This window comes from Streptomyces sp. NPDC048196 (assembly GCF_040652715.1).
GTDB classification, from domain to species: Bacteria; Actinomycetota; Actinomycetes; order Streptomycetales; family Streptomycetaceae; genus Streptomyces; species Streptomyces siderophoricus.
Map to the genome: position 1 here is coordinate 57672 of NZ_JBEZMM010000021.1, position 56465 is coordinate 114136.

Annotated in this window: 51 protein-coding genes and 1 pseudogene (1 of these 52 only partly in view); 32 read left to right on the forward strand and 20 right to left on the reverse strand. The window is 73.1% G+C overall.

Going from position 1 to position 56465, the window contains the following annotated elements; all coding sequences use genetic code 11:
- A protein-coding gene (locus tag AB0E02_RS21270; RefSeq protein WP_362141575.1) for a DUF2252 domain-containing protein crosses the window boundary here: on the reverse strand, window positions 1-1196 show its 5' portion. Its footprint begins 160 nt before the window's first position; only the first 1196 of its 1356 coding nucleotides appear in the window; its start codon is at window positions 1194-1196; the stop codon falls past the left edge of the window.
- A gap of 220 nt (window positions 1197-1416) precedes the next feature.
- Between AB0E02_RS21270 and dnaE the strand changes: the two genes are divergently transcribed.
- The gene (dnaE, locus tag AB0E02_RS21275; protein WP_362141577.1) at window positions 1417-4959 is read left to right on the forward strand and encodes a DNA polymerase III subunit alpha; all 3543 of its coding nucleotides are present in this window, start codon (window positions 1417-1419) and stop codon (window positions 4957-4959) included.
- A gap of 69 nt (window positions 4960-5028) precedes the next feature.
- Here dnaE and AB0E02_RS21280 read toward each other — a convergent pair whose 3' ends face one another.
- On the reverse strand, window positions 5029-5196 hold the full coding sequence (locus tag AB0E02_RS21280) for a hypothetical protein (RefSeq protein WP_362141579.1): 168 nt from the start codon (window positions 5194-5196) through the stop codon (window positions 5029-5031).
- A gap of 276 nt (window positions 5197-5472) precedes the next feature.
- On the opposite strand from AB0E02_RS21280, the gene AB0E02_RS21285 reads away from it, so the two are divergent.
- The 4 genes from AB0E02_RS21285 to AB0E02_RS21300 all read left to right on the forward strand — a co-directional run bounded on the left by AB0E02_RS21285 (window position 5473) and on the right by AB0E02_RS21300 (window position 9505).
- Window positions 5473-6762 carry an NYN domain-containing protein gene (locus AB0E02_RS21285; RefSeq protein ID WP_362141581.1) on the forward strand — a complete coding sequence of 430 codons (1290 nt, stop codon included), beginning with the start codon at window positions 5473-5475 and terminating at the stop codon, window positions 6760-6762.
- A 73-nt stretch (window positions 6763-6835) separates the two neighbouring features.
- Window positions 6836-7846, forward strand: a complete 1011-nt coding sequence (locus AB0E02_RS21290) for an ABC transporter ATP-binding protein (RefSeq protein WP_362141583.1) — start codon at window positions 6836-6838, stop codon at window positions 7844-7846.
- 118 nt (window positions 7847-7964) lie between these two features.
- Entirely contained in the window at window positions 7965-8765 is an 801-nt protein-coding gene (locus AB0E02_RS21295) for an ABC transporter permease (protein WP_362141662.1), read from the forward strand.
- A 68-nt stretch (window positions 8766-8833) separates the two neighbouring features.
- Entirely contained in the window at window positions 8834-9505 is a 672-nt protein-coding gene (locus AB0E02_RS21300; protein WP_362141585.1) for an ABC transporter permease, read from the forward strand.
- A 41-nt stretch (window positions 9506-9546) separates the two neighbouring features.
- Here the strand turns inward: AB0E02_RS21300 and ybaK are convergent, their stop codons facing one another.
- The 3 genes from ybaK to AB0E02_RS21315 all read right to left on the reverse strand — a co-directional run bounded on the left by ybaK (window position 9547) and on the right by AB0E02_RS21315 (window position 13121).
- Window positions 9547-10041 (reverse strand): Cys-tRNA(Pro) deacylase, encoded by a 495-nt coding sequence (gene ybaK / locus AB0E02_RS21305; protein ID WP_201802008.1) that lies wholly within the window; start codon window positions 10039-10041, stop codon window positions 9547-9549.
- A gap of 66 nt (window positions 10042-10107) precedes the next feature.
- On the reverse strand, window positions 10108-10848 hold the full coding sequence (locus tag AB0E02_RS21310) for an LON peptidase substrate-binding domain-containing protein (protein WP_201802009.1): 741 nt from the start codon (window positions 10846-10848) through the stop codon (window positions 10108-10110).
- A gap of 671 nt (window positions 10849-11519) precedes the next feature.
- A complete protein-coding gene (locus AB0E02_RS21315) occupies window positions 11520-13121 on the reverse strand; it encodes an oxidoreductase (protein ID WP_362141587.1) in 1602 nt (533 codons plus the stop codon).
- 307 nt (window positions 13122-13428) lie between these two features.
- Between AB0E02_RS21315 and hisD the strand changes: the two genes are divergently transcribed.
- The 8 genes from hisD (at window position 13429) to hisF (ending at window position 19340) form a co-directional block, all read left to right on the forward strand.
- Window positions 13429-14754: a histidinol dehydrogenase gene (gene hisD / locus AB0E02_RS21320; protein WP_362141589.1), complete on the forward strand. Its 1326-nt coding sequence runs from the start codon at window positions 13429-13431 to the stop codon at window positions 14752-14754.
- A 26-nt stretch (window positions 14755-14780) separates the two neighbouring features.
- Complete coding sequence (locus AB0E02_RS21325) at window positions 14781-15917, forward strand: histidinol-phosphate transaminase (RefSeq protein ID WP_362141591.1); 1137 nt, start codon at window positions 14781-14783, stop codon at window positions 15915-15917.
- Window positions 15914-16507, forward strand: a complete 594-nt coding sequence (gene hisB, locus AB0E02_RS21330) for an imidazoleglycerol-phosphate dehydratase HisB (RefSeq protein WP_030413627.1) — start codon at window positions 15914-15916, stop codon at window positions 16505-16507. Before AB0E02_RS21325 ends, hisB begins: the two co-directional genes overlap by 4 nt.
- A gap of 95 nt (window positions 16508-16602) precedes the next feature.
- Window positions 16603-16767 carry a hypothetical protein gene (locus AB0E02_RS21335; RefSeq protein ID WP_030413628.1) on the forward strand — a complete coding sequence of 55 codons (165 nt, stop codon included), beginning with the start codon at window positions 16603-16605 and terminating at the stop codon, window positions 16765-16767.
- A complete protein-coding gene (gene hisH / locus AB0E02_RS21340) occupies window positions 16764-17414 on the forward strand; it encodes an imidazole glycerol phosphate synthase subunit HisH (protein ID WP_362141594.1) in 651 nt (216 codons plus the stop codon). Before AB0E02_RS21335 ends, hisH begins: the two co-directional genes overlap by 4 nt.
- A 5-nt stretch (window positions 17415-17419) precedes the next feature.
- Window positions 17420-18145, forward strand: a complete 726-nt coding sequence (gene priA, locus AB0E02_RS21345) for a bifunctional 1-(5-phosphoribosyl)-5-((5-phosphoribosylamino)methylideneamino)imidazole-4-carboxamide isomerase/phosphoribosylanthranilate isomerase PriA (protein WP_201802014.1) — start codon at window positions 17420-17422, stop codon at window positions 18143-18145.
- Entirely contained in the window at window positions 18142-18579 is a 438-nt protein-coding gene (locus tag AB0E02_RS21350) for a RidA family protein (RefSeq protein ID WP_362141596.1), read from the forward strand. Before priA ends, AB0E02_RS21350 begins: the two co-directional genes overlap by 4 nt.
- On the forward strand, window positions 18576-19340 hold the full coding sequence (hisF, locus tag AB0E02_RS21355; protein ID WP_362141598.1) for an imidazole glycerol phosphate synthase subunit HisF: 765 nt from the start codon (window positions 18576-18578) through the stop codon (window positions 19338-19340). The genes AB0E02_RS21350 and hisF overlap by 4 nt, the downstream gene beginning before the upstream one ends.
- Window positions 19341-19374: 34 nt before the next feature.
- On the opposite strand, the gene AB0E02_RS21360 is transcribed toward hisF, so the two are convergent.
- The 3 genes from AB0E02_RS21360 to AB0E02_RS21370 are packed head-to-tail and all read right to left on the reverse strand — an operon-like array spanning window position 19375 to window position 22807.
- A complete protein-coding gene (locus AB0E02_RS21360) occupies window positions 19375-20157 on the reverse strand; it encodes a succinate dehydrogenase/fumarate reductase iron-sulfur subunit (RefSeq protein ID WP_362141600.1) in 783 nt (260 codons plus the stop codon).
- The gene (locus AB0E02_RS21365; protein ID WP_362141601.1) at window positions 20154-22103 is read right to left on the reverse strand and encodes a fumarate reductase/succinate dehydrogenase flavoprotein subunit; all 1950 of its coding nucleotides are present in this window, start codon (window positions 22101-22103) and stop codon (window positions 20154-20156) included. Before AB0E02_RS21365 ends, AB0E02_RS21360 begins: the two co-directional genes overlap by 4 nt.
- Window positions 22104-22105: 2 nt before the next feature.
- Window positions 22106-22807 carry a succinate dehydrogenase gene (locus AB0E02_RS21370; protein ID WP_362141664.1) on the reverse strand — a complete coding sequence of 234 codons (702 nt, stop codon included), beginning with the start codon at window positions 22805-22807 and terminating at the stop codon, window positions 22106-22108.
- Between the two features lie 193 nt (window positions 22808-23000).
- Here AB0E02_RS21370 and AB0E02_RS21375 point away from each other — a divergent pair, with 193 nt between their 5' ends.
- Together AB0E02_RS21375 and AB0E02_RS21380 are read left to right on the forward strand one after the other, a co-directional pair.
- The gene (locus AB0E02_RS21375; RefSeq protein ID WP_362141602.1) at window positions 23001-23957 is read left to right on the forward strand and encodes a LysR substrate-binding domain-containing protein; all 957 of its coding nucleotides are present in this window, start codon (window positions 23001-23003) and stop codon (window positions 23955-23957) included.
- Window positions 23958-23983: 26 nt separating this feature from the next.
- Window positions 23984-24616, forward strand: a complete 633-nt coding sequence (locus AB0E02_RS21380) for a TIGR03085 family metal-binding protein (RefSeq protein WP_362141604.1) — start codon at window positions 23984-23986, stop codon at window positions 24614-24616.
- A 68-nt stretch (window positions 24617-24684) separates the two neighbouring features.
- On the opposite strand, the gene AB0E02_RS21385 is transcribed toward AB0E02_RS21380, so the two are convergent.
- A complete protein-coding gene (locus tag AB0E02_RS21385) occupies window positions 24685-24834 on the reverse strand; it encodes a hypothetical protein (protein WP_362141606.1) in 150 nt (49 codons plus the stop codon).
- 39 nt (window positions 24835-24873) lie between these two features.
- Between AB0E02_RS21385 and hisI the strand changes: the two genes are divergently transcribed.
- The 11 genes from hisI to lgt all read left to right on the forward strand — a co-directional run bounded on the left by hisI (window position 24874) and on the right by lgt (window position 34276).
- A complete protein-coding gene (gene hisI / locus AB0E02_RS21390) occupies window positions 24874-25260 on the forward strand; it encodes a phosphoribosyl-AMP cyclohydrolase (RefSeq protein ID WP_030413638.1) in 387 nt (128 codons plus the stop codon).
- 11 nt (window positions 25261-25271) lie between these two features.
- Window positions 25272-26807: an anthranilate synthase component I gene (locus AB0E02_RS21395; protein WP_362141608.1), complete on the forward strand. Its 1536-nt coding sequence runs from the start codon at window positions 25272-25274 to the stop codon at window positions 26805-26807.
- Between the two features lie 67 nt (window positions 26808-26874).
- Window positions 26875-27579 carry a TIGR02234 family membrane protein gene (locus AB0E02_RS21400; RefSeq protein WP_362141610.1) on the forward strand — a complete coding sequence of 235 codons (705 nt, stop codon included), beginning with the start codon at window positions 26875-26877 and terminating at the stop codon, window positions 27577-27579.
- Window positions 27580-27664: 85 nt separating this feature from the next.
- Window positions 27665-27907: an HGxxPAAW family protein gene (locus AB0E02_RS21405; protein ID WP_362141612.1), complete on the forward strand. Its 243-nt coding sequence runs from the start codon at window positions 27665-27667 to the stop codon at window positions 27905-27907.
- 158 nt (window positions 27908-28065) lie between these two features.
- The gene (locus AB0E02_RS21410) at window positions 28066-28512 is read left to right on the forward strand and encodes a DUF2752 domain-containing protein (protein WP_362141614.1); all 447 of its coding nucleotides are present in this window, start codon (window positions 28066-28068) and stop codon (window positions 28510-28512) included.
- A gap of 151 nt (window positions 28513-28663) precedes the next feature.
- Complete coding sequence (trpC, locus tag AB0E02_RS21415; protein WP_030413643.1) at window positions 28664-29473, forward strand: indole-3-glycerol phosphate synthase TrpC; 810 nt, start codon at window positions 28664-28666, stop codon at window positions 29471-29473.
- An 18-nt stretch (window positions 29474-29491) separates the two neighbouring features.
- Complete coding sequence (locus AB0E02_RS21420; RefSeq protein ID WP_362141616.1) at window positions 29492-29728, forward strand: tryptophan synthase subunit(beta); 237 nt, start codon at window positions 29492-29494, stop codon at window positions 29726-29728.
- A gap of 111 nt (window positions 29729-29839) precedes the next feature.
- Window positions 29840-31132 carry a tryptophan synthase subunit beta gene (gene trpB / locus AB0E02_RS21425; RefSeq protein ID WP_362141618.1) on the forward strand — a complete coding sequence of 431 codons (1293 nt, stop codon included), beginning with the start codon at window positions 29840-29842 and terminating at the stop codon, window positions 31130-31132.
- Window positions 31132-31950, forward strand: coding sequence for a tryptophan synthase subunit alpha (gene trpA, locus AB0E02_RS21430; protein WP_362141620.1), 819 nt, complete (start codon window positions 31132-31134; stop codon window positions 31948-31950). The genes trpB and trpA overlap by 1 nt, the downstream gene beginning before the upstream one ends.
- A 151-nt stretch (window positions 31951-32101) precedes the next feature.
- Complete coding sequence (locus AB0E02_RS21435; protein WP_362141622.1) at window positions 32102-33067, forward strand: thioredoxin domain-containing protein; 966 nt, start codon at window positions 32102-32104, stop codon at window positions 33065-33067.
- A gap of 96 nt (window positions 33068-33163) precedes the next feature.
- Entirely contained in the window at window positions 33164-34276 is a 1113-nt protein-coding gene (gene lgt / locus AB0E02_RS21440) for a prolipoprotein diacylglyceryl transferase (protein ID WP_362141624.1), read from the forward strand.
- A gap of 70 nt (window positions 34277-34346) precedes the next feature.
- Here the strand turns inward: lgt and AB0E02_RS21445 are convergent, their stop codons facing one another.
- The 6 genes from AB0E02_RS21445 to AB0E02_RS21470 are packed head-to-tail and all read right to left on the reverse strand — an operon-like array spanning window position 34347 to window position 41985.
- On the reverse strand, window positions 34347-35396 hold the full coding sequence (locus AB0E02_RS21445) for an aldolase/citrate lyase family protein (protein ID WP_362141666.1): 1050 nt from the start codon (window positions 35394-35396) through the stop codon (window positions 34347-34349).
- A 14-nt stretch (window positions 35397-35410) separates the two neighbouring features.
- A complete protein-coding gene (locus tag AB0E02_RS21450) occupies window positions 35411-36646 on the reverse strand; it encodes a CoA transferase (protein ID WP_362141668.1) in 1236 nt (411 codons plus the stop codon).
- Between the two features lie 20 nt (window positions 36647-36666).
- Entirely contained in the window at window positions 36667-38214 is a 1548-nt protein-coding gene (locus AB0E02_RS21455; RefSeq protein WP_362141626.1) for an ADP-ribosylglycohydrolase family protein, read from the reverse strand.
- Entirely contained in the window at window positions 38211-39512 is a 1302-nt protein-coding gene (locus AB0E02_RS21460) for an ADP-ribosylglycohydrolase family protein (protein WP_362141628.1), read from the reverse strand. The genes AB0E02_RS21455 and AB0E02_RS21460 overlap by 4 nt, the downstream gene beginning before the upstream one ends.
- On the reverse strand, window positions 39509-40801 hold the full coding sequence (locus tag AB0E02_RS21465) for an ADP-ribosylglycohydrolase family protein (RefSeq protein ID WP_362141630.1): 1293 nt from the start codon (window positions 40799-40801) through the stop codon (window positions 39509-39511). The genes AB0E02_RS21460 and AB0E02_RS21465 overlap by 4 nt, the downstream gene beginning before the upstream one ends.
- On the reverse strand, window positions 40798-41985 hold the full coding sequence (locus AB0E02_RS21470) for an ADP-ribosylglycohydrolase family protein (protein WP_362141632.1): 1188 nt from the start codon (window positions 41983-41985) through the stop codon (window positions 40798-40800). Before AB0E02_RS21470 ends, AB0E02_RS21465 begins: the two co-directional genes overlap by 4 nt.
- A 299-nt stretch (window positions 41986-42284) precedes the next feature.
- On the opposite strand from AB0E02_RS21470, the gene AB0E02_RS21475 reads away from it, so the two are divergent.
- The 3 genes from AB0E02_RS21475 (at window position 42285) to AB0E02_RS21485 (ending at window position 49360) form a co-directional block, all read left to right on the forward strand.
- Window positions 42285-43016, forward strand: coding sequence for a VIT1/CCC1 transporter family protein (locus AB0E02_RS21475; protein ID WP_362141669.1), 732 nt, complete (start codon window positions 42285-42287; stop codon window positions 43014-43016).
- A gap of 289 nt (window positions 43017-43305) precedes the next feature.
- The gene (gltB, locus tag AB0E02_RS21480) at window positions 43306-47907 is read left to right on the forward strand and encodes a glutamate synthase large subunit (protein ID WP_362141634.1); all 4602 of its coding nucleotides are present in this window, start codon (window positions 43306-43308) and stop codon (window positions 47905-47907) included.
- Window positions 47900-49360 carry a glutamate synthase subunit beta gene (locus tag AB0E02_RS21485; RefSeq protein WP_362141636.1) on the forward strand — a complete coding sequence of 487 codons (1461 nt, stop codon included), beginning with the start codon at window positions 47900-47902 and terminating at the stop codon, window positions 49358-49360. Before gltB ends, AB0E02_RS21485 begins: the two co-directional genes overlap by 8 nt.
- A gap of 222 nt (window positions 49361-49582) precedes the next feature.
- Here the strand turns inward: AB0E02_RS21485 and AB0E02_RS21490 are convergent, their stop codons facing one another.
- Window positions 49583-50155, reverse strand: a complete 573-nt coding sequence (locus AB0E02_RS21490) for a hypothetical protein (protein WP_362141638.1) — start codon at window positions 50153-50155, stop codon at window positions 49583-49585.
- A 67-nt stretch (window positions 50156-50222) separates the two neighbouring features.
- Between AB0E02_RS21490 and AB0E02_RS21495 the strand changes: the two genes are divergently transcribed.
- Window positions 50223-50984: a winged helix-turn-helix domain-containing protein gene (locus tag AB0E02_RS21495; RefSeq protein WP_030413660.1), complete on the forward strand. Its 762-nt coding sequence runs from the start codon at window positions 50223-50225 to the stop codon at window positions 50982-50984.
- A gap of 108 nt (window positions 50985-51092) precedes the next feature.
- Here AB0E02_RS21495 and AB0E02_RS21500 read toward each other — a convergent pair.
- Together AB0E02_RS21500 and AB0E02_RS21505 are read right to left on the reverse strand one after the other, a co-directional pair.
- Window positions 51093-51560: pseudogene (locus AB0E02_RS21500) on the reverse strand (PPOX class F420-dependent oxidoreductase); the annotation flags it as partial.
- A 273-nt stretch (window positions 51561-51833) separates the two neighbouring features.
- A complete protein-coding gene (locus tag AB0E02_RS21505; protein ID WP_362141641.1) occupies window positions 51834-52328 on the reverse strand; it encodes a hypothetical protein in 495 nt (164 codons plus the stop codon).
- Window positions 52329-52483: 155 nt separating this feature from the next.
- Between AB0E02_RS21505 and AB0E02_RS21510 the strand changes: the two genes are divergently transcribed.
- Window positions 52484-53215: an MBL fold metallo-hydrolase gene (locus AB0E02_RS21510; protein WP_362141643.1), complete on the forward strand. Its 732-nt coding sequence runs from the start codon at window positions 52484-52486 to the stop codon at window positions 53213-53215.
- 284 nt (window positions 53216-53499) lie between these two features.
- Here the strand turns inward: AB0E02_RS21510 and AB0E02_RS21515 are convergent, their stop codons facing one another.
- On the reverse strand, window positions 53500-54543 hold the full coding sequence (locus AB0E02_RS21515; RefSeq protein WP_362141645.1) for a LacI family DNA-binding transcriptional regulator: 1044 nt from the start codon (window positions 54541-54543) through the stop codon (window positions 53500-53502).
- 166 nt (window positions 54544-54709) lie between these two features.
- On the opposite strand from AB0E02_RS21515, the gene AB0E02_RS21520 reads away from it, so the two are divergent.
- A complete protein-coding gene (locus AB0E02_RS21520; protein ID WP_362141647.1) occupies window positions 54710-55405 on the forward strand; it encodes an alpha/beta hydrolase in 696 nt (231 codons plus the stop codon).
- Window positions 55406-55430: 25 nt separating this feature from the next.
- Here the strand turns inward: AB0E02_RS21520 and AB0E02_RS21525 are convergent, their stop codons facing one another.
- The gene (locus tag AB0E02_RS21525; RefSeq protein WP_362141649.1) at window positions 55431-56333 is read right to left on the reverse strand and encodes a hypothetical protein; all 903 of its coding nucleotides are present in this window, start codon (window positions 56331-56333) and stop codon (window positions 55431-55433) included.
- Between the last annotated feature and the right edge of the window lie 132 nt (window positions 56334-56465).

Below are 56465 nucleotides of genomic sequence, written 5' to 3' on the forward strand. Positions count from 1 at the left end.
GTCGAGAACGGGACCAGCGAGTGGCCGCTCTCGTCGTCCGCCGCGGCGTGCATCGTGGCCGTGGCGCGGCCCAGGTCGGCGACGACCGCGGCGATCTCCTCCGGGTCGTCGATGTCCGACCAGTCCAGGTCGACCGCGTACGGCGAGATCTCGGCGACCAGCTGGCCGGTGCGGCGCCCGTCCTCCTCGATCTGGGTCCAGCCCAGCCACGGGTCGGCGTGGTCCTGCAGGGCGCGCTGGGAGATGACCGTGCGGTGGCCCTCGTGCTCGAAATAGCCGCGGACCGCGGGGTCGGTGAGGTGCCGCGAGACGGCCGGGGTCTGCGCCTGCTTCATGTAGATCACGACGTCGTTCTCCAGGGCGTCGCTGTTGCCCTCCAGGAGGATGTTGTACGACGGCAGGCCGGCCGACCCGATGCCGATCCCGCGCCGGCCCACCACGTCCTTGACCCGGTAGGAGTCCGGCCGGCCCAGGCTCGACTCCGGCAGCGTCTCCAGATAGCCGTCGAACGCGGCGAGCACCTTGTAGCGGGTCGCCGCGTCCAGCTCGACGCTGCCGCCGCCCGCGGCGAACCGCCGCTCGAAGTCGCGGATCTCGGTCATCGAGTCCAGCAGCGCGAAGCGGGTCAGCGACCGGGCGTCGCGCAGCGCGTCCAGCAGCGGGCCCTCGGCGGTGTCCAGGCTGAAGGGCGGCACCTCGTCGGTCTTCGCGCCGGACGCCAGCGCGTGGATCCGCTCCCGGTAGGCACCGGCGTATATCCGCACCAGGTGGGTGATCTGCTCGTCACTGAGCGCCTTGGCGTAGCCGATCAGCGCGACCGAGGCGGCGAACCGCTTGAGGTCCCAGGTGAACGGGCCGACATACGCCTCGTCGAAGTCGTTGACGTTGAAGATCAGCCGGCCGGTGGCGTCCATGTACGTGCCGAAGTTCTCGGCGTGCAGATCGCCGTGGATCCACACCCGGCCGGTGCGCTCGTCCAGGTACGGGCCGCGGTCCGCGCCGTCCGCCAGGTCCCGGTAGAACAGGCAGGCCGTGCCCCGGTAGAAGGCGAACGCGGAGGCGGCCATCTTCCGGAATTTCACCCGGAATGCCGCGGGGTCGGCGGCGAGCAGCTCTCCGAAGGCGGTGTCGAAGACGGCGAGGATCTCCTCGCCGCGCTGCGCGGCGTCCTGCGCCGGGGCGTACTGGGACGGCATCGCTGGGTGCCTCCTGAGGTGCGGAAAACAAGGGCGGAGAGCCGGAACTGACCGTGTGGGGGACACCCCCGGGCATGGCCGGGGGAGGGTCTGCCGGGACATCTGCCGGGACAACGGCCGAGGCTACCCACGAGTGCCCCGCGAGTGTCAGTGGGGAGTCGTAGACTTCGAGACCGTTCCGTCCACCAGTCGCCCACTTGTCTTCCGGAGGTCCCGCGCCGTGGCCAAGCCGCCGTTCACGCACCTGCACGTGCACACCCAGTACTCCCTGCTGGACGGTGCGGCGCGGTTGTCGGACATGTTCAAGGCGGCCAACGAGATGGGCATGTCGCACATCGCGATGTCCGACCACGGCAACCTCCACGGCGCCTACGACTTCTTCCACTCCGCCCAGAAGGCCGGGGTCACGCCGATCATCGGCATCGAGGCGTACGTCGCCCCCGAGTCGCGGCGCAACAAGCGCAAGATCCAGTGGGGTCAGCCGCACCAGAAGCGCGACGACGTCTCCGGTTCCGGTGGTTACACCCACAAGACCATCTGGGCGGCGGACAAGACCGGTCTGCACAACCTCTTCCGGCTGTCCTCGGACGCGTATCAGGAGGGCTGGCTGCAGAAGTGGCCGCGGATGGACAAGGAGACCATCGCGCAGTGGTCCGAGGGCCTGATCGCGTCCACCGGCTGCCCGTCGGGCGAGCTGCAGACCCGGCTGCGGCTGGGGCAGTACGAGGAGGCCCGCAAGGCCGCCGCCGAGTACCAGGACATCTTCGGCAAGGACCGGTACTTCCTGGAGCTGATGGACCACGGCATCGAGATCGAGCGCCGGGTCCGCGACGACCTGCTGAAGATCGGCAAGGAACTCGGCATCCCGCCCCTGGTGACCAACGACTCGCACTACACCTACGCCCACGAGTCCGCGGCGCACGACGCCCTGCTGTGCATCCAGACCGGAAAGAACCTCTCCGACCCGGACCGCTTCCGCTTCGACGGCACCGGTTACTACCTGAAGTCCACCGAGGAGATGTACGCCATCGACTCCTCGGACGCCTGGCAGCAGGGATGTGACAACACCCGGCTGGTCGCCGACCAGATCGACACCACCGGGATGTTCGAGAAGCGCGACCTGATGCCGAAGTTCGACATCCCGGAGGGCTTCACCGAGGTCACCTGGTTCCAGGAGGAGGTCCGGCGCGGCATGGCCCGCCGCTTCCCGGGCGGCATCCCCGAGGACCGCCAGAAGCAGGCCGAGTACGAGATGGACGTCATCATCCAGATGGGGTTCCCGGGCTACTTCCTCGTGGTCGCCGACTTCATCATGTGGGCCAAGAACAACGGCATCGCGGTCGGCCCCGGCCGTGGTTCCGCGGCCGGTTCGATCGTGGCGTACGCCCTGGGCATCACCGACCTCGACCCGATCGAGCACGGGCTGATCTTCGAGCGGTTCCTCAACCCCGAGCGCGTGTCCATGCCCGATGTCGACATCGACTTCGACGAGCGCAGGCGCGTCGAGGTGATCAGGTACGTCACCGAGAAGTACGGCGCCGACAAGGTCGCCATGATCGGCACCTACGGCAAGATCAAGGCCAAGAACGCCATCAAGGACTCCGCCCGCGTCCTCGGCTACCCGTACGCCATGGGCGACCGCCTCACCAAGGCCATGCCCGCCGACGTCCTCGGCAAGGGCATCGACCTCGACGGCATCACCAACCCCTCGCACCCCCGGTACAACGAAGCCGGCGAGATCCGCGGGATGTACGAGAACGAACCGGACGTGAAGAAGGTCATCGACACCGCCAAGGGCGTCGAGGGCCTGGTCCGGCAGATGGGTGTGCACGCGGCCGGCGTGATCATGTCCAGCGAGCCGATCGTCGACCACGCCCCGATCTGGGTGCGGCACACCGACGGCGTGACGATCACGCAGTGGGACTACCCCCAGTGCGAGTCGCTCGGCCTGCTGAAGATGGACTTCCTGGGCCTGCGCAACCTCACCATCATGGACGACGCCGTCAAGATGGTGAAGAAGAACAAGGGCGTCGACCTGGAGCTGCTCTCCGTTCCGCTGGACGACCCCAAGACGTACGAGATGCTCTGCCGCGGTGACACCCTCGGCGTCTTCCAGTTCGACGGCGGCCCGATGCGGTCGCTGCTGCGGCTGATGAAGCCCGACAACTTCGAGGACATTTCCGCCGTCTCGGCCCTGTACCGCCCGGGCCCGATGGGCATGGACTCGCACACCAACTACGCGCTGCGCAAGAACGGCCTCCAGGAGATCACCCCGATCCACCCGGAGCTGGAGGAGCCGCTCAAGGAGGTCCTCGGCCTCACCTACGGCCTGATCGTCTACCAGGAGCAGGTGCAGAAGGCCGCCCAGATCATCGCCGGGTACTCCCTCGGCGAGGCCGACATCCTCCGCCGCGTCATGGGCAAGAAGAAGCCCGAGGAGCTGGCGAAGAACTTCGTGCTCTTCCAGGAGGGTGCGAAGAAGAAGGGCTTCTCCGACCAGGCGATCCAGGCGCTGTGGGACGTCCTGGTCCCGTTCGCCGGCTACGCCTTCAACAAGGCGCACTCCTCCGCGTACGGCCTGGTCACGTACTGGACCGCGTACCTCAAGGCGAACTACCCGGCCGAGTACATGTCCGCGCTGCTGACGTCCGTGCGCGACGACAAGGACAAGTCGGCGGTCTATCTGAACGAGTGCCGCCGCATGGGCATCAAGGTGCTGCCGCCGAACGTCAACGAGTCCGAGGCCAACTTCGCGGCCCAGGGCGACGACGTCATCCTCTTCGGCCTCACCGCGGTCCGTAACGTCGGCCAGAACGTCGTCGATTCGATCATCCGCTGCCGCAAGGCCAAGGGGAAGTACGCCTCGTTCCCGGACTACCTCGACAAGGTCGACGCGGTGGTCTGCAACAAGCGCACCACCGAATCGCTGATCAAGGCCGGTGCCTTCGACGAGCTGGGCCACACCCGCAAGGGCCTGACGGCGCACTACGAATCGATGATCGACAACGTCGTCCAGGTCAAGCGCAAGGAGGCCGAGGGCCAGTTCGACCTGTTCGGCGGCATGGGCGACGACTCCACCGACGACGGCCCCGGTTTCGGCCTGGACGTGGAGTTCTCCGAGGACGAGTGGGACAAGGCCTATCTGCTCGCCCAGGAGCGCGAGATGCTCGGTCTGTACGTCTCCGACCATCCGCTCTTCGGCCTGGAGCACGTGCTGTCCGACAAGGCCGACGCCGCCATCTCCCAGCTCACCGGCGGCGACTACTCCGACGGCTCGATCGTCACCATCGGCGGCATCATCTCCGGCCTCCAGCGCAAGATGACCAAGCAGGGCAACGCCTGGGCGATCGCCACCGTCGAGGACCTCGCCGGCTCCATCGACTGCATGTTCTTCCCGGCCACCTACCAGCTGGTGTCCACCCAACTCGTCGAGGACACCGTGGTGTTCGTCAAGGGCCGCCTCGACAAGCGCGAGGACATCCCGCGGCTGGTCGCCATGGAGATGATGGTCCCCGACCTCTCCGAGGCCGGCACCAACGCCCCCGTGACCATCACCATCCCGACGGTCAAGGTCACCCCGCCGATGGTCGAGAAGCTCGGTGAGGTGCTCAGCAGCCACCGTGGCTCCACCGAGGTGCGGATCAAGCTCCAGGGCGCCCGCAAGACCACGGTGCTCCGGCTGGACCGGCACCGGGTCACCCCCGACCCGTCGCTCTTCGGCGACCTCAAGGTGCTGCTCGGCCCGTCCTGCCTGGCCGGCTGACCGGACGCCGGTGCACCCGAGGGGCGCGTCCCGCCGTGGACGCGCCCCTCAATTCGTCTGTCCTACACGTCAGTTGTGGCCGAACCGGCGCTCGCGGTTCTTGCGGGCGAGATCCCCCGGGGTGGCGGTGACCGACTTCGTCTGGGCCTCCATGGACGACTTCTGAGCCGCCTGCCGGCCGCGCTCCGCCGGGCCGGCGGCCTTCTGACTGCGGTCCTGTTTCTTGTCCTTGGCCATGACCGTTGCCTCCTGAGGGGGAATCTGGGATCGGGGCCGCGACCAGACTTACACGCCGGACAGAACCCTGCATTTCGGGCAATTACCCTCTGTAATGCGGACGATCACGCGCTGTACCCGAGATCCCCGCCGAATCCGCCACGCCGATGATCCAGTTCCGGCAGATAACGCCCGTACGGTCGGGCAGACTCGAAGGAAAGCCGAAGGAAAAACTCGTGCCACGGGCCGAGCCGGGGGGCGACCGGACTTTCAGCACCTCAGGGAAGAGGGTGGAACGTGGATCGCTGCGTCGTCCTGGTGGACGCCGGATACTTGCTCGGCGCCGCCGCGAGCCTGCTCGCCGGAGAGCCCGCCCGTTCCCGGATCACCGTCGATCACGCCGCCCTCATCCAGGGCCTGCGCCAGCGCGCCGAGGCGGACACCGAACGCCCGCTGCTGCGCATCTACTGGTTCGACGGCGCCCCCGACCGCGTCCCGCAGCCCGAGCACCGCCGGCTGCGCGTGATGCCCCGGGTCACCGTCCGGCTGGGCGCCCTGACCCGCAGCGACGGCCGCTGGGCGCAGAAGGGGGTGGACGCCGCCATGCACGCCGAACTGACCGAACTCGCCCGTAACCGCGCCTGCTCCGACATCGTCCTGGTCACCGGCGACGGCGATCTGCTGCCCGGCCTGATGTCCGCGAAGGAACACGGCGTCGCCGTCCACCTCTGGGCCGTCCAGGCCGCCGACGGCGACTACAACCAGTCCGAGGACCTGGTCGCCGAGGCCGACGAGCGCCGCGTCCTCGACCGCACCTGGATCACCCGCGCGGTGCGCGCCAAGGAACTCGGCGGCCCCTGCGCACCCCCGCCCGCCCCGCGCCCCGAGATCGCCGCGATCCTCTCCGCGCCGCTGCCCGAGTCCGCGGTCGCCGCCGCGGCGGCCGCCGCCTCGTCCTCCGGCCCGGACCAGGCCGACGGCAGCCACCCGCGCACCTCCGCCAACGGCGTGGCCCGCCCGGCCGCCGGCGCCGACGGCGACCAGCCCGCCGCCGGCGAATCCGGCGGCAACGGCAGCCGGGCCGTGCCCACCCCCAAGGACCTGGCCGGTCTCGGCCGCGACCGGGCGGCCGGCCAGAGCGCCGGGCAGCCCGCCGCCGCGGCCGGCGCCACCCTGCGTTGGTCGTCCGACAAGGGCTGGGTCGAGCGCGGCGGCCCGGTCGGCGAACCGGACGCGACCGCCGGCCTGCCCACCCTCGCCCAGCTGACCAGCGCCGAACAGCGCTGGGCCGACCGCGAGGAGGACATCACCGCGGTCAGCGGCGACCCCTTCGAGGTCGGCCAGGTCTTCGCCCGCCGCTGGACCGAGCGGCTCTCCGACGCGGTCCACCTCCAGCAGCTGTCGACCGAGTACCCGCGCATCCCGCACCGGATCGACGGGGAACTGCTGCGCTACGCCGCCCGGTTCGGCCTGCTCGCCCACAAGGACGACCAGATCGACGAGCACGACCGCTATGCGATCCGGGCCGGCTTCTGGCGCGAGGTCGACCTGCGCACCGCCGCGGGACACGCCCCCGTCGGGGACTGACCCCGCCGTCCGGCACCCCGCCACGGTGCCCCGCGGACCGGTGGCGGGCCCGGGACGCGTACCCTCATAGCTCGTGAGGACGGGCGCAGAAGGGCCGGAGCACGGCGGGCCGGTGATCGCCGTGCGGGAGCTGGTCAAGACCTACCCCGCACCGCGCGGGCGCCGCGGGGCGGCAGCAGCCCCCGCCGTACGGGCCAACGACGGCATCAGCCTGGACGTACGCCGCGGGGAGATCTTCGGGCTGCTCGGACCCAACGGCGCCGGCAAGTCCACCCTGGTCCGCCAGCTGACCGGCCTGCTCCGCCCGGACGCCGGCAGCATCCACGTCCTCGGCCACGACCTGGTGCGCCACCCCGAACGCGCCGCCCGGCTGCTCGGCTACCTGGGCCAGGAGTCCACCGCCCTCGACGAGCTGACCGTCGCACTGGCCGTGGAGACCACCGGCCGGCTGCGCGGCCTCGGCGCCCGGGAGGCACGCGCCGAGCGGGACGCGGTCCTCGCCGAGCTGGGCCTCGCCGACCTCGCGGCCCGCCCCCTGAAGAAGCTCTCCGGCGGCCAGCGCCGGCTGGCCTGCTTCGCCACCGCACTGACCGGCGAGCGGCCGCTGCTGGTCCTGGACGAGCCGACCACCGGCATGGACCCGGTCGCCCGGCGCGCCGTATGGGCCGCGGTGGACCGCCGCCGGGCCGAGCGCGGCGCCACGGTCGTGCTGGTCACCCACAACGTGCTGGAGGCCGAGAGCGTGCTGGACCGGGTCGCGGTGATCGACCGCGGCCGGGTCATCGCCTGCGACACGCCCGGCGGACTGAAGGACATGGTCAGCGACGAGGTCCGGCTGGAGCTGGTCTGGCGCGACCGCCCGCCGCTGGACGTGCCCGAGGTCGCCGCCCTCGAAGCCGCCGCGCGCGCCTCCGGCCGCCGCTGGACCCTCCGCCTCCCCGCCGACCAGGCCCGCTGCGCCGTCACCGCGGTCACCGCCGGCCCCGCGTTCGCCGCCCTGGACGACTTCACGCTCGCCACGCCGAGCCTGGAGGACGTCTACCTGGCGCTCGGCGGACGCGCCGAAGGACTGGTGAAGGCATGAACGCCGCAGGGCCCGGCGGACGTACTGCCCACCGGGGAGGGGCCGGGGGACCGACGACGCACGGGGGACACCACGAGGAAGGCTGGAGGACACGGTGAGTGTGGTTCCCGCGCAGGCGGTGGCCGGGACGACGTCCCCGGACGCCGCCGGCCCGACCGCAGCGGCCGCCCCGCTGGCGCCGCGCGCCCGCTTCGGACCCGCGCTCGGCGCCGTCTACCGCGCCCAGCTCTCCCGCGCCCGGGTCGCCCGGATACCGCTGCTGTTCGTCGCCACCTTCCAGTCCATCGGGATCATGGTCCTGCTGCGCGGGGTCGTCGACGGCGGCGACCCGGCCCGGGACGTGGTCGCCGGCTCCAGCGTGCTGGTCGTCGCCTTCGTGGCACTGAACCTCCTCGCCCAGTACTTCGGCCAGCTGCGGGCCGGCGGCGGCCTCGACCACTACGCGACGCTGCCGGTGCCGCCGGCCGCCGTGGTGCTCGGCGCGGCCGGCGCCTACGCGTCCTTCACCGTGCCCGGCACCCTGGTCACCGCGGTCACCGGCTGTCTGCTCTTCCAGCTGCCGATGGCCCACCTCTGGGTGCTGGCCGCCGTGCTGCCGCTCGCCGGCGCCGCGCTGGCCGGCCTCGGCGCGGCCCTCGGCCTGCTCGCCCCGCGCCCCGAACTCGCCACGCTCTGCGGCCAGTTGGGCATGTCGGCGGCACTGCTGCTGGGCGTGCTGCCGGCCGCCCGGATGCCCGAGCCGGTCGGCTGGGCGCGCGATCTGCTGCCCTCCACCTACGGCGTGGAGGCGCTGGCCCGGAGCTTCGGCCCGCACCCCGACTGGTCGGCGGTCGGCGCCGACCTCGGCGTCTGCGCCGCCGTCGGCGTGCTCTCGCTGGCCGTCGCCACCTGGGCCTACCGCCGTGCGGCGACCCGATGACCGGCGCCCCGGCGCCCGACGGGCGTCCTGCTTCCCGTCCCACCAGCCCCACCTGGCACGATGACGGGGTGACCGCACCGCTGACGCCCTCCGACAACCAGCCGCCCGAAGAGCCGCAGCACCCCGACGCCGCGCCCGCCGCCGGCCCGGGTGCCACCGCCGGCACCGACGACCCCCCGCCCGGCCGCGAGCTGCGCGAGGCCGCGCTGATCGCCCTCGTGGTCACGGTCAGCGGCGTACTGCTCGGCGTCCTGTGGAACTGGCTCGCCCCGCACATCCCGCTGATCGCGGACACCCGCAACGTCTACCTCAAGGACACCGAGGGCGAGGAGGCGATCGGCACGGACGGCACCTTCCTGCTGCTGTCCCTCGGCTTCGGCGTGGTCAGCGCCGCCGTGACCTTCCTCGTCCGCCGCCGCGGCGGCATCCCCCTGGTCGTGGCGCTCACCGTGGGCGGACTCCTCGGCGCGGCCGTCGGCTGGGTCACCGGCATGTGGCTCGGCCCCACCCCCGACGTCGTCGCGCACGCCAAGCAGGTCGGCCCCGGCGTCAGCTTCTACGGCCCGCTCCGCCTCCAGGCCAAGGGCGCCCTGCTGGCCTGGCCGCTCGCCGCGATGGTGACCCAGCTCGTACTGACCGGATTCTTCGGCCCCCGCGACCCGGAGCCGCCGGCCCCGAACTGGTCCACGGCGCCCGCGCCCGGTGACCACCACGGCCACCACCCGCCCGCCGACGGCTGACGACGGGGGCGGCACCCGGCCGCCCCCGCCCGCGTGCTGCCTCAGCTCCGGGCGATCGGCGCCAGCCGCGCCCCCGTGAGCGCCACCAGATCCTGCGGCGACAGCTCGACCTCCAGCCCGCGCCGCCCCGCCGACACACACACCGTCGGCCGGCCCTCGGCCGAGGCGTCCACGACCGTGGGCAGCCGCTTGCGCTGGCCCAGCGGCGAGATCCCGCCCACGACGTACCCGGTGGTGCGCTCGGCCACCGCCGGATCGGCCATCGCGGCCCGTTTGCCGCCCACCGCGGCCGCCAGCGCCTTGAGGTCCAGTGACCCCGACACCGGCACCACGGCGACCGTGAGCGTCCCGTCGACGTCCGCCAGCAGCGTCTTGAAGACCTGCTCGGGCGCGACGCCGAGCGCCTCGGCGGCCTCCTCGCCGTACGAGGCGGTGGCCGGGTCGTGCGCGTAGGAGTGCGTGGTGAAGGCGACCCCGGCCGCGGTGAGCGCGACGGTCGCCGGGGTGCCGACGGATTTCCTGGACTTCTTCGCCAACGTCTTCGTGCCTCTTGGTGTCTCCCGGCGGGTCCGCCCGCCGACGCGTCCCGCCGCGGCCGGCCGTCAGTTGGGGCTGGTCGGCTGCCGGGTCAGCTCCACCGCCGGCAGCGACGGGAGCTTACCGAGCAGCGCCGACTCCTGACGAAGGAGTTTCAGCTCCTGACCGAGCCGGGCCGCGGTGTCCGGCGCCTCCAGCAGCTGCTGCTTGGCCGGCACGTCCAGCACGGCCGCCGCCGCGACGAGGTACGACAGCACCGACGGGTCGGCCGGCAGGTCCTGCCCGCTCGACAGCGTCCGCTCGTTCGCCCAGGCCAGCCGCTTCTGATACGTACGGAAGGCCCGCACCACACCCGACGCGAGCACGCCCGCGCCGTCCCCGGGGCTCTCCTCCAGCTCTTCCACCTCGCCGGTCAGATACGGCCCGGAGGCGTCCACGGACAGCAGCCGGAAGCGGGTGGTGCCGGTCGCCAGGACCTCGTAGCCGGTGTCGGCCGCGGACGACTTCTCGCGGATGGTCGCGGCGTCCGCCACGCACCCCACGGCGTGGAACGCCCGCATCGGCTCGTCCCCGAAGCCCGCGGCGGGCCCCTTCTCGTCCGGCAGCGTGGCGTCCGGCAGCCCCTGCGCGGTGGGCGCGACCTCGCGTCCGTCCCGGATCGCGACCACCGCGAACCGGCGCTCGTCCTCGGGCAGCGCGGCCAGATCGCGCATCATCGCCCGGTACCGCGCCTCGAACACGTTCAGGGGCAGGACGAGCCCCGGGAACAGGACCGAGTTGAGCGGAAAGAGGGGTAGCGACGTCACGCGAGCAGCCTAGCTTCCCACGTACCTGGCCAACCCGCCGCGGTTGCGCTTTGCGGGGCCCCGCACGTACCTGTCTGTCCCGCCGCGGGGCCGCTCGCCGTTGCCGCCATGCGGCGCCCCGCACGTACTTGTCTGTCCCGCCGCGGGTCGTCTCGCCGTTGCGCCTGGCGGCGGGCGTTTGTTTGTCGGGTGCGGTGACAGCCCTCCAGACTTCGTCCTCCGGTCTGTCCCCTCCCGTTGGTGGGAGTTTTCGGGGGGGCGTGGTGACGTTCACCGCCCGCACGTAGGACCACGTAGGACTACGTGCACCCCCACCGGCCGTTCCTCTCCCCCCTCCGGGAGGGGCTGGACCGGAGGACGGAGTCTGGAGGGCCAGAACCGCACCCGACACCCACCCAGCCCGCCGCAGGCGCAACGGTGACCAGGCCCGACGGCGGGGCAGGCGGGCACGTGGGCGGCGCCGCAAAGCGCGCAACGGCGAGCGAGTCCCGCGGCGGGACAGGCGGGTACGTGGGCGGCGCCGCAAAGCGCGCAACGGCGAGCAAGCCCCGCGGCGGGGCAGGCGGGTACGTGGGCGGCGCCGCAAAGCGCGCAACGGCGAGCAAGCCCCGCGGCGGGACAGACGGGTACGTGGGAGGAAAGCCAAGCGCAGCGGACGGGTACGTGGGGGATCATTGCCGCCGCAACAGGCGGGACGCCCCCGCTGCCACCGTTGTTGCCAGGACCCAGCCCGCCATGATGAGGATCGCCGCGACCCACTGGGCGGTTCCTCCTGGTTTCCAGGCGGTGTCCTGGTTGAGGTCGATGACGGGGAGGAGGAGGTCGAGGGCGTAGAGGTAGGGGTTCCAAGGGGGTGCCTCGCCCGCCTTGAGGGGTGGTGGCGGGGTCATCGAGAAGTAGGCCGTGCCGATGGCCCAGAGGATGGCCATCCAGACCGCGGCGCGGCCGGGGCGGTAGCCGTAGGCGACGGTCCAGTCCTGGAGGAAGCCCCACGCCTTCGCGGCCAGCGGCAGCGTCTCGCGGCGGCGGCGCTGCTTGGCCAGCAGGACCTCGCGGGCATCGGAGTCCTCGCCGCTGGCGCGCAGCGAGGCGGCGAGCATCTCGTAGGGCTCGGGCGCGTATTCGGGGGTGGCCGCGGCGACCCACTGGAGGCGCAGCGCCAGCGGGAAGTGGCCGCGCGGTATCAGCGTCTCGTAGGCGAAGCCGGCCATCCACAGGCCGCCGAGGCCCGGCCAGCTCGCGGATTTGTCGACGAGGTTGACGACCCGGGCGCCGGAGAGGATCACCCGCCCGCGCTGTGGCCGCTCGCCGAGGAACCGCAGCTCCGGCGTCTGGATCCGGCGCAGCGACAGCTCCTGGTCGGACTCCATGACGAACCGGGCGTGTTCAAAGTCGACCGCGTCGCCGAACCGGCCGTCGTCCAGCCGCATCCCGCCCTCGCACTCGAAGCGCTGCATACGGGTGCCGCGGGGCGGGGTGTTGGTGATGCCGTACGGGGGAGTGGCGCCGCTGGAGAACGGGGAGTTCGCCAGGCCCGCGGCGGTCAGATAGAGGGTGCGCTCGACGGTCAGCTGCGGGGCGTTCAGCGCCCGGCGGCCGAAGGGGTTGCTCAGGTGGCTGCCGCGCAGGCTCAGCGAGACCCCGACCGTGGCGCCGCGCAGCGACAGTTCGCCGTAGGACTCCAGCATCTCGGCCTGCAGGTCCTGGGCGACGGTCAGGCCGTCCGCCATGATGGAGCGGCCCTGGCGGTCCTTGTGGACGACGGTCTGGTTGAGCATGAGGTCGGTGCCGATGTGGGCGTCGCTGAGCCGGATGCCGGACTGCACGACGCACCGCGGCAGATGCAGATCGCCCTCGGTGTGCAGCCGGGCGGCCTCCAGCCGGGGGATCGCGCAGTTCACCATCCGCAGCGTGCTGAACCGGCTCTCCGGCAGCACCACCTCGGCCTCGAAGCGGCAGTCCCGCAGCTCCACGAATGGCTTGATCGTGCCGCCCGCCACGTCGAGAGTGTCCGTGATGTACGCGCCGGTGAGCTTCAGCGCCGAGACCCGGCCCGGCTGCGCCGGCGGTCCGTCGAGCAGCAGCAGCGCCACCACGCGGGCCCGCACCCGGCGTTCCGGCCCCCACAGATGCTGGCCGTGCGGATCGTCGCGGATCGGGTCCCCGATGTGCAGATCGCAGGTGCTGCCGTTGCGGAACGCCTGCCACATGCTCCATTCCGCCGAGGTCAGCCGCAGGTCGGCGGGCGCGTCGCCGTCCCTGGTCTCCGTCACTGTGTCCCCCTTGCCGTCCCGTGGTCCGCCGCGGCGCATGCCTGCTCCGCCGCCTTCGCGTGTCGCAACCTGTTCGGACGCATTCCGTGCGCCGGTCCGCGCGCGTCCCGCAGCCGCTCCCGCAGGTCTCCCCGTACGCCGCTACGTGGCCCTTGCCCGCCCGGTGACCGGTTGAACACGCGTGGTCAGGGCCAACTCCGGTCAACTTCGCGGAGCGCTGTCACCGTGTGTCCGGCCCCCGCCTCGCTGTGTATCACCCAGTGATACGGGCGGCCGGGCGCAGGAGCGGGTCTGAGACACTGGGGACGTGATCTCCCGAATCGATCTGCGCGGTGACGCCCTTCCCGAGGGCGGCGCCCTGCGCGACCTGCTGCCCCGTGCCGAGTTCGACGTGGAAGCCGCCCTGGAGAAGGTGCGGCCGATCTGCGAGGACGTGCATCATCGTGGCGACGCGGCGCTGATCGACTACGCGGAGAAGTTCGACGGGGTCACCCTCGACCAGGTCCGGGTGCCGGCCGCCGCGCTCACCCGTGCCCTGGAGGAGCTCGACCCGGCCGTGCGCGCGAGCCTGGAGGAGTCCATCCGCCGCGCCCGCATCGTGCACCGCGCGCAGCGCCGCGCCCCGCACACCACCCAGGTCGTCCCCGGCGGCACGGTCACCGAGAAGTGGGTGCCGGTCGAGCGGGTCGGGCTGTACGCCCCCGGCGGCCGCTCGGTCTACCCGTCGTCCGTGATCATGAACGCCGTCCCGGCGCAGGAGGCGGGCGTCCCCTCGACGGCGCTGGCGTCCCCGCCGCAGAAGGAGCACGGCGGTCTGCCGCACCCGACGATCCTCGCCGCCTGCGCGCTGCTCGGCATCGACGAGGTGTACGCCGCCGGCGGCGCCCAGGCCGTCGCGATGTTCGCGTACGGCACCGAGACCTGCGCCCCGGCCAACATGGTCACCGGCCCGGGCAACATCTGGGTCGCCGCCGCCAAGCGCTACTTCACCGGACGCATCGGCATCGACACCGAGGCCGGCCCCACCGAGATCGCCATCCTCGCCGACGACAGCGCCGACGCCGCGCACGTCGCCGCCGACCTGATCAGCCAGGCCGAGCACGACCCGCTGGCCGCCGCGGTCCTCGTCACCGACTCCACCGAGCTCGCCGCGGCCGTCGAGAAGGAGCTGGAGCCGCAGGTCGCCGCGACCCGGCACGTCGACGACCGGATCGTCCCGGCGCTGTCCGGCAAGCAGTCCGCGATCGTGCTGGTGGACGGCGTCGAGGAGGGCCTGCGGGTCGTCGACGCGTACGGCGCGGAGCACCTGGAGATCCAGACCGCGGACGCCGCCGCCGTCGCCCAGCGGGTGCGGAACGCCGGCGCGATCTTCGTCGGCCCGTGGGCGCCGGTCTCGCTCGGCGACTACTGCGCGGGCTCCAACCACGTGCTGCCCACCGGCGGCTGCGCCTGCCACTCCTCGGGACTGTCCGTGCAGTCGTTCCTGCGCGGCATCCACATCGTCGACTACACCAAGGACGCGCTGGCCGAGGTCGCGCACCATGTCGTGACGCTGGCCGAGGCGGAGGACCTGCCCGCACACGGGGCGGCCGTCAAGGCCCGGTTCGGCTGGAAGGTCCCCGAAGGCAAGTGACGCGAACGAGGCAAGGCACCACACCCATGACCCGCAACTCCGCAGTGGCCGGCCTGGACGACCTCCCGGTGCGCGACGAACTCCGCGGCAAGTCCCCTTACGGCGCCCCGCAGCTGGACGTCCCGGTACGGCTGAACACCAACGAGAACCCCTACCCGCTGCCCGAGCCGCTGGTCGAGCGGATCACGGAGCGGGTGCGCGAGGCCGCCCGCGACCTCAACCGCTACCCGGACCGGGACGCGGTCGAGCTGCGCACCGAGCTGGCCCGGTACCTCACCCGCACCGGCGGCCACGAGCTCGGCATCGAGAACGTCTGGGCCGCCAACGGCTCCAACGAGGTCATCCAGCAGCTGCTGCAGACCTTCGGCGGGCCGGGCCGCACCGCGATCGGCTTCGAGCCCTCGTACTCGATGCACTCGCTCATCGCGCGCGGCACGGGCACCGGCTGGATCTCCGGTCCGCGCAACGACGACTTCACCCTCGACGTGCCGGCGGCCGAGCGGGCCATCGCCGAGCACCGCCCCGACGTCGTCTTCATCACCACCCCCAACAACCCCACCGGTAACGCCGTCCCGGCCGAGGCGGTGCTCGCCCTGTACGAGGCGGCCCAGGCGGCCAGGGCGGCGACCGGCGGGGCGATCGTCGTGGTCGACGAGGCGTACGTCGAGTTCAGCCACGGCGACTCGCTGCTGCCGCTGCTCGCCGGCCGGCCCCACCTCGTCGTCTCCCGCACGATGTCGAAGGCCTTCGGCGCGGCCGGGCTGCGCCTCGGCTACCTCGCCGCGGACCCGGCGGTGGTGGACGCCGTCCAGCTCGTACGGCTGCCGTACCACCTCTCGGCGGTCACCCAGGCCACCGCGCTGGCCGCGCTGGAGCACACCGACACCCTGCTGAAGTACGTCGAGCAGCTGAAGTCGGAGCGGGACCGGCTGGTCACCGAGCTGCGCGCGATCGGCTACGACGTCACCCCGTCCGACGCCAACTTCGTGCAGTTCGGGCGGTTCGAGGACGCGCACGCGGCCTGGCAGCGGATCCTCGACCACGGCGTGCTGGTCCGCGACAACGGCGTACCGGGGTGGCTGCGGGTCTCCGCCGGCACCCCGGAGGAGAACGACGCGTTCCTCGACGCGGTACGTGAACTCAAGAAGGAGCCCCAGGCATGAACCGCGTAGGACGCGTGGAGCGCACCACCAAGGAGACCTCGGTCCTCGTCGAGATAGACCTCGACGGCACCGGGCGGACCGACATCGCCACCGGTGTCGGCTTCTACGACCACATGCTCGACCAGCTCGGCCGGCACGGTCTGTTCGACCTCACCGTGAAGACCGACGGCGACCTGCACATCGACTCCCACCACACCATCGAGGACACCGCCCTCGCGCTCGGCGCCGCCTTCAAGCAGGCGCTGGGCGACAAGGTGGGGATCTACCGCTTCGGCAACTGCACGGTGCCGCTGGACGAGTCCCTCGCCCAGGTGACCGTCGACCTCTCCGGCCGCCCGTACCTCGTGCACACCGAGCCCGAGAAGATGGCGCCGATGATCGGCGAGTACGACACCACGATGACCCGGCACATCCTGGAGTCCTTCGTGGCCCAGGCGCAGATCGCCCTGCACGTGCACGTCCCGTACGGCCGCAACGCCCACCACATCGTGGAGTGCCAGTTCAAGGCCCTGGCCCGGGCCCTGCGCTACGCCAGCGAGCGCGACCCGCGCGCGGCCGGGATCATCCCGTCGACCAAGGGAGCCCTTTAACCCGTGAGCGACGCACGCGCGGCCGCCGGGCCGCAGACGACCACGATGTCCGCACCTCTGCGCCGCGCGGGCGGAGAAGCGAACAGGAGGATGCGGTGAACGGCTTGTCGACCGTCTTCATTCTCCTCGGGCTCTTCCTCCTCGGCGGCGTCTACTCCTTCTGGAAGCAGCAGCTGCCCAAGAGCCTGATCGTGCTGCTCTCCGTCGGCTCGGCGATGTGCCTGGCCGCCGGTGTGCTGCGGCTGGAGGTGTGGAATTGACCGCCCCGTCCTCCCGTAAGAAGGTCGTCGTCCTCGACTACGGCTTCGGCAACGTCCGCTCCGCGGAGCGCGCGCTGGCGCATGTCGGCGCGGACGTGGAGATCACCCGGGACTTCGACCGGGCGATGAACGCCGAGGGGCTGCTGGTCCCCGGTGTGGGCGCGTTCGCCGCCTGCATGCACGGGCTGAAGGAGGCCCGCGGCGACTGGATCGTCGGGCGCCGGCTGTCCGGCGGCCGCCCGGTCATGGGCATCTGCGTCGGCATGCAGATCCTCTTCGGGCGCGGCATCGAGCACGGCGTGGAGACCGAGGGCCTGGACGAGTGGCCGGGCACGGTCGGTCCGCTCAAGGCCGACATCGTCCCGCACATGGGCTGGAACACCGTCGAGGCCCCCGAGGGCTCGCGGCTGTTCGCCGGGCTGCCCGCCGACGCCCGCTACTACTTCGTGCACTCCTACGCGGTGCACGACTGGGAGCTGGAGATCGGCAACCCGCACCTCGCCGCACCGAAGGTCACCTGGGCCACGCACGGCGAGCCGTTCGTGGCCGCGGTCGAGAACGGCCCGCTGTGGGCCACCCAGTTCCACCCCGAGAAGTCCGGCGACGCCGGTGCCCAGCTCCTCACCAACTGGATCGAAACGCTGTGAACGCTGTGAACACGCTTGAACTGCTGCCCGCCGTCGACGTCCGCGACGGCCAGGCCGTCCGCCTCGTGCACGGCGAGTCCGGCTCCGAGACCTCCTACGGCGACCCGCTGGAGGCGGCCCTCACCTGGCAGCGGGCCGGCGCCGAGTGGCTGCACCTCGTCGACCTCGACGCGGCCTTCGGCACCGGCGACAACCGCGCGCAGATCGCCGAGGTGGCCCGCTCGATGGACATCAAGGTCGAGCTGTCCGGCGGCATCCGCGACGACGCCTCGCTCGCCGCGGCGCTGGCCACCGGCTGCACCCGGGTCAACATCGGCACCGCGGCGCTGGAGAACCCCGAGTGGGTCGCCAAGATCATCGCCGAGTACGGCGACCGGATCGCGGTCGGCCTGGACGTCCGGGGGACGACGCTGCGCGGCCGCGGCTGGACCCGCGACGGCGGCGACCTCTACGAGACGCTGGCCCGCCTGGACTCCGAGGGCTGCGCCCGGTACGTCGTCACCGACATCAACAAGGACGGCACCCTCCAGGGCCCCAACCTGGAGCTGCTGAGGAACGTCTGCGCCGCCACCGACCGCCCCGTCGTCGCCTCCGGCGGCGTCTCCTCCCTCGACGACCTGCGGGCCATCGCGGGCCTGGTACCGGAGGGCGTCGAGGGCGCGATCGTCGGCAAGGCGCTCTACGCCAAGGCGTTCACCCTGGAGGAAGCCCTGGAGGCGGTGTCCCGATGAGCGAGGCCGTGCGGCGCGTCCAGTCCGACAGCCCCTGGGAGGGGGTCTTCGGCCACGCACGCGCCGTCGCGGCCGGGGACCGGGTCCTCGTCGCCGGCACCCTGCCGTTCACCGGCACGGTGCTGCACGGCGAGGGGGACCCGTACGAACAGGCGCTCGCGGCCTTCCGGCAGGGCCTCGACGCGCTGCGGGAATTCGGCCTGGGCGCCGAATCCGTCATCCGCACCCGCATGTACCTCACCCATGTGCGCGACGTGGACGCCGTCGGCCGGGCCCACAAGGAGCTCTTCGACGCCGTGCGGCCCGCCGCGACCGTGCTCGTGGTCTCCGGCTTCGTCGATCCACGGGTGCTGGTGCAGATCGAACTCGAAGCATTCCGCGACAGCGCAACCCCGGGGGGCGCACCCCGGGCCCCCGAAGGAGAACCGCGATGACCCTGGCGGTCCGAGTCATCCCTTGCCTGGACGTCGACAACGGCCGGGTCGTCAAGGGCGTCAACTTCCAGAACCTGCGCGACGCCGGCGACCCCGTCGAGATGGCCAAGATCTACGGTGAGGAGGGCGCCGACGAGCTGACCTTCCTCGACATCACCGCCTCCTCCGGCAACCGCGAGACCACCTACGACGTGGTCCGCCGCACCGCCGAACAGGTCTTCATCCCGCTCACCGTCGGCGGCGGCGTCCGCACCCCCGAGGACGTCGACAAGCTGCTCCGGGCCGGCGCCGACAAGGTCGGCGTCAACACCGCCGCCATCGCCCGCCCCGACGTGATCCGCGAGATCGCCGAACGCTTCGGCAGCCAGGTCCTGGTCCTGTCGGTCGACGCCCGCCGCACCGACGCCGGCACGCCGTCCGGCTTCGAGGTCACCACCCACGGCGGTCGCCGCGGCACCGGCATCGACGCGGTCGAGTGGGCCCACCGCGCCGCCGAACTCGGCGCCGGCGAGATCCTGTTGAACTCCATGGACGCCGACGGCACCAAGGACGGCTACGACGTCGAGATGATCGAGGCGGTCCGCAAGCACGTCACCGTCCCGGTCATCGCCTCCGGCGGCGCCGGCAAGCTCTCCCACTTCCCCCCGGCCGTCGCCGCTGGCGCCGACGCGGTCCTCGCCGCCTCGGTCTTCCACTTCGGCGACCTCCGCATCGGCGAGGTCAAGCAGACCCTGCGCGAGGCGGGGCACCCGGTGCGCTGACCTGAGGTGCTCCGCCCCGGCCGGGGCGGAGCCGTCAGCGCCCCTTGCGCACCGCCCGGATGAACTCGCGGTTCATCCTCGTGATGCTGAACAGCGGGATGCCCTTGGGGCAGGCGGTGGCGCACTCACCCGTCAGCGTGCAGCCGCCGAAGCCCTCCTCGTCCATCTGCGCCACCATGTCCAGGACCCGGGACTCGCGTTCCGGGGCGCCCTGCGGCAGGACGCCCAGGTGGTTGACCTTGGCGGAGGTGAAGAGCATCGCCGAGCCGTTCGGGCAGGCGGCGACACACGCCCCGCAGCCGATGCACTCGGCGTGCTCGAACGCCGCGTCGGCGTCCGGCTTCGGCACGGGCGTGGCGTGCGCCTCCGGCGCGGAGCCGGTGGGGGCGGTGATGTAGCCGCCGGCCTGGATGATCCGGTCGAAGGCGGAGCGGTCGACCACCAGGTCCTTGATCACCGGGAAGGCGGAGGCGCGCCACGGCTCGATGTCGATGGTGTCGCCGTCCTGGAAGGACCGCATGTGCAGCTGGCAGGTGGTGGTCCTTCCCCAAGCTCTCGAATCCGCTCGAGCAGGGGAGACCCCATCCGGGCCGTGCGCCTCGCCGTTGATGACGAGCGAGCAGGCACCGCAGATGCCCTCGCGGCAGTCGTGGTCGAAGGCGACCGGGTCCTCGCCCTTGAGGATGAGCTCCTCGTTGAGGGTGTCGAGCATCTCCAGGAAGGACATGTCGGAGGAGATGCCGTCCACCTCGTACGTGGACATGGCGCCTTCGGCGTCGGCGTTCTGCTGGCGCCAGACGCGCAGGGTGAGCCTCATGCGTAGCTCCGCTGGGTGGGGTGGACGTACTCGAAGACCAGGTCTTCCTTGTGGAGGGTCGGGGCCTCGCCCGTACCCGTGAACTCCCAGGCGGCCGCGTAGGAGAACTCCTCGTCCTTGCGGGCGGCCTCGCCGTCCGGGGTCCGGGATTCCTCGCGGAAGTGGCCGCCGCAGGACTCGGCCCGGTGCAGCGCGTCGAGGCACATCAGCTCGGCGAGCTCCAGGTGGTCGACGATCCGGTTGGCCTTCTCCAGGGACTGGTTGAACTCCTCGCCGGTGCCGGGCACCTTGATGCGGCGCCAGAACTCCTCGCGGAGCTGCGGGATGCGCTCCAGCGCCTTGCGCAGACCGGAGTCCGTACGGGCCATGCCGCAGAACTCCCACATCAGCTCGCCGAGTTCGCGGTGGAACGAGTCCGGCGTGCGGTCGCCGTCGACGGCCAGGAGGAGGTGCAGCCGGTCCTCGGTCTCGGCGAGGGCTTCCTGCACGACCGGGTGGTCGGCGTCGATCTCGTCCCCGTGCGGATGCCGCGCCAGGTAGTCGTTGAGGGTGGCGGGCAGCACGAAGTAGCCGTCGGCGAGGCCCTGCATGAGGGCGGAGGCGCCGAGCCGGTTGGCACCGTGGTCGGAGAAGTTGGCCTCACCGATCGCGAACAGGCCGGGGACGGTGGTCTGCAGGTCGTAGTCGACCCACAATCCGCCCATGGTGTAATGCACGGCGGGGTAGATCCGCATCGGCACCTCGTACGGATCCTCGTCGGTGATCCGCCGGTACATGTCGAAGAGGTTGCCGTACTTGGCCTCGACGGCCCCCCGGCCCATCCGCGCGATCGCGTCGGCGAAGTCCAAGTACACGCCCTGCCCGCCGGGGCCCACGCCCCGCCCCTCGTCGCAGACGTTCTTCGCGGCGCGCGAGGCGATGTCGCGGGGGACGAGGTTGCCGAAGGACGGGTAGCTGCGCTCCAGGTAGTGGTCGCGCTCGGGCTCGGGGATCTCGGCGGGCGGCCGGGTGTCGCCCTTCGCCTTCGGCACCCAGATCCGGCCGTCGTTGCGCAGCGACTCACTCATCAGCGTCAGCTTCGACTGGTGGTCGCCGGTGCGCGGGATGCAGGTCGGGTGGATCTGCGTGAAGCAGGGGTTGGCGAAGTACGCGCCGCGCCGGTGCGCCCGCCAGATCGCGGTCGCGTTGGAGTTCATGGCGTTCGTCGACAGGTAGAAGACGTTGCCGTAGCCGCCGGAGGCGAGCACCACCGCGTCCGCGAAGTACGTGTCGATCGCGCCGGTGATCAGGTCCCGGGCCACGATGCCCCGGGCCCGGCCGTCGACGACGATCAGGTCCAGCATCTCGGTGCGCGGGTGCATCGTCACGTTCCCGGCCGCGATCTGCCGGGACAGTGCCTGATAGGCGCCGAGCAGCAGCTGCTGGCCCGTCTGGCCGCGGGCGTAGAAGGTGCGGGAGACCTGGACCCCGCCGAAGGAGCGGGTGTCGAGCAGACCGCCGTACTCGCGGGCGAACGGCACGCCCTGCGCCACGCACTGGTCGATGATCTCGACCGAGATCTGGGCGAGGCGGTGGACGTTGGACTCGCGGGCCCGGAAGTCGCCGCCCTTGACGGTGTCGTAGAAGAGCCGGTGGATCGAGTCGCCGTCGTTGCGGTAGTTCTTCGCCGCGTTGATGCCGCCCTGCGCGGCGATGGAGTGGGCGCGGCGCGGGGAGTCCTGGTAGCAGAACTGCTCGACGTGGTAGCCCTGTTCGGCGAGCGTGGCGCCGGCCGCACCGCCGGCGAGCCCGGTGCCGACGACGATGACGGTGTGCTTGCGGCGGTTGGCCGGGTTGACCAGCTTCGCCTCGAAGCGGCGGGTGTCCCAGCGCTCGGCGACCGGTCCGGCCGGCGCCTTGGTGTCGGCGACCGGCTCCCCGGTCGCGTAGTCGGTGTAAGGAGACATGGTCAGCTCACCACTTCGGTCATGACGGCGACGGGTACGGAGACGAAGCCCACCGTCAGCACCAGCGCGAGGACGTTGGCGGTGGTCTTCAGGAGGCGGTCTCGGGTGCGGCTGCCGACGCCGAGGCTCTGCGCGGCGCTCCAGAAGCCGTGCCGGACGTGCAGGCCCAGCGCCAGCATCGCGACGAGGTAGATGACGTTGCCGTACCAGGTGGAGAAGGTGTCCACGACGTTCTGGTACGGGTGGCCGGGCCGGAAGCCGGTGTGCACGGTCCCGGTCGTCAGGTCGAGCAGGTGCCAGACGAGGAACAGGCCGAGGATGATCCCGCCCCAGCGCATGGTGCGGGTCGCGTAGCTCGCGCGCAGAAGGAGGTGCGGCGCGAAGCGCCTCCACCAGGGGTGGCGGCCGGGCGACGGGTGGGCGTACTTGGTGGGGCGCGCCTTGAGGTCGCGGCGGCTGAGCTGGTAGGCGGAGACGGCGTGCGCGACCACGGCCACGATCAGCACGACGCGGACCAGCCAGAGCGTCCACTCGTCGTGCATGAACGGCTCGCCGACCACCCGCAGCCAGTGCGCGTAGTGGTCGAACTCGCCCGCCCCGAAGAAGATCTTCAGGTTCCCGATCATGTGGACGACCAGGTAGAGCAGCATGATCAGCCCGCTCACGGCCATCACCGTCTTCTTGCCGACGGTGCTGTCCCACATCGTGCGCCCGCCCGTCGCCCGACCACCGCCCCTCATCGAGCGCTGTCGCGCGCCGCCCGTCGTCGACGGCCGTCGGTCCGTCCGTATGCCCAGTGCCATGGGTCCCGACCGTAAGGAGCGGGCCGCCATCAGTCCAAGACATGCTCCGGCTCATCTCCATAGGCTGTGCCTATCGATGCCTTACCGTCGCCTCATGCAGCTGCAGCAGCTCCGTTACTTCACCGCGGTCGCCGACACCCGCCACTTCACCCGCGCCGCCGAGCGTGAACACGTCGCCCAGCCCTCGCTGTCCCAGCAGATCCGGTCCCTGGAACGGGAGCTGGGCGCCGAGCTCTTCCACCGCGCCCGCGGCCACATCACCCTCACCGACGCCGGCGAGACCCTGCTGCCGCTCGCCCGCCGGATCCTCGCCGACGCCGAGACCGCCCGCCGCGAGGTCCAGGAGGTCGCCCAGCTGCGCCGCGGCCGGCTGCGGCTCGGCGCCCCGCCCAGCCTCTGCGCCAGCCTCGTCCCCGACGTCCTGAGCGCCTTCCACGCGGCCTACCCCGGCGTCGACCTGATCGTCACCGAGGACGGCTCCCAGGACCTGGTACGCGCCCTGGCCGACGGCGCCCTCGACCTCGCCCTGATCATCACCCCGCTGCCCGTCCAGGCCCCCGCCCTGGCCACCTCCGAGCTGCTGCGCGAGGAACTGGTCGTGGTCTCCGCCCCCGACCGGCCCGCCCCGGTGACCGGCCGGCGCACCAGGATCCGCGTCGAGGACCTCCGCGGCCGCCCGCTGGCCATGTTCCGCCGCGGCTACGACCTGCGGGAATTCACCACCGCGGCGTGCCGCGCGGCCGGCTTCGAGCCGACCTTCACCGTCGAGGGCGGCGAGATGGACGCGGTCCTCGGCTTCGTCCGCGCCGGCCTGGGCATCGCCGTCGTGCCCAGCATGGTCGCCGAACGCTCCGGCCTGCGCATCACCCCCTTCGCCACCCCCGGCATGCACCGCGTCGTCTCCGTCGCCCACCGCGGCGACGTCTCCCCGCCCCGCGCCGCCCGCGAACTGGAACGCATCCTCAAGGAACACCTGCGCCTGGAGCCGCCGCAGTGCCCCGGTGGGCGTTCCGGCCCGCCGCCCAGCGCCGCGCGGCGCCGTGGCAGGTGATCGCGACCGGCCGTAGGCTGGCCGTTATGTCGACCCATGCGAAGCGTGAACGACTCCTCCTCGCCGACCTGTTGGAGAGCGCCGGGCCCGAGGCGCCGACGCTCTGCGAGAACTGGACCACCCGGGACCTGGCCGCCCACCTGGTCGTCCGCGAGCGGCGCGCCGACGCCGCCGGCGGGCTGCTGGTCAAACCGCTCGCGGCCCGGCTGCAGCGGGTGCAGGCGGAATTCGCGGCCAAACCGTACGGCGAACTGATCCACCTGATCAGGACCGGCCCGCCGCGGCTCTCGCCGTTCGCGCTCAAGCCGGTCGACGAGGCGTCCAACACCGTCGAGTTCTACGTCCACGCCGAGGACGTCCGGCGCGCCCGCCCGGAGTGGACCCCGCGCGAGGTGGACCCCGTCTTCGCGGACGCGCTGTGGACCCGGATCGAGCGGATGGCCCGGGTGCTGGGCCGTACGTCACCGGTCGGGCTGGTGCTGCGCCGCCCGGACGGGCGCACGGCGGTCGCCCACCGCGGCACACCGGTCGTCACGGTCGTCGGCGAGCCGGGCGAGCTGACGCTGTTCGCCTTCGGCCGGCAGGAAGCCGCCGACGTGCAGCTGGACGGCGACAAGGAAGCGGTCGACCGGCTGCTGGCCGCGAAGCTCGGCATCTGAGCCGCGAAGCCCGGCATCCGAGGGGCGTCCGGGGCCGGCGAGAGCGCCGGCCCCGGGAGGCCGTGCCCTCAGCGGTGCAGCAGCACCAGAACGACCACCACCGCCACCACCACCGCCGCCGCGAACACCGCCGCCAGCACCCGCACCGCCACCCGCGCGGCCCGGTCCGGCTCCGGCGACGGGGGCGGTGGTACGGGCGGCGGCGGTTGCGCGGGCATATCTGCAGGATGACAGGGCCCGCACGGCACAATGGAGCCATGAGCAGCAGCCGCACGCCCCTCGCCGACTCCGCACTGGACCCCGCGATCGCCGCCCGCCTCAAGCGCGGCGCCGACGGCCTGGTGCCCGCCATCGCCCAGCAGTACGACACCGGTGAGGTGCTGATGATGGGCTGGATGGACGACGAGGCGCTGCACCGCACCCTGACCACCGGACGCTGCACGTACTGGTCCCGCAGCCGCCAGGAGTACTGGGTCAAGGGCGACACCTCCGGCCACGTCCAGCACGTCAAGTCGGTGGCCCTGGACTGCGATGCGGACACCCTCCTGGTGCAGGTCGACCAGGTCGGCGCCGCCTGCCACACCGGCGCCCGCACCTGCTTCGACGCCGATGTGCTGACGACCGGGGACCCCCGGGACCAGTAGGCTCCGCTGCCATGACCACGGGAACCACCGGCACCGCCCATCCGGACCTCGACACCTTCCGTACGCTCGCCAAGGACCGGCGGGTCATCCCCGTCACCCGGCGTCTGCTCGCGGACGGTGACACACCCGTCGGGCTGTACCGAAAACTCGCCGCCGAGCGCCCCGGCACCTTCCTGCTGGAATCCGCCGAGAACGGCCGCACGTGGTCGCGCTACTCCTTCATCGGCGTCCGCAGCGCCGCCACCCTCACCACCCGCGACGGCCGGGCGCACTGGCTCGGCACGCCGCCGGTCGGCGTGCCGACCGACGGCGACCCGCTGGCCGCCCTGCGCGCCACCGTCGAGACGCTGCACACCCCGCGCGACCTCATCGAGGGCGCGGGACTGCCGCCCTTCACCGGCGGCATGGTCGGCTACCTCGGCTACGACATCGTGCGCCGCCTGGAGAAGATCGGCGACAGCACCGCCGACGACCTCCGGCTGCCCGAGCTGACCATGCTGCTCACCTCCGACCTCGCCGTCCTCGACCACTGGAACGGCACGGTGCTGCTGATCGCCAACGCGATCAACCACAACGACCTCGACACCGGCATCGACGAGGCGTACGCCGACGCGGTGGCCCGCCTGGACACCATGGCCGACGACCTGGCCCGGCCCGCGCCGACCGGCGCCGCCGCGCTGCCGCCCTCCGAGGTCCCCGCGTACACCGCCGAATGGGGCGGCCCCGCCTACCAGGACGCCGTCGACGACATCAAGGAGCGCATCCGGGCCGGCGAGGCCTTCCAGGTGGTGCCCTCCCAGCGCTTCGAAACCCCTTGTACGGCAAGTGCGTTGGACGTCTACCGCGTGCTGCGCGCCACCAACCCCAGCCCGTACATGTACCTCTTCCGCTTCGAGGCCGCCGACGGCAGCGCCTTCGACGTGGTGGGCTCCAGCCCCGAGGCGCTGGTGAAGGTCGAGGGCGGCCGGGCCATGGTCCACCCCATCGCCGGCACCCGTCCGCGCGGTGCGTCCGTCCAGGAGGACCAGGCCCTCGCCGACGAGCTGCTGGCCGACCCCAAGGAGCGCGCCGAGCACCTGATGCTGGTCGACCTGGGCCGCAACGACCTCGGCCGGGTCTGCGCACCGGGCAGCGTCGAGGTCGTCGACTTCATGTCCATCGAGCGCTACAGCCACGTGATGCACATCGTCTCGACGGTCACCGGCCAGGTCGCCGAGGGCCGCACCGCCTTCGACGTGCTCACCGCCTGCTTCCCGGCCGGCACCCTCTCCGGCGCCCCCAAGCCGCGCGCCATGCAGATCATCGAGGAGCTGGAGCCGACCAAGCGCGGCCTGTACGGCGGCTGTGTGGGCTACCTCGACTTCGCCGGCGACTCCGACACCGCCATCGCGATCCGCACGGCGCTGCTGCGGGACGGCACCGCCTACGTCCAGGCGGGCGCCGGCGTGGTCGCCGACTCCGACCCGGTGGCCGAGGACACCGAGTGCCGCAACAAGGCGGCGGCGGTGCTCCGCGCCGTGCACACCGCCAACCACCTGGGCCGCTAGCCGCCCGCCCGCCCGGTACCACCCCCGCGCACCGGCCCCCGGCGGCCGGTGCGCGATAGTGGTACGCGTGAGTGCCGCACCGCAGACCCCCGCCACCACCGAGCCCTCGGACGCCACCGAGTCCCCGGACGCCGCGCCTTCGGAGACGGCCGCGCCCCCGTCCGGTCCGGCCCGCACTGCCGGCGGCGCCCGGCGCAGCCTCGCGCTCGCGCTGCTGACCGGCGCGGCCGGCGCCGGCCTGGCCCTGCTGGCCTCCGGCCGCACCTGGGCCCGCGGCTCCGCGGTGCTGGCCCAGGGCGAACTGCCGCGCACGGTCACCGGCGCCGACGTCACCGGCGTCCCCGGCGCACTGGCCGTGGTCGGCCTGGCCGCCCTGGTCGCCGTCTTCGCGGTCCGCCGGGCCGGCCGCGTCGCGGTCGCCGCGCTGCTGGCGCTCAGCGGCACCGGCATCGTCGTCGCCGCGGTGCTCGGCAACGGCGACACCTCCGCACTGCGCGAGAAGGCGGCCACCGCGGTCGGCCTGACCGGCGCCGATGTGCATCACGTCACGCACACCGGCTGGCCCTGGGTGGCCGCGGCCGGCGGTCTGCTGCTGCTCGTCGCCGGCGTCCTGGCGCTGGTCCACGGGCGCCGCTGGCCTGCGATGTCGGGCCGGTACGAGCGCACGCCCGGCGGCGCCCGCGGCCCGCGCCGCGCCCCCGCGGCCCCGGACCTGGACCGCCCGGAGGAGATCTGGAAGTCCCTGGACCGTGGTGAGGACCCCACCCGGTAAAGGGGCCCCGCCCGGCATCGGTGACAATGGACGCCGAGGATCACCGCGCCCGGACCCCGGCGCGATAGAGCAACGAGGAGCACTCATGTCGAGCAGTGGCCACGGACACACCCCCGCAGCCTGGACGGGCGTCATCATCTCGTTCATCGGCTTCTGTGTCGCCGGAGCCTTCATCGTGCTGGGGAGCGTGCCCGGCTTCTGGGCCGGCATGGTGCTGATCGGCGCCGGCGCCGTGGTGGGCGGTCTGATGCGCGCGGCCGGGCTGGGCCAGGAGCCCAAGCGCGCCGGGAAGGCCCCTGCTCCCCAGGCGCAGCCGCAGGAGGGCTGAGCCCGCCCCGCACCGGGTGATCCTCCGGACCGCCCTGCCCCCGAAGGCGCCGCTTCCCGGCCCGTACGCACCCCCGGGTGCCGTACCCGCCGTCCGTGTCCACCCCGTACGGCGGCCGAGAAGCTGCGCCTTCGCGCATTCCCGCGCACAATCGGCACGTGAGCGATCGCGCGGCCGGCGCCCGGCCCCCAGCCCCGCCGGCGGCCGGACTGCCCCGCCGGCTCCGGGCCCCGCTGGGCACGCTGACCGCCGCCCTCGCGGCCTTCGGCTACGTCGGCGCCGTCGACCCCAACCAGCCCGGCCACTACCCGGTGTGCCCGCTGCAGCACCTCACCGGCGTGCTCTGCCCGGCCTGCGGCGGGCTCCGCAGCGCCCACGCCCTCGTCCACGCGGACCTGAGTGCCGCACTGGCCTCCAACGCCCTCCTGGTAACCGCCTGCGCCGCCGGTGCGGCCTTCTGGGCCGTCTGGTTCGGCCGGGCGGCCCGCGGGCTCCGCACGGCGGGACCGCAGCCGCGCGCCGTGCACTGGTGGGCGCTGGGCGGCCTGCTGCTGGTCTTCACGGCGGTCCGCAACCTTCCCTTCGGCAGTGGCCTGGCGCCATGAACCGCCGGCGCGGAGGTGTCCAGCTTGTGGGACCACGGTCAACCGGATGCGGGACCTGCACCGTGTGGCGGATACCATCGGAGAGCCGGGTGGGGCAGTGCGTCCCACGGGCCACTGTCCACCTCCCCCGCTCAAGAAGGAGGCCGCTCGCGTGAGTGTGCTCGACGAGATCATCGACGGGGTCCGTGCCGACCTGGCCGAGCGGCAGGCGCACACCTCCCTCGACGAGCTCAAGGAGCGGGCCCGTAAGGCGCGCCCCGCGATGGACGGTGTCGCGGCACTCAAGGGCGAGAGCGTCACGGTCATCTGCGAGGTCAAGCGCTCCAGCCCCTCCAAGGGCGCGCTGGCCGCGATCGCCGACCCGGCCGGCCTGGCCGCGGACTACGAGGCCGGCGGCGCCGCGGTGATCTCCGTGCTGACCGAGCAGCGCAAGTTCGGCGGTTCGCTGGCCGACCTGGAGGCCGTCCGGGCCCGGGTCGACATCCCCGTGCTGCGCAAGGACTTCATCGTCACCGCCTACCAGCTGTGGGAGGCCCGCGCCTACGGTGCCGACCTCGCCCTGCTGATCGTCTCCGCGCTGGAGCAGGAGGCGCTGGTCTCGCTGATCGAGCGGGCCGAGTCGATCGGGCTGACGCCGCTGGTCGAGGTGCACGACGAGGAAGAGGTCGCCCGCGCGGTGGACGCCGGCGCCCGGATCATCGGTGTCAACGCCCGCAACCTCAAGACGCTGGAGGTCGACCGCGGCAACTTCGCCCGGGTCGCCCCCGAGATCCCGGACCACATCGTCAAGATCGCCGAGTCCGGTGTCCGCGGACCGCACGACCTGATCGCCTACGCCAACGACGGCGCGGACGCGGTGCTGGTCGGCGAGTCGCTGGTCACCGGCAAGGACCCCAAGACCGCGGTGGCCGACCTGGTCGCCGCCGGTTCCCACCCGGCGATCCGCCACGGACGGGCCTGAGGGCCCGGGACACCCCAGATGACCGCCACCGCCTTCCGCATCCGCCGCCCCGGCCCGGGCCACCGCTCCGGGCCGGCGGCGCTGCTCGCCGCTGCCGCCGGTGACGGCCGGCACGCGGGACTGGGCCGCGGCTGCCGGCCGCGCGGCTGCCGCGCACCGGCCCGCCGGGTCCGCGGACGGCGGGTGCGCTACCACATCGGCTCGGAGCCGGGACAGATCAACGGGCGCCGATGGCGCAGCGCTGCCGCACGCTGACCCGGGGCGGACGTCCGTCCCCGGTTCCGGCCTGCGCGGCAGCCTCTCCCGTAGCGTGATGTCCGAAATCCGATAGTGCGGGGCGTACGCCCCGATCGAGGAGCGCGTTTCATGTCCTCCGATTTCTTCCTTCCCGACCCCGACGGGCAGGTGCCCAGCCCCGAAGGCTATTTCGGCGCCTTCGGCGGCAAATTCATCCCCGAGGCGCTGGTCGCCGCGGTCGACGAGGTCGCGGCCGAATACGAGAAGGCCAAGGCCGACCCGGCGTTCGCGGCCGAGCTCAACGACCTGATGGTCAACTACACCGGCCGCCCCAGCGCGCTCACCGAGGTGCCGCGGTTCGCCGAACACGCCGGTGGCGCCCGGGTGTTCCTCAAGCGCGAGGACCTCAACCACACCGGCTCGCACAAGATCAACAACGTGCTGGGCCAGGCGCTGCTCACCAAGCGCATGGGCAAGACCCGGGTCATCGCCGAGACCGGCGCCGGCCAGCACGGCGTCGCCACCGCCACCGCCTGCGCCCTCTTCGGCCTCGAATGCACCATCTACATGGGCGAGGTCGACACCCGGCGCCAGGCTCTGAACGTGGCCCGGATGCGGATGCTCGGCGCCGAGGTCATCGCCGTGAAGTCCGGCAGCCGCACCCTCAAGGACGCCATCAACGAGGCGTTCCGCGACTGGGTCGCCAACGTCGACCGCACCCACTACCTCTTCGGCACGGTCGCCGGCCCGCACCCCTTCCCGGCCCTGGTGCGCGACTTCCACCGCGTCATCGGCGTAGAGGCCCGCCGGCAGATCCTGGAGCGCGCCGGCCGCCTGCCGGACGCCGCGCTCGCCTGCGTCGGCGGCGGCTCCAACGCCATCGGCCTGTTCCACGCCTTCCTGCCCGACACCGATGTCCGGCTGATCGGCTGTGAGCCGGGCGGCCACGGCGTCGAGACCGGCGAGCACGCCGCCACCCTCACCGAGGGCACCCCCGGCATCCTGCACGGCTCGCGCAGCTACGTCCTGCAGGACGAGGACGGCCAGATCACCGAGCCGTACTCCATCTCGGCCGGCCTCGACTACCCCGGCATCGGCCCCGAGCACGCCTACCTCAAGGACGTCGGCCGCGCCGAGTACCGCGCGGTCACCGACGACGCCGCGATGCAGGCACTGCGGCTGCTGTCGCAGACCGAGGGCATCATCCCGGCCATCGAGAGCGCCCACGCGCTGGCCGGCGCCCTGGAGGTCGGCCGCGAGCTGGGCCCCGACGGCCTGCTGCTGGTCAACCTCTCCGGCCGCGGCGACAAGGACATGGACACCGCGGCGCGGTACTTCGGGCTCTACGACGACGAGGGCGCTCAGCACAAAAGCGCCGAGGTCAACGGCGTGATCCAGCCGACCGGCGAGGGGGAGAAGTGATGGCGGGCAACCTCGAACTGCTCAATTCCGCACTGGCCCGGGCCAAGGCGGAGAACCGCGCCGCGCTCGTCGGCTACCTCCCGGCCGGCTTCCCGACCGTCGACGGCGGCATCCGCGCGATGACCGAGATGCTGGACGGCGGCTGCGACATCGTCGAGGTCGGCCTGCCGCACAGCGACCCGGTCCTGGACGGCCCGGTCATCCAGACCGCCGACGACATCGCGCTGCGCGGCGGCTTGAAGATCGTCGACGTCATCCGCACGGTCCGTGAGGTACAGGCCGCCACCGGGGCGCCGGTGCTGTGCATGACGTACTGGAACCCCGTCGACGCCTACGGGGTCGAGCGGTTCGCCGCCGACCTGGCCGAGGCCGGCGGCGCCGGCTGCATCCTGCCGGACCTGCCCGTCGAGGAGTCCGAGGTGTGGCGCAAGGCCGCCGAGCAGCACGGGCTGGCCACCGTCTTCGTGGTCGCGCCGAGCAGCCGGGACGAGCGGCTCGCCAAGATCACCGCGGCCGGCAGCGGCTTCGTCTACGCCGCCTCGCTGATGGGCGTCACCGGCACCCGCGAATCCGTCGGCCTGGAGGCCCAGGAACTGGTGGGCCGCACCCGCGCGACCACCGAGCTGCCGGTCTGCGTCGGGCTGGGCGTCTCCAACGCCACCCAGGCCGCCGAGGTGGCCCAGTTCGCGGACGGGGTGATCGTCGGCTCGGCGTTCGTCAAGCGGCTGCTGGAGGCCGACGGCGACGAAGAGGCCGGTCTCGCCGGGGTGCGCGCCCTGGCGGGCGAGCTGGCCGAGGGCGTGCGCAAGCGCTTCTGAGCCCGCCGGCCGGAGGGAGGGAGGGCCGCCGGGCCAGGGACGGCGGGCGGCCGGACGGACGTCCACGGCGGCACGGAACGCCGTCCCTCGATAGGGCGAACATCGGTGCGGAGGGGTGCGTCGGCACCCCTCCGCTTCGTTTGTCAGGGGCGTGAGCCAGAAGAACGAAGAGGGTAAGAGAAGCGCCCGCGAGCGGCTGCAGGCCCAGCGGGAGAAGGAGCAGGCCCGCGCCCGGCGCGGCCGGCAGGCGATCGTCGCCGGAGCGGTGCTGGTGGTGCTGGCGATCGCCGGCGGCATCACCGCCTGGGTGATGTCGTCGGGCAGCGGCGGCAGCAGCTCCGACAACGAGACGGCCCTGCCCAAGCAGGCCAGCGGCGGCGACAGACCGGCCGTCCCGGTGGGCGCACCGAACGCCCCCGCCACCCTCACGGTGTGGGAGGACTTCCGCTGCCCCGCCTGCCGGCAGTTCGAGACCGGTTTCCGCCCGGTGATCCACGAACTCCAGGACCAGGGCCGGCTGAAGAGCGAGTACCACCTCGTGACGATCATCGACGGCAATGCCGGCGGCAAGGGCTCCCTCAACGCCGCCAACGCCGCGCTGTGCGCCCAGGACGCCGGTCGGTTCCGCGACTACCACGACGTGCTCTACGCGAACCAGCCGCCCGAGCAGGAGGACAAGTTCGCCGACAAGAAGGTCCTCCTCCAACTGGCCGGCAAGGTCAAGGGCCTGACCACCCCCGCCTTCACCGCATGCGTCAACGACGGCAGGTACGACGCCTTCGTCCGCAGGTCCAACGACGCCTTCGCCGGCTCGGGATACCGCGGCACCCCGACCGTCCTGCTCAACGGCAAGGACCTGTCCAAGGTCAAGGGCGGCCGGATGACCCCGGCGGACCTGAAGCAGATGGTGCTGGACGCCGCCAAGGGCAAGCAGCCCGGCACCGGCGCCCCGTCCGCCCCCGCCTCGCCGGGCCACAGCGGGTCGTCAGGGCACGGCTCGTCCCGGGGCCACCGCGCCTCGCCCGCCGCAAGTGCCGCACCCGGCACGGGCGCCGGCGCCGCACCCGGCACCGGAACGCACGCCACCCACGGGGCGATGGCCCCGCCCTCCTCCTAACCACACAGCGTCACGACGTACCGGCGGGGTCGTTACGGAGCCGTAGCCGGGCGGGTTGTCGCCCACCCGGCCCGGCGCGGTAGCGTCGTCCCTGCCATGGAACTCGCATTCATTCCCAGCCCGTCGGTCGGCGTCGTACACCTCGGCCCGATCCCGCTGCGCGGCTACGCGTTCTGCATCATCATCGGCGTCTTCGTGGGCGTCTGGCTCGGCAACAAGCGCTGGGTCCAGCGCGGCGGCCGCTCCGGCACGGTCGCGGACATCGCCGTGTGGGCCGTGCCCTTCGGGCTGGTCGGCGGCCGCCTCTACCACGTCATCACGACGTACGAGCCGTACTTCGGCAAGGACGGGCACCCGCTCAACGCCTTCAAGGTGTGGGAGGGCGGTCTGGGCATCTGGGGTGCGGTGGCGCTCGGCGCGGTCGGTGCCTGGATCGGCTGCCGCCGCCGGGGCATCCCGCTGCCGGCCTACGCCGACGCGCTGGCGCCCGGCCTGGCGCTGGGCCAGGCCATCGGCCGCTGGGGCAACTGGTTCAACCAGGAGCTCTACGGCAAGCCCACCGACGTCCCCTGGGCGCTGAAGATCAGCTCGGACCCGGCCATCGGACGCGTCGGCGGCACGTACCACCCGACCTTCCTCTACGAGTGCCTGTGGTGCATCGGCGTCGCGGCGCTGGTGATCTGGGCCGACAAGCGCTTCCGGCTCGGCCACGGACGGGCCTTCGCGCTGTACGTCGCCGCCTACTGCGCGGGCCGCGCCTGGATCGAGTACATGCGGGTCGACGAGGCGCACCACATCCTGGGCCTGCGGCTGAACGTCTGGACCGCGCTGATCGTCTTCGTCCTGGCCGTCGTCTACTTCGTGGTCTCCGCCAAGAAGGCGCCCGGCCGCGAAGAGGTCGTCGAGCCCGGTGCGCTGGAGGAGCGCGCGGCCGCGGAGGCCGCCGCGGCCGGCCCGAAGGACGAGGAGGGCGAGTCCACCGACGGCGCCTCCCCGGCAGCCGAGGACGGGGACGGGGACCAGGACAAGGTCTCGGTCGAGAAGCCCGCCGCGAAGACGGAAAAGACGGAGCAGCCGGCGAAGGCGGACGAGGCCGGGCCGGCGGAGAAGGCCGCGCAGGCGCCGGCCGGGAAGCCGGAGGCGGCGGCCGCCGACGAAGCGGCTGCCGAGGAGCCGGCCGCCGAGGCCGCGGACAGCAAGAAGTCCTGAGGAAGAAGTCCTGAGGACCTGACGATTTTCGAGGCCTGAGGCGGCCCGGGACCCCGTGTCCCGGGCCGCCTCACTGTCTGCGTTGTCCGCGCGCGGCCAGGGCCAGCACCCGCCGGGCGCCGGCGACCACCGCCGCGTCCACGAACCGCCCGTCCGCCAGTGCCTGGGCCCCGCCCTGGGCGGCGGCCGCCCGGACGATCTCCGCCGCCGCCTCGATCTCCTCCGGCGAGGGGAGGTGGGCCGCTTCGATGACCGGCAGCTGGCGCGGGTGGATCGCCGCCCGGCCCAGGAACCCCATCGCCCGGCCCCGGGCGCAGGACCGGGCCAGTCCCTCCAGGTCGTGCACGTCCGGGTAGACCGACTGCGGCGGCGGCGCCAGTCCGGCCGCCCGGGCGGCGACCACGGCACGGCTGCGCGGCCAGGCCAGCCCCGCCTCGTCCCGTACCCCCAGCTCCGCCGCCAGGTCCGTCTCGCCGAGCGCGATCCCGCGCAGTGCCGGGTGGGCGGTGGCGATGACGAAGGCGTGCTCGATGCCGAGGGCGGATTCCAGCAGGGCGTAGAGCGCGGGGGTGGCGGGCAGTGCGCGGGTGGCCTGGCCGGCCGCGGGGGCGAGGGTGGCGGTGGCCGTGCCGGGGCCGGGACGGGCGGTGCGGGGACCGCGGGCGGTGCGTCCGGCGGCGAGCCGGCCGGCGCGGGCGGGTGCGGCCAGCGGGGTGGTGACCGGCTCCGCGAACCGTCCGCCGGCCGGCCCGCCGAGCGGCCCGGCGGCCGTCGTGGCCCAGCCCGCGGCCCGGCGGATGTCGGCCGGCCCCTGCACCTTGGGCAGCCGCAGCCCGGCCAGCCCCGGCAGCGCGGCGAGGGTGCGGATCTCGTGCTCGGCGAGCGGGCCGTCCAGCGCGTTGACCCGGACGTGCACCGGCGCCGGGCCCGGCGCCGGGTCGCTCAGCAGCTCGGCGGTGGCCCGCAGCGCGTACTCCTTGCGGTCCGGGGCGACCGCGTCCTCCAGGTCGAGCACCACCACGTCGGCCCCGCAGCCGAGCGCCTTGGCGACCGTCCCGGGCCGGTCACCGGGCACATAGAGCCAGGTCAGCGGGGTGGCGGCGGGGGCCTCCTGGGGCATCGGCACGGGCTTGGTCACAGCGCGCCCGCCTCCCGGAGCCCGGTGATCTCCCCTTCGTCCAGGCCGAGGGCCGCCAGCACCCCGTCGGTGTCCGCGCCGTGCGGGCGGCCGGCCCACCGGATGGCGCCCGGGGTTTCGGACAGCCGGAAGAGGACGTTCTGCATCCGCAGGGGGCCGAGTTCGTCGTCCGGGACCTCGGTGATCGAGCCCAGCGCCGCGTACTGCGGGTCCGCCAGCACGTCCCGCACGTCGTAGACGGGCGCGATCGCCGCCTCGGCCAGTTCGAAGGCGGACAGCACCTCGTCCCGGTCGTGCCGGGCGATCCAGTCGCCGACCGCCGCGTCCAGCTCATCGGCGTGCCGGGCCCGGCCGGCGCCGGTCGCGAACCACGGCTCGTCGATCACCTCCGGCCGACCGACCAGCCGCATCACGCGTTCCGCGACCGACTCGGCGGAGGTGGAGACCGCGACCCAGGAGCCGTCGGCGGTGCGGTAGGTGTTGCGCGGGGCGACGTTGGCGGAGCGGTTGCCGGTCCGCGGCTGGACGTGGCCGAGCTGGTCGTACCAGAGCGGGTGCGGGCCGAGGACGGTCAGCAGCGGTTCGATCAGCGCCAGGTCGATGACCTGGCCGCGGCCGGTGGCCGCCCGCCCGTGCAGCGCGGCCATCACGGCGTACGCCGCGGTGAGCGCCGTGATGCCGTCGGCGAGGCCGAACGGCGGCAGGGTCGGCGGCCCGTCCGGCTCCCCGGTGATCGCCGCGAACCCGCTCATCGCCTCGGCGAGGGTGCCGAACCCGGGCCGCCGGGCGTACGGGCCGAACTGCCCGAAGCCGGTGACCCGGGCCAGCACCAGCCGCGGGTTGACCGCGGACAGCTCCGCCCAGCCCAGCCCCCATTTCTCCAGGGTCCCGGGCCGGAAGTTCTCGATGACGACGTCCGCCCCGGCGGCCAGTCGCAGCAGCACCTCCCGGCCGCCCGGATGGGAGAGGTCGAGCGTCATGGCCTTCTTGTTGCGGCCCAGCAGCTTCCACCACAGCCCGACGCCGTCCTTGGCGGGCCCGTGGCCGCGCGCGGGGTCGGGCCGGTGCGGATGCTCGACCTTGATCACCTCGGCGCCGAAGTCACCGAGCAGGGTGGCGGCGAGCGGCCCGGCGAACAGCGTGGCGAGGTCGATCACCCGCAGCCCGTCGAGCGGGCCGGGGGCGGGGGCGGCGTCCGGGGACGCGGGCCCACCGGTCGCGGGCCGGGACATCCCGGACAGGGACGGGTCGGTCATGGCGCGGTTGCCTCCGGTCGGTCGGGAGAGACGCGGTCACGGGAGACTCGGTCGGGCAAGACTCCGTGGGGAAGGGGCACGACCCGGTCCGGCGGCGGCACGACTCCGTCCGGCGGGACGACGAGCGCGGCGGTGCGGTGGGCGAGGGCGTCGAAGCCGATGCCGTCCAGCCCGCCGATGCCGGTGGCGAGCCGGTTGCGCAGCGGCGCGGTCCAGCGGCCGGGCAGCGCGTCCGGCGCGCCGGCGAGCAGTCCGGTCAGCGAACCGGCGGTCGCCCCGTTGGAGTCGGTGTCCCAGCCGCCGGACACCGTCCGGCAGATCGAACCGGCGAAGTCCCCGTCGGCGTGGGTCAGCGCGGCGGCCAGCAGCGCGGCGTTCGGTACCGCGTGCACCCAGTGGTAGTGGCCGTACGTGCGGTGCAACTGGTCGGCGACGGCGGCGAATCCGGCCGGCGACCGGTCCGGCGCCTCGCAGGCCAGGGCGATGCCGCGGCGGACCGCCCGGGCCAGCCGGGACCGCGGTGGGACCACCGAGAGCCCGGCCCGCAGCGCGCCGTGCACATCGGTGCCGCCCGCCCCGGCCGCGGCCAGCGCGGCGGCCGCGAACATCGCCGCGTGGACGCCGTTGGCGGTGTGGCTGAGGGTGGCGTCCCGCCAGGCCAGTGCCGCGGCGGCGGCCGGGTCGCCGGGCCGGGTCCAGCCGAAGACGTCCGCCCGGATCTGCGCGCCGATCCACTCCCGGAACGGGTTGCGGTGCCGCGCGGTGTGCGGCGGCTCGATGCCGTCCAGCAGGTTGCGGTAGGCGATCCGCTCGGCGGTGAAGGTCCGCCCGGCCGGCAGCTCGTCCAGCCACAGCCGCGCCACATCGGCGGCGGTGAAGTCCGGCCCGTGCCGTTCGAGGAGCAGCAGGTTCAGCAGCGGGTAGTTGAGGTCGTCGTCCTCGGGCATCCCGTCGAGGGCCCCGGCGAGCGAGGTGGCGCGGCTGCGGCGGTTCCACGGGTACCGCGCGGCCACCGCCGGATCGAGCCCCTCGTCGGTGAAGTACGAGGTCAGAGGCCAGTTCCCGGTCGCGCGGGCGAGCGTGCGGATGCCCTCCAGCGGCAGCTTCTCGACGGGCTTGCCGAGCAGGCAGCCGGCCGCCCGCCCGAGCCAGGCGGCCTCCAGCCGGGCGGCGGCCGGCCTCTCGGCAACCCTGCCGGTAGCCGCCGACGGCCATGCGGGGCAAGCAGCCTGAATGTCCGTCAGTTCGGTCGGCTCGTCGTCGGCCAACGGGCTGGGCAGCGCGGCGAGTTCGTCGAGCAGGGCGGTCGCGGTGGTGCGCAGTGCCGGGTCGGCGGGGCGGTCCGAGGCGCCCGCCCGGTCCGGTGCCGGCGCCCCGCCCGCCGACCGCCAGCGCCGCGCGATCCGGGCCACCGCGGCCGCGTCCCGGCCGTCCTCGGCCGCCTGCCGCAGCTCGTGCCCGACCAGGTCCTCGGGCTGCACCCAGGTCAGCCGGAGCGGTGCGGCGGGGGAGGGGCGGGCGGTGGCCGGCGCCTTCGCGGTCACCGTACGCCCGCCTCCGTCAGCGCCGGGATGGCCGAGATCGCGGTGAACGCCTGCTCGTGGGTGCGGGCGCGGGCCCGGTCGCGGGTGAAGATCTCCCGGGCGACGGTCGCCAGCGCCGCGCCGGGGGCCTGCAGATCGAGGCGGCTGGCGCGGGCGACCTCGGTGCTCCACTCCTCCGGCACCGCCGGGGCGCCGCGCAGCGCACCGGCCAGCGCGCCGCTCATCGTGGCGATCGAGTCGCAGTCCCGTCCGTAGTTGACCGAGCCCAGCACGGTGGACCGGAAGTCGCCGCCGCCGACCAGCAACATGCCCAGCGCGACGGGGAGTTCCTCGATCGCGTGCAGCCGGGAGGGGCGGCGGGCGCCGAGCGAGGGGTTGCGGTAGTCCGGGCCGACGGTGTCGAACGGGGCGACCGCCGCCCGCAGCGCCGCCGCCGCCGACTCGTGGTCGTCCAGCGTCGCGGCGGCCTCGCAGACCGCCTCGATCGCGGCGCGGGTGCCGTCCTTCGCCAGCCGCAGGGCCTGTACGACGACCGAGGACGGGGTGGCGTCGGGCGTGAACGCGGCGGCCACCGCCGCGGCGAACACCCCGGCCGCCTCCCGCCCGTAGGAGGACTGGTGCGCACCGGCGATGTCGAGCGCCTCGGCGTAGGCCCGGTCCGGATTTCCGGCGTTGACCACGCCGACCGGCGCCATGTACATCGCCGCACCGCAGTTGACGATGTTTCCGACGCCGGCCTCGCGCGGATCGGCGTGCCCGTAGTGCAGCCGGGCCACGATCCACTTCTCGGCGAGGAAGATCCGCTGCAGCGGCAGCGCCTCGGCCTCCAGCTCCGGGATCCAGCGGGGGGTGCCGATCAGGTCCGGGACGAGGTGGTCGGCGACGTCGTAGGCGTCCAGGTGGTCGCGCACCGACTCGTAGACCCGGACCAGCGCATGGGTCATCAGGGTGTCGTCGGTGACGTGGCCGTTGCCCTTGTGGTACGGCGCGAGGGGGCGGGCGGTGCGCCAGTCGTCGTGGAACGGGCCGACGATGCCGGTGACCCGGCCGCCGTACCGCTTGACGATCTCCTCCGGCGTCCGGCCCTCGACCGGCCCCCCGAGCGCATCCCCGACCGCGGCACCCACCAGGCAGCCGATCGCCCGGTCCTCCAGGGAGGGGGTGTCGGGCCGGACCTGTGGGGCGGGCGGGGGCGGGGCGGCGGTGACAGGGACGACGGGCAGGATTTGGGTGGCCCCGACGTCGAGGAGACCGGGTGCGCCCGGCGCCTCGGGTGCGGTGTCGCTGGTGTACGTCATGTGCGCAGGAGTCCTTCCACGAGGGGGGTGGGGGAGAAGGGCGGAGCGGCCTTCGGGGCGGCTCCGGGCGGGGCCGCGGGGCCGGCGTCCGCGGGGCCCTCCGGGGCGGTCAGCTCCGCCCGGGCCAGCGCGCCGGCCAGTTCGACGAGGTCGGTGCCGGCCAGCCGCGGCAGTGCGCAGCCGGACAGCACCCGGCAGGCGTCGCGCCAGGTGCGGGGCAGCGCGGGGGCGCCGCCGAGCGCACCGGTCAGCGCCCCGGCGAGGGCGGGCGCGGAGTCGGCGACCCGGGAGAGGCAGGCGGCGGCCGGCACGGCCTCGGCGACCTGCCCGTCGGTCGCGAGCGCCAGCGCGAGGGCCACCGGGACGGTCTCGGCGGCGGCGATGCCGTAGCTGTAGACGTGGTCGACGATCTCGTGTTCCAGGACCGGCACCAGGGCGAACGCGGTGCCGGGGCGGCCGGGGCGGTCGGCGGCGTGGGTCCGCGTGAGGTGGACCGCGTGCAGGGTGTTGCGGCGGATCTCGGTGCCCTCGGGCAGCTGGGCCAGCGCGGTGTCCACCGCGCCGGACGCCGGGGCGCCACCGAGCGCGGCGGCCACCGCGGCGGCCATCGCCCGGGCCCCGTGCACCCCGTCGCCGTCCTGGGTGTAGCGCGCGTCGTACTCGGCCAGGTCCGCCGCCGCGGCCGGGTCGCCCGGGTGCACCACGGCCAGGACGGCGGCCCGGACGCATGCCGCGTCGTCGAAGAAGTGCGGGTTGTCGTGTCCGGTGGCGGGCGGCCGCAGCCCGGCGGCGAGGTTGCCGAGCCCGGCGCGTACGGAGATCCGGGCGCGCAGCGGCAGGACGGCGGACTCCACCTCGGGCGCCCGGTCGGCGGCCGCGGCGACCTCGCTCGCCAGCGCGTTCCAGGCGAGGTCGAGGGCGGCCCGCATCCGGCGGTCCCGGCCCAGGTCGCTGAGCAGCGCCCCGGCCGCGGTCAGCACGGACCCGGCGGTGAAGGCCGCCCACTCGGCGTCGTCGGACGGGCCCAGCCGCAGCGGCTCGGGCGGCTGGTTCAGGGCGATCGGCACCGGCAGCGTGGTGGTGGCGTTCTGTTCGGCGAAGGTGTCCAGCTCGCGGGTGAGCCGCCGGGTCCACTCCGGCATCCGCGCCGCCCGGTGCCGGGCCGCGGGCCATCCGGCGGCGTCCCCCGCGGCCAGCCCGAGCAGCAGCCCCTCGATCCGGCTGCGCGCGGCTGCGACGGGGCCACCGGCACCCGCCCCGCCGGTCCCGTCGGCCGCCCGGCCGCTCATCCCGTCCCCACCCCGGCCGCGGCCCGGTCCGCGGGCACGGGCTCCGCCGCAGGGCCCCGGTCCGCCCGGCTCCCGTCCGCCCGGCGCTCCTCCGCCCGGCCGCCGTCCGCCCCGCCCGGTGCCAGCAGCTCGGCGATGTCCAGGACGTGGTAGCCCGCCATCGACGGCAGGCAGCTGCCGCGTGCCGGGCCGATCGCCCGGGCCCACTCCTCGGGGATCGCGCCGGCCCCGCCCAGTGCGCCGGCCAGGGCCCCGGCGACCGCGGCCGTGGTGTCGGCGTCCCGGCCCATGTTGACCGCGGTCAGCACCGAGCCCCGGAAGTCGCCGCGGGCCGCCGCGAACGCCCCGAAGGCCAGCCCGACCGCCTCCGGCGCCAGGTCCGTCCAGGGGTAGCCGCCGACCACGACGGCGGAGCGCACCGCGCGTTCCGTGCCGAGCTGGGTGATGCCCGGATCGTGGCCGCAGCGCTGGGCCGCGCCCACCGCCCGGCGCAGCGAGCGCGCGGTCCAGGAGTCCTCCGGGACGACGGACAGCGCGGCGGCGACCACCACGTCGGTGAGCGGCGTCCCCCCGGGACCGGAACCCGAAGGTTCCTGGGGGAGGGCGACCATCGCGGCGGCCACCCCGGCGGCCACCGCCCGGCCCCCGTAGATCCCCTCGCCGTCATGGCTGACCGTGCCGTCGATGGCGACCAGCCGGGCGGCCTCGGCGGGCCGGCCGGCCGCGAACACCCCGAACGGCGCGGCGCGCATCGCCAGCCCGTCGCTCCAGGCGTGCCGGTGCTGCGCGGAGATCGGGGCGGCCAGCCCCCGGCGCAGGTTCTCCAGCGTGCCGCGCTCGCTGAACCCGGCGCCGCGGAACGGCCCCTCGTCCCGGTCGGCGATCCACTGGTGCCAGGCCGCCTCGACGTCCGCGACGGTCAGTGCCGACCCGTGCGCGGCCAGCAGCAGCCCGGAGAAGATCGCGTACTCGGTGTCGTCGGTGCCGGCCGGGTCGTCCTCGACATAGCCCTCGATCCGGCCCCAGCGGCGGCGGATCTGCGAGGGCTTCATGTTCTCCGCGGGGGCGCCCAGCGCATCCCCCACGGCGAGCCCGAGCAGCGCCCCGCGGGCCCGGTCGCGTACGCCGTCGCCGGCCGGGCCCGGGGCGCCCCGCTCCGGGGACGGGGGGTCCGCTGCGCTCATGGTGCTATGCGTGCCACGCGGCGCCCCCGCTCTCCTGCACCGGGCCGCGAGGTCACCCGGTCGACGCCCCGGCGGGACCCCGGTACGGCGCCGGAAACGGGCCCGCAAGCGGCCCGCTCACCGCCCGTGACCGGCCTCTCATCACCGACTTTTCGAAGAAACCGCAGGTCAGCGCGGTAAGTTCGGCCTTCCTTGCTAGCGGCGGAGGGTGATCCCCGCATAACTTCGAGGGGTTGCAGGGGGAAGTGCCGCCATCGGCCCACACCTCGCGGAAGGGAGCAGGTCCCGATATGTCCGTCATGGAGATCATGGATGCCGCGGCGCCGACGCACGTGGCGCACCGCGACAACCACACGCACCGCGACGTCAACGGCGGCTGGCTGCGCCCCGCCGTCTTCGGCGCGATGGACGGGCTGGTCTCGAACCTCGCCCTGATGACCGGTGTCGCGGGCGGTGCGCTGTCCCAGCAGACGATCATCATCACCGGCCTCGCCGGGCTGGCCGCCGGTGCCTTCTCGATGGCCGCGGGGGAGTACACCTCGGTCGCCTCGCAGCGCGAGCTGGTGCAGGCCGAGCTGGACATCGAACGGGACGAGCTGCGCAAGCACCCCAAGGACGAGCAGGAGGAGCTCGCGGCCCTCTACGAGTCCCGCGGGGTCGAGCCGGAGCTCGCCCGCCAGGTCGCCGAACAGCTTTCCCGCGACCCCGAGCAGGCGCTGGAGATCCACGCCCGCGAGGAATTGGGAATAGACCCGTCCGACCTTCCTTCTCCGGCCGTGGCCGCCATTTCTTCCTTTGGTTCCTTTGCGCTGGGCGCGCTTCTGCCTGTTCTTCCTTACCTGCTGGGGGCTTCCGCGATCTGGCCCGCGGTGCTGCTCGCACTGGTCGGGCTGTTCGCCTGCGGTGCCGTCGTGGCGCGGGTGACGGCCCGCTCGTGGTGGTTCAGCGGACTGCGTCAACTCGCCCTCGGCGGCGCCGCCTCGGGTGTGACGTACCTCCTGGGAGCACTGTTCGGAACCGTCGTAGGGTGACGTGTCATACGGGTGACTGCATAATTAACCCGTTACCCCGCGGTTTCGGTTTGTTGACGGCCGGGCATAAGGCCCTGGCGTCGCGGGCAATGTCGCTCGCCGAACGCCGCCCTGTGGGACGGCTCTTTTCCGTCCGCGTTCACGACCCACCGCGCCTGCGGTGTCCGCATGTTGGAAGCCTCTTTTCGGTTCTCGGGAAGCGGGCCATCCTGTAACCTGCACGAAATTTCGCGGAGGGCCAACGTCGTCCCTCGGCAATGCCTATGCCACGACGACGTTGGGAGAGCCGATGCGTTTCGCGTCCACGCACTCCGCGACCACCAGCAGCGCCCACGCCGCCTGGTCGCCCATGGACGGGCGCCCCGCCCAGCAGGGGATGTACGACCCGCGCAACGAGCACGACGCCTGCGGCGTCGGCTTCGTGGCCACCCTCACCGGCGAGGCCAGCCACGCACTGGTCGAACAGGCGCTCACCGTCCTGACCAACCTGGAGCACCGCGGTGCCACCGGCTCCGAGCCCGACTCGGGCGACGGCGCCGGCATCCTGCTCCAGGTCCCGGACGCGTTTCTGCGCGAGAACGTCACCTTCGAGCTCCCCGAGGCCGGCGCCTACGCCGTCGGCATCGCCTTCCTGCCGTCCGACGCCCAGGCCGCCGCCGACGCCGTCTCCCGCATCGAGACGATCGCCGGCGAAGAGGGCCTGGACGTCATCGGCTGGCGCGTCGTCCCGGTCGCCCCGCAGCTGCTCGGGAACGGCGCCCGCGCCACCATGCCGGCCTTCTCCCAGCTCTTCGTCGCCGACGGGCAGAACACCGGTCTGGCCCTGGACCGCAAGGCCTTCGCGCTGCGCAAGCGCGCCGAGCGCGAGGCCGGGGTCTACTTCCCCTCGCTGTCCGCCCGCACGATCGTGTACAAGGGCATGCTGACCACCGGCCAGCTGGAGCCCTTCTTCCCGGACCTGTCCGACCGCCGCTTCGCCACCGCGATCGCCCTGGTCCACTCCCGCTTCTCCACCAACACCTTCCCGAGCTGGCCGCTCGCGCACCCGTACCGCTTCGTCGCGCACAACGGCGAGATCAACACCGTCCAGGGCAACCGCAACTGGATGCGCGCCCGCGAGTCCCAGCTCGCCTCGAAGCTCTTCGGTGAGTCGGAGCTGGAGCGGATCTTCCCGGTCTGCACCCCGGACGCCTCCGACTCCGCCTCCTTCGACGAGGTCCTGGAGCTGCTCCACCTCGGCGGCCGCTCGCTGCCGCACTCCGTGCTGATGATGGTCCCCGAGGCGTGGGAGAACTCCCCCTCCATGGACCCGGCCCGGCGCGCCTTCTACCAGTACCACTCCACGATGATGGAGCCCTGGGACGGCCCCGCCTGCGTCACCTTCACCGACGGCACCCAGGTCGGCGCGGTCCTCGACCGCAACGGTCTGCGCCCCGGCCGCTACTGGGTCACCGACGACGGCCTGGTCGTGCTCTCCTCCGAGGTCGGCGTCCTCGACATCGACCCCGGCAAGGTCGTCCGCAAGGGCCGCCTGCAGCCCGGCAAGATGTTCCTCGTCGACACCACCGAGCACCGCATCATCGAGGACGACGAGATCAAGGCGCAGCTCGCCGCCGAGCAGCCCTACCAGGAGTGGCTGGACTCCGGTCTGATCGAGCTCGCCGACCTGCCCGAGCGCGAGCACATCGTGCACACCCACGCCTCGGTCACCCGCCGCCAGCAGACCTTCGGCTACACCGAGGAAGAGCTGCGGGTGCTGCTCGCCCCCATGGCCAAGGCCGGCGCCGAGCCGATCGGCTCGATGGGCACCGACTCGCCGATCGCCGCGCTCTCCGAGCGCCCCCGGCTGCTCTTCGACTACTTCACCCAGCTCTTCGCGCAGGTCACCAACCCGCCGCTGGACGCCATCCGCGAGGAACTGGTCACCTCGCTGATCTCCTCCCTCGGCCCCCAGGGCAACCTCCTCACGCCCACCGCGGCCTCCTGCCGCAGCGTGACCCTGCCCTTCCCGGTCATCGACAACGACGAGCTGGCCAAGCTCATCCACATCAACGCCGACGGCGACATGCCCGGCATGAAGGCCGTGACCCTCTCCGGCCTCTACCGCGTCTCCGGCGGCGGCGAAGCGCTGGCCGCCCGCATCGAGGAGATCCGCGCCGAGGCCGACGCCGCCATCGCCGACGGCGCCCGCCTGATCGTGCTCTCCGACCGGCACTCCGACGCCGAGCACGCGCCGATCCCCTCGCTGCTGCTGACCTCCGCGGTCCACCACCACCTCATCGCCACCAAGACCCGCACCCAGGTCGGGCTGCTCGTCGAGGCCGGCGACGTCCGCGAGGTGCACCACGTCGCCCTGCTCATCGGCTACGGCGCCGCCGCGGTCAACCCCTACCTGGCCATGGAATCCGTCGAGGACCTCGTCCGCGCCGGCACCTTCCTGCCGGACGTCGAGCCCGAGACGGCCATCAAGAACCTCATCAAGGCGCTCGGCAAGGGCGTGTTGAAGGTCATGTCCAAGATGGGCATCTCCACCGTCGCCTCCTACCGCGGCGCGCAGGTCTTCGAGGCCATCGGCCTGGACGAGGAGTTCGTCGCCCAGTACTTCCACGGCACCGCCACCAAGATCGGCGGCGCCGGGCTGGACGTCATCGCCAAGGAAGTCGCCGCACGGCACGCCAAGGCCTACCCGGCCTCCGGCATCGCCGCCACCCACCGCGCGCTGGAGATCGGCGGCGAGTACCAGTGGCGCCGCGAGGGCGAACCGCACCTCTTCGACCCGGACACCGTCTTCCGGCTGCAGCACGCCACCCGCAGCCGCCGCTACGACATCTTCAAGAAGTACACCGAGCGGGTCAACGAGCAGTCCGAGCGCCTGATGACGCTCCGCGGTCTGTTCGGCTTCAAGTCCGACCGCCCGTCCATCCCCGTGGACGAGGTCGAGTCCGCCTCCGAGATCGTCAAGCGCTTCTCCACCGGCGCCATGTCGTACGGCTCCATCTCCCAGGAGGCGCACGAGACCCTCGCCATCGCCATGAACCAGCTGGGCGGCAAGTCCAACACCGGTGAGGGCGGTGAGGACCCCGAGCGCCTCTACGACCCGGCGCGCCGCTCCGCCATCAAGCAGGTCGCCTCCGGCCGCTTCGGCGTGACCAGCGAATACCTCGTCAACTCCGACGACATCCAGATCAAGATGGCCCAGGGCGCCAAGCCCGGCGAGGGCGGCCAGCTGCCCGGCCACAAGGTCTACCCCTGGGTCGCCAAGACCCGGCACTCCACCCCCGGCGTCGGCCTGATCTCCCCGCCGCCGCACCACGACATCTACTCCATCGAGGACCTCGCCCAGCTGATCCACGACCTCAAGAACGCCAACCCGGCGGCACGTATCCACGTGAAGCTGGTGTCGGAGGTCGGCGTCGGCACGGTCGCGGCCGGTGTGTCCAAGGCCCACGCGGACGTCGTCCTCATCTCCGGCCACGACGGCGGTACCGGCGCCTCCCCGCTGACCTCCCTCAAGCACGCGGGCGGCCCCTGGGAGCTCGGCCTCGCCGAGACCCAGCAGACCCTGCTGCTCAACGGCCTGCGCGACCGCATCGTCGTGCAGACCGACGGCCAGCTCAAGACCGGCCGCGACGTGGTCATCGCCGCCCTGCTGGGCGCCGAGGAGTACGGCTTCGCCACCGCACCGCTGGTCGTCTCCGGCTGCGTCATGATGCGCGTCTGCCACCTGGACACCTGCCCGGTCGGCATCGCCACCCAGAACCCGACGCTGCGCGAGCGGTTCAGCGGCAAGGCCGAATACGTCGTCAACTTCTTCCAGTTCATCGCCGAAGAGGTCCGCGAGCTCCTGGCCGAGCTGGGCTTCCGCAGCCTCGACGAGGCCATCGGCCACGCCGAGCTCCTCGACACCACCAAGGCCGTCAACCACTGGAAGGCGCAGGGCCTCGACCTCGCCCCGCTGCTGCACGTCCCCGAGCTGTCCGAGGGCGCGGTCCGCCACCAGGTCACCGTCCAGGACCACGGCCTGGAGAAGGCGCTCGACAACGAGCTGATCAAGCTCGCCGCCGACGCGCTGGCCGCGGACACCGCCGAGGCCGCCCAGCCGGTCCGCGCCCAGGTCGCGATCCGCAACATCAACCGGACCGTCGGCACCATGCTCGGCCACGAGGTGACCAAGAAGTTCGGTGGCGCCGGCCTGCCCGACGACACCATCGACATCACCTTCACCGGCTCGGCCGGCCAGTCCTTCGGCGCGTTCCTGCCGCGCGGCGTCACGCTGCGCCTGGAGGGCGACGCCAACGACTACGTCGGCAAGGGCCTCTCGGGCGGCCGGATCGTCGTCCGCCCGGACCGCGGTGCCGACCACCTCGCCGAGTACTCCACCATCGCCGGCAACACCCTCGCCTACGGCGCCACCGGCGGCGAGCTGTTCCTGCGCGGCCGGGTCGGCGAGCGGTTCTGCGTCCGCAACTCCGGTGCCACGGTGGTCTCCGAGGGCGTCGGCGACCACGGCTGCGAGTACATGACCGGCGGCAACGCGGTCGTCCTGGGCGAGACCGGCCGCAACTTCGCGGCGGGCATGTCCGGCGGCTTCGCCTACGTCATCGACCTGGACCGGAACAACGTCAACAAGGAACTCGTCGGCGCGGTGCACCCGCTGGACGAGAACGACAAGCAGTGGCTGCACGACGTGGTGCGTCGCCACCAGGAGGAGACCGGCTCCACCGTCGCCGAGAAGCTCCTCGCCGACTGGGATGCCGCGGCCCCGCGGTTCAGCAAGGTCATCCCGCCCACGTACCAGGCAGTGCTCGTCGCCAAGGAAGCCGCCGAGCAGGCCGGGCTCTCCGAGTCCGAGACCCACGAGAAGATGATGGAGGCGGCGACCAATGGCTGACCCCAAGGGCTTCCTGACCCACGAGCGCGAGACTGCCAAGACCCGCCCCGTCCAGGAGCGCGTCAAGGACTGGAACGAGGTCTACCAGCCCGGCTCCCTGCTGCCGATCATCAGCAAGCAGGCGTCGCGCTGCATGGACTGCGGCATCCCCTTCTGCCACAACGGCTGCCCGCTCGGCAACCTCATCCCCGAGTGGAACGACTACGCCTACCGCGGGGACTGGAGCGAGGCCAGCGAGCGGCTGCACGCGACCAACAACTTCCCGGAGTTCACCGGTCGCCTGTGCCCCGCCCCCTGTGAGGCCGCCTGTGTGCTGGGCATCAACCAGCAGCCGGTGACCATCAAGAACGTCGAGGTCTCCATCATCGACAAGGCGTGGGACAACGGCGACGTCACTCCGCAGCCGCCCGAGCGCCTCTCCGGCAAGACCGTCGCCGTCATCGGCTCCGGCCCGGCCGGTCTCGCCGCCGCCCAGCAACTGACCCGGGCCGGCCACACCGTCGCGGTGTACGAGCGCGCGGACCGCATCGGCGGCCTGCTCCGCTACGGCATCCCCGAGTTCAAGATGGAGAAGCGCCACATCAACCGCCGCATCGAGCAGATGCGCGCGGAGGGCACCAAGTTCCGCACGGAGGTGGAGATCGGCCGCGACATCGACGCGAAGAAGCTGCGCAAGCGCTACGACGCCGTCGTCATCGCCGCCGGCGCCACCACCTCCCGCGACCTGCCGGTGCCCGGCCGGGACCTCAAGGGCATCCACTTCGCGATGGAGTACCTGCCGCTCGCCAACAAGGTGCAGGAGGGCGACCTGACCGTCGCCCCGATCACCGCCGAGGGCAAGCACGTGGTCGTCATCGGCGGCGGCGACACCGGCGCGGACTGCGTCGGCACCGCCCACCGCCAGGGCGCGGCCTCCGTCACGCAGCTGGAGATCATGCCGCGGCCGGGCGAGGAGCGGAACGCGGGCCAGCCGTGGCCGACCTTCCCCATGCTCTACAAGGTCACCTCCGCGCACGAGGAGGGCGGCGAGCGGGTCTACTCCGTCTCCACCACCCACTTCGAGGGCGACGAGGACGGCAACGTCCAGTGGCTGCACCTCGCCGAGGTGGAGTTCGTCGACGGCAAGCTGGAGCAGAAGCCGGGCACGGAGCGCAAGATCCCCGCCCAACTGGTCACCCTCGCCATGGGCTTCACCGGCACCGACCAGCAGAACGGCCTGGTCGAGCAGTTCGGCCTGGAGCTCGACGCCCGCGGCAACGTCGCCCGCGACGCCGACTTCGCCACCAACGTGCCCGGCGTGTTCGTCGCCGGGGACGCCGGCCGCGGCCAGTCGTTGATCGTGTGGGCCATCGCCGAGGGCCGCTCCGCCGCCCGCGGTGTGGACCGCTTCCTGACCGGAGCCAGCGCCCTGCCGGCCCCCATCCGGCCGACGGACCGCGCACTGGCCGTCTGACCCGGTCGCGCACCGCGCGCGACCGTCCCTGAATGTCCCGTACAACGTCGTACGGAGGCACGGGAACCGGGGCCTGCCCCGGACCCGTCCGCGGCGCCTGTCTTTTCTCCCCGACCGGAGGGCAGGCGCCGCGGGTCTTCCGGAATGCGCAAGGACGGGGAGGACCGGCAGCAGGGTCTTCCCGCCCCCCTCGCCGGCCGTGGCCGCCCGCCCCACCGGCCCCTATGAGCCGCCGCGTTCGGCCGGGTAGCGGCGGCCCAGCTGGCGGGCCATCTCCCGGGCGGGGGCCGGTACGGCCCGGTCCGGGGGAGCGGCCGACGGGCGGAAGTCGTGCACCGGCGGATGCCACGCCCCCAGGTCGATCCGCCGGTCGCTCAGCGGCAGCACCCACCGCGGGTCCGCGTGCACCCGCAGCACCTGTGCCTCGATCTGCGTCCATGCCCCGTCGGTCACCGTGCGCTCGCCGACCCGGCGGGCCTCCAGTTGCACCGGACAGTGCGCCAGCCGGGGCGGCCGCACCAGCTCCGACGGCTCCGTCCACGGTGCGTCCGTCGAGGGCGGCAGCGCCCCCGGTCCCTCTTCGGTCCCCGTTGCGTCCGGCGGCAGATTGAACACGACGTCCGGGCGTACCGCGAGGTTCCTGGCGGTCCGCCCCCGGGTCGGCAGCCAGAGGCTCACGACCGGGCCGAGCTCCCACCGGATCCGCAGCTCGACCAGGACGAAGGTTCCGTCGTCGTTCTCCGTGGACAGCAGCGCCGGGGTGACCGAACTGCTCTTCTCCAGCGCGCCTCTCATGCCGTTGAGGATAGAAGCCGGATGATTCGGTGCTCACCGAAATGTTATCAGAGGTTACTCTGTGTACATGAACCGATGGGACGCCGATCAGGAAAAACTCGCGGAGACCCCCGATCTCGCCGCGCTCGCGGCGCTGCTCGCGGACCGCACCCGCGCCGCCATCTGCATGGCCCTGCTCGACGGCGGCACCTGGACCGCCGGAGAACTCGCCGAATACGCCTCGGTGGCACCCTCCACGACCACCGAGCACCTCAACCTCCTGGTCGCCGGCGGACTGCTCGCCGAAGAACGCCAGGGACGGCGGCGCTACGTCCGGCTGGCCGGCCCGGACACCGCGGAAACCCTGGAGAACCTCGCCGGACTCGCCCCCTACCGCCCCGTCCCGATCCGCTCGCTGGCCGAGGCCAACCAGCGCCGGGCCCTGCACCACGCCCGTACCTGCTACGACCACATCGCCGGCGCCCTGGGCTGCGCCCTCGTCGAGGTGATGACCGAACGCGGCCTGCTGGCACGGGAGTACGGCCTGGTCCTCACCGCGGCCGGTGCCCACTGGCTGACCGCCCTCGGCGTCCCCGACACCGGCCCGTCCCTGGCCCACCGCGCCCATGTCCGTACGTGCCTCGACTGGACGGTGCGGCGCCCGCACCTCTCCGGCGCGCTCGGCGCCACCCTCTACCGCCACGCCCTGGAGCGCCGATGGATCGTCAAGTCCCCGACGACCCGCATCCTCAGCGTCACCGAAACCGGCCGCACGGCCTTCCGTGACCGCCTCGGCCTCCCGGAGGAGGCCCTCTCCCCGTCCCTCGCCTTTCCCGCCCCCCGCGGCTGACCGGGGTCAGCCCCGGTCGTCGGAGTCCCGGTCCTCGGAAGCCTGGTCGGCGGACGTCTGGCTGTCGGGTGTCTGACTGCCGGATTCCTGGCTGTCGGATGCCTGGTCGTCGCCGGCCACGAGGCGGGCCGGGAAACCGCCGGTGGCGATCGGGCCCCAACGGAGCGGGGTCACCCGGATCAGTGACTTGCCCTGCTTGCGCATCGCCGCGCGGTACTCGTCCCAGTCCGGGTGCTCACCGGCGATGTTGCGGTAGTACTCGACCAGCGGCTCGACCGACTCCGGCGTGTCGATGACCTCGGCCTCGCCGTCGATCTGCACCCACGGACCGTTCCACTCGTCGGACAGCACCAGCACGCTGGCCGACGCCACCCGGCGCAGGTTGCGGACCTTGGCCCGCTCCGGGTACGTCGACATGACCAGCCGGCCGGAGTCGTCCACCCCGCAGGTCAGCGGCGACGCCTGCGGGGTGCCGTCGGAGCGGCGGGTGAGCAGGATCGCGCGGTGCCGGGGGCGGACGAACTCCAGCAGCTCGGGCAGGTCGACACGGGTGGTGGTGGCGCGGGAAGGGCTCATACCGCGAGGGTAGGGCCTGGAGTGCGCTCCAGGGCGAACGCCGAAGCGCCGTGCCTGTCGGCCCGCCGGCCTCGTCGGTCCGTCAGGCTCGCCGGGCCGGCAGGCTCGTCGGTCCCTTGGTCCCTTGGTCCCTTGGTCCCTCGGTCCGTCGGCCTCGTCGGTCCGTCAGCCTGGCCAGCCCGTCAGCCTCGTTGGCCCGTCAGCCTCGTTGGCCCGTCAGCCTCGTTGGGCCCGTCGGCCCGTCGGCCCGTCCGCCTTCGGCCCCTTCTCCGGTCAGCCCTTCAGGAGTTGCTTGCCGGTGGCCGCGTCGACGACCTTGCGGTCACCGAGGGCATCCTTCAGCCGTATCGTCACCTTGTCGGTGGCCAGCATCTCGGTGCACATGCCCTTGGAACTCTTGCGCTTTCCCCAGCCGGTGACGACCACGATTCCCTTCGACTCGTGGCTGCGCGCGCCGAAGTGGGCGTCGCAGGGGCTGTGCCCGACGGTCACGGTGATCTCCCGGGCCGTACCGGCGTCCTTGGGTCGCTGGGCCTTGACCAGCGGCAGGAGCGCCTGCTGCCGGCCGTGCACCGGCGAGACCTTCGGCCAGTCCCGCACGATCTGTGCGGCCCGCTCCTCGAACGCGTCCACCTTCTTCAGCGGCGGTCCGCCGCTCACCGTCTGCTGCGGCTGCTTGCCGCAGCCGGACAGGGCGACGGCGCCGGACACCGCCAGCGCGACCACGGCGGTGAGCGTACGGGTGCGGGAGTGGGGGATTCCTCGCATGACATGCCTCCTCGGTTCACGGATGGGACGTGACGGACGCAAGAGCGGTTCCGGCCGGATTTCGCCGGCCCGCACGCGTGCGTTCGCCATTCGCTCAATCCGCCCACGGCGCAACCGCACGACCGGCGCCGCGCCCCGCGGTTAGCGTCCGGACCATGGACCCACTCACCCGTATCAGCCGTACCGTCTGGCAACTTGCCTTCCCCGTCGGGCACGTCCACCTCGTCGCGCTCCCCGACGACGGGTTCGCCCTGGTCGACACCGGGGTCCCCGGTTCGGCGCCGGCCGTTCTCGACGCGCTCGCCCGGCTCGGCGGCCACCCGGACCGGCTGCGGCAGATCGTGCTCACCCACTGCCACGCGGACCACATGGGTTCCGCCGCCGATCTGGTCGAGGCAACCGGGGCCGAGGTGCTGGCCGGTGCGCCGGACGCCCCGTACGTCCGCGGCACCGCCGCCGAGCCCGCGGCCGTCCTCACCGCGGCCGAACGCCCGCTGCACGAGCGCATCATGGCCGACTTCGCGGCCGCCGGCGTCCCGCCGCTGAGGCATGTCGCCGTCCACCGGGAACTGCGCGACGGCGACACCCTCGACGGCTGGCCGGAGCCGGTCCGGGTGCTCGCGGTCCCCGGCCATACGCCCGGCGGGATCGCCCTGCACCTGCCCGCGAGCGGGCTGCTGTTCCCCGGGGACGTCATCGGCGCCTCCCCGGACGGCGACCGTGCGGTACTCGGGCCGTTCAACGTCTCGCGGGAGCAGGCCGTGGCCTCCTTCCGGCGGCTGGCCGCGCTCGACGACGTCGGGACGGTGTGCGTGCCGCACGGGGGGACGATCCGGGACGCCCGGGCGGTGCTGGCCGCGGCCACCCCGGAGACGGACTGGCGCTAGTCAGCCGGTGGGTCGGGCCTCACGGGAGCCGGTGGTCCGTGCCGCACCGGAGCTGGCGGTTCGCGCCTCATCGGAGTCGGCGGGCCGGGCCTCATCGGAGTCGGCGGGCCGGGCCTCATCGGAGTCGGCGGGCCGGGCCTCATCGGAGCCGGCTGGCCGGGCCACATCGGAGCCGACGGGCCGTGCCGCACCGGAGCCTGCCGGCCAAGCCTCACCCACCCTGCCCGTCGCCCCGACTACTGCCCGTCGCCCAGGCTCCCGCCCGTCGCCCAGGCTCCCGCCCGTCACCCCGAGTCCCGGCCCTCGACCCGGAACGTGCCCAGCCGGTGGACCGCGGGGGAGCGGTCCGGGTCGCGGATGAGGGCGGCGACCAGGGCGGCGATCCGGTCCGGCGGGGTGATCTCGGCGCGGACGCTGGTCAGTCGGGGACGCAGCAGCCGGGCCAGCAGCAGATCGTCCGCGCCGACCACACCGATCTCGTCCGGCCCGGTGCCGATGGTGTGCCCGGCGTCCTGCAGGGCCCGCATCAGCAGCATCGCGTACTCGTCGTTGTAGGCGAACACCCCGTCCAGGCCCGGACCGGACCAGTCGGCCGCCAGCCGTGCCGCGGACTCCTCGGTCAGTTCCAGGTCGAGCGGATGCACCTCGGCGCCGGGCCGGCCCGCGGCCGCCTCCCGTACGCCCGCCAGGCGTGCCCCGGCGAAGTCCGCCAGCCCCCGATCGGCGGGCCGGACCACCCCGATCCGGCGCCGGCCACCGGCCAGCAGGTGCTCGCCCGCCCGCCGCCCGGCCTCCCGCTGGTCCAGCAGGAGGGCATGGGCGCCGGGCGGCGCGGACGGCCCGTGGGTGAGGACCGCTGCGGTGCCCGCGCGGTGCAGCAGTTCGACGGCGGGGGCGTCCAGCGGCGGGCCGTGCAGCGCCAGTACGGCGGCCGGCCGCAGTTCGGCCCAGGCGCGGGCGGCCGCCATCGGCGAGGCGGCGGGCGCGCCGTGCAGCACACCGGTGTAGCCGAGGCCGTGCAGCGCGGTCTGGAACCCGGCCAGGAACCGGGTGAAGAGCGGACCGAAGGCCGGGACGGTGTCGGCGGGGGCGGCCAGCAGCACGATGCTGCCCCGCCCGGCCCGCAGGGTCCGGGCCGCGGCGTGCGGGACGTAGCCCAGTTCCTCGGCGGCGGCCCGGACCCTGGCCTGGGTGCGGGCCCCCACCCGGCCTTCGGCCTGGCCGTTCAGGACGTAGGAGACCGTCGCGCGCGAGACCCCGGCGAGCCGGGCAACGGCCGCGCTCGTCGGGGGAGTCGGGGTGGCCCGGGGGCCGGCTGGGTCAGTCATCCTGCGGGGCATCCTCGCACAGGGTTTTTGCCCGGCGGACCCGGGCGCGGCAGGTTCCCCGCCTCCACTGACACGTGTAACGTCGGCCGGGTGCGCCCACGGTGCGGAACGGCCGGCCAGGGGCGCCGCCCACCGGAGCGCGGACGTACGGGAGAGAGGTGCGGGCATGCAGCTGTACACCCACGAATGGGGCGCCGGCAGCCGGACCGCGGTGCTGGTCCACGGAATGATGTCCGACCACCGCACCTGGCACCGGGTCGGCCCGGCGCTCGCCGAACGGGGTTACCGCGTGCTCGCCGTCGACCTGCGCGGCCACGGCCGCAGCCCGCGCGGGGAGTACGGCGCCGAACTCTTCGCCGAGGACCTCGTGGAGACCCTGCCCGCCGGCCCCGAGGTCGTCATCGGGCACTCCCTGGGCGGCCTCGCGCTCTCCCTGGCCGTGGAGCGGCTGCAGCCGCGGCGCGCGGTCTACTGCGATCCGGCCTGGTCGCTGGGCCGCACCGGACAGCCCGTCGACCCGGCGGTGTTCCTGCCGTTCAAGAACGCCGACCGGGCGATGGTGCGCGGCTTCAACCCGCGCTGGTCCGACGCCGACGTGGAGATCGAACTGGCCACGCTCGCCGACTGGGACACCGCGACCGCGCGCGCCCTGTCCGGCGAGCACCTCACGGACCGCACACCGGAGAAGCCGGTCGTCCCCTCGCTGGTGCAGATCGCGGGGGAGGGGTTCCTCTTCACCGACGAGGCGGCCGCCGAACTCACCCGGCGCGGCTTCGAGGTCCGTACCGTGCCCGGCGCCGGGCACACCATCCACCGCGACGACTTCGAGGGCTTCCTGACGGGGCTGGAGGGCTGGGTCTAGCCCGCACCGGCATTCTGATCAGGCGTCAGGTGTCGCAGTCCAGCAGCGTCTTGCACAGCCCGCACCGCGCCGTCAGGCGCCCCCGTACCGGCAGGCGCAGGCGCTGGTGGCAGGCGGGACAGGGGAACGACACCTTCAGTGGTGCCGGGCCCTCGAAGGCGTAGTCGTCACCACCCGGCCCGGACGGCCGGCCGGCGCGACGCGGGTCCCGGGCCGCCCGCCGGTCCTTGGCGTAGCGCATGCGGGCGGCCCACCCGGCGGCGGCCAGCGGCGGCCGCTGCAGGTCCTGCCGGGCCCGCGCCGCGCCCGCGGTGTACGCGTCGTACGCCTGCGGGCTGGTGAACCACGGCGCCGGGTCCTCGCCGAAGAACGCGGCCCGCTTGGCGAGGACGTAGCCGAACTCCTCCGGCGTCAGATAGCCGAGCTTCTGCGAGAACGGGCCGTGCTCGCGGTAGGCGTCCAGCAGCAGCCAGCCCGCGCCGAGGTAGGTGGTGGCGGTGTCGGTGAGGATCTCGTTGTCGCGGGTGCCGGGGAACGACAGGTCCAGGCGGTGCAGGTAGACGTGCATCACCTCGTGGGCCAGTGCGGCGCCGATGTCCTTGCGGTGGGTGCGGAAGCGGTCGTTGAGCTCGATGAAGTACTCCGGGCCCGCGGTCAGTTCGACGTTCGCGGCGTGCTCCATCTCCCGGAAGCTCACCACGATCCGCGCATCGGGCAGATGCAGCTGCCGCACCAGGGCGCGGGCGATCCGCTGGGCACCCAGATGCAGGTCCTCGGTGTCGTCGAAGGCCACGTCGACCGGCAGCACGCTGGTGCCGAAGGTGCTCACCGTGTCGTACGACAGCCGGGTGAACAGCGCGTGGAGGGCCGAACGGACCGTGTCGAGATGGGGATAGCCGTGCTCGATCCCGCGCTCACCCGTCGTCATCCGGCCACTGTACGGCGCCGCCGGGAATGTCCGGTACGGCCCTCGGGGCGCGGCTGCCGCGGGAGTTGGCCGGATGCGCACTCTTGTCACCCCGTTCCGGCAGTCCGGATAATCACAGGGCGCTCCTCGGAC

Bases quoted from the DNA above. Each gene is read 5' to 3' on its own strand.
- AB0E02_RS21405 (WP_362141612.1), top strand. From the start codon at position 27,665: ATGTCGAGCAGTGGCCACGGACACACCCCCGCAGCCTGGACGGGCGTC.
- AB0E02_RS21475 (WP_362141669.1), top strand. From the start codon at position 42,285: ATGGAGATCATGGATGCCGCGGCGCCGACGCACGTGGCGCACCGCGAC.
- AB0E02_RS21395 (WP_362141608.1), top strand. From the start codon at position 25,272: ATGACCACGGGAACCACCGGCACCGCCCATCCGGACCTCGACACCTTC.
- AB0E02_RS21350 (WP_362141596.1), top strand. From the start codon at position 18,142: ATGAGCGAGGCCGTGCGGCGCGTCCAGTCCGACAGCCCCTGGGAGGGG.
- trpB (WP_362141618.1), top strand. From the start codon at position 29,840: ATGTCCTCCGATTTCTTCCTTCCCGACCCCGACGGGCAGGTGCCCAGC.
- AB0E02_RS21385 (WP_362141606.1), bottom strand. From the start codon at position 24,834: ATGCCCGCGCAACCGCCGCCGCCCGTACCACCGCCCCCGTCGCCGGAG.
- AB0E02_RS21420 (WP_362141616.1), top strand. From the start codon at position 29,492: ATGACCGCCACCGCCTTCCGCATCCGCCGCCCCGGCCCGGGCCACCGC.
- hisB (WP_030413627.1), top strand. From the start codon at position 15,914: ATGAACCGCGTAGGACGCGTGGAGCGCACCACCAAGGAGACCTCGGTC.
- AB0E02_RS21365 (WP_362141601.1), bottom strand. From the start codon at position 22,103: ATGTCTCCTTACACCGACTACGCGACCGGGGAGCCGGTCGCCGACACC.
- gltB (WP_362141634.1), top strand. From the start codon at position 43,306: ATGCGTTTCGCGTCCACGCACTCCGCGACCACCAGCAGCGCCCACGCC.
- AB0E02_RS21510 (WP_362141643.1), top strand. From the start codon at position 52,484: ATGGACCCACTCACCCGTATCAGCCGTACCGTCTGGCAACTTGCCTTC.
- AB0E02_RS21360 (WP_362141600.1), bottom strand. From the start codon at position 20,157: ATGAGGCTCACCCTGCGCGTCTGGCGCCAGCAGAACGCCGACGCCGAA.
- AB0E02_RS21485 (WP_362141636.1), top strand. From the start codon at position 47,900: ATGGCTGACCCCAAGGGCTTCCTGACCCACGAGCGCGAGACTGCCAAG.
- AB0E02_RS21495 (WP_030413660.1), top strand. From the start codon at position 50,223: ATGAACCGATGGGACGCCGATCAGGAAAAACTCGCGGAGACCCCCGAT.
- AB0E02_RS21380 (WP_362141604.1), top strand. From the start codon at position 23,984: ATGTCGACCCATGCGAAGCGTGAACGACTCCTCCTCGCCGACCTGTTG.
- AB0E02_RS21325 (WP_362141591.1), top strand. From the start codon at position 14,781: ATGACCCGCAACTCCGCAGTGGCCGGCCTGGACGACCTCCCGGTGCGC.
- trpA (WP_362141620.1), top strand. From the start codon at position 31,132: ATGGCGGGCAACCTCGAACTGCTCAATTCCGCACTGGCCCGGGCCAAG.
- hisI (WP_030413638.1), top strand. From the start codon at position 24,874: ATGAGCAGCAGCCGCACGCCCCTCGCCGACTCCGCACTGGACCCCGCG.
- AB0E02_RS21515 (WP_362141645.1), bottom strand. From the start codon at position 54,543: ATGACTGACCCAGCCGGCCCCCGGGCCACCCCGACTCCCCCGACGAGC.
- AB0E02_RS21375 (WP_362141602.1), top strand. From the start codon at position 23,001: ATGCAGCTGCAGCAGCTCCGTTACTTCACCGCGGTCGCCGACACCCGC.
- AB0E02_RS21470 (WP_362141632.1), bottom strand. From the start codon at position 41,985: ATGAGCGCAGCGGACCCCCCGTCCCCGGAGCGGGGCGCCCCGGGCCCG.
- hisF (WP_362141598.1), top strand. From the start codon at position 18,576: ATGACCCTGGCGGTCCGAGTCATCCCTTGCCTGGACGTCGACAACGGC.
- AB0E02_RS21490 (WP_362141638.1), bottom strand. From the start codon at position 50,155: ATGAGAGGCGCGCTGGAGAAGAGCAGTTCGGTCACCCCGGCGCTGCTG.
- lgt (WP_362141624.1), top strand. From the start codon at position 33,164: ATGGAACTCGCATTCATTCCCAGCCCGTCGGTCGGCGTCGTACACCTC.
- AB0E02_RS21450 (WP_362141668.1), bottom strand. From the start codon at position 36,646: ATGTCCCGGCCCGCGACCGGTGGGCCCGCGTCCCCGGACGCCGCCCCC.
- AB0E02_RS21520 (WP_362141647.1), top strand. From the start codon at position 54,710: ATGCAGCTGTACACCCACGAATGGGGCGCCGGCAGCCGGACCGCGGTG.
- AB0E02_RS21445 (WP_362141666.1), bottom strand. From the start codon at position 35,396: ATGCCCCAGGAGGCCCCCGCCGCCACCCCGCTGACCTGGCTCTATGTG.
- AB0E02_RS21525 (WP_362141649.1), bottom strand. From the start codon at position 56,333: ATGACGACGGGTGAGCGCGGGATCGAGCACGGCTATCCCCATCTCGAC.
- AB0E02_RS21460 (WP_362141628.1), bottom strand. From the start codon at position 39,512: ATGACGTACACCAGCGACACCGCACCCGAGGCGCCGGGCGCACCCGGT.
- AB0E02_RS21465 (WP_362141630.1), bottom strand. From the start codon at position 40,801: ATGAGCGGCCGGGCGGCCGACGGGACCGGCGGGGCGGGTGCCGGTGGC.
- AB0E02_RS21280 (WP_362141579.1), bottom strand. From the start codon at position 5,196: ATGGCCAAGGACAAGAAACAGGACCGCAGTCAGAAGGCCGCCGGCCCG.
- AB0E02_RS21370 (WP_362141664.1), bottom strand. From the start codon at position 22,807: ATGTGGGACAGCACCGTCGGCAAGAAGACGGTGATGGCCGTGAGCGGG.
- AB0E02_RS21505 (WP_362141641.1), bottom strand. From the start codon at position 52,328: ATGCGAGGAATCCCCCACTCCCGCACCCGTACGCTCACCGCCGTGGTC.